This is a genomic window from Streptomyces sp. NPDC087844, assembly GCF_044742785.1.
Taxonomy (GTDB): Bacteria; Actinomycetota; Actinomycetes; order Streptomycetales; family Streptomycetaceae; genus Streptomyces.
Map to the genome: position 1 here is coordinate 114,057 of NZ_JBIUVD010000017.1, position 56,791 is coordinate 170,847.

Below are 56,791 nucleotides of genomic sequence, written 5' to 3' on the forward strand. Positions count from 1 at the left end.
CCCTCGAAGCCTATCTGGACGTAGTCCGCCGCGTTTTCGGGGTCGGTGATGATCACGTACAGCGCGAATACCACGACTACGTAGACGGCGATCTTCTTCGAATTCACCGCCATCGCGGCCTCCCCCGTGTGCCTGTCGGGACCCCTGTTGTCGGCCGCGAGTGTAACCCCGGGCAGTTGATCTGACGATCTTTCAGTGCAGCGAGGCAGCGCAGCACGAAGGGCCCGGTCCAGTGGACCGGGCCCCTCATCTACCTGCGGTAGCGGAGGGATTTGAACCCTCGGTGACTTGCGCCACACTCGCTTTCGAGGCGAGCTCCTTCGGCCGCTCGGACACGCTACCGAGAGAGATCCTAGCCCAAGATGGGCCGTGCTCGGAAATCGGTTCAGCGGCGTCTGAAGAACTCCGTGAGCAGTCGGGCGCACTCCTCGTCGAGCACTCCGGCGATCACTTCGGGCCGGTGGTTGAGCCGGCGGTCGCGTACGACGTCCCACAGGGAGCCGGCCGCGCCCGCCTTCTCGTCCCGGGCGCCGTAGACGACCCGGTCCACGCGGGACTGGACGAGCGCGCCGGCGCACATCGTGCAGGGTTCGAGGGTGACGACGAGCGTGCAGCCGGTGAGCCGCCACTCCCCGGTCCTCGCGGCGGCCCGGCGGATCGCCAGCACCTCGGCGTGGGCGGTCGGGTCACCGGCCGCCTCACGCTCGTTGTGCCCGGTGGCCAGCACCGTCGTGCCGTCCGGGGCCAGCACCACGGCGCCGACGGGTACGTCCTCGCCGCGGCCCGCGAGTCCGGCCTGCTCCAGGGCGAGCCGCATCGCGGGCCGCCAGCGGTCCCGTACGGGGTCGTCGGTTACAGGGTCGTCGGGTACGGGATCGTCGGGTACGGGATCGCGCAGGAGACCTCGTACCGGATGTCGTACGGGATTCTGTAGGGGATCTTGTACGGGCACGGGCACGGGTACGGGCACGGGACCGTCGGCGGGGTCCTGTTCCTCCTGCGCGTTCGGCGGAGTCAGCGGACGGCCTCCAGGACCTCTGCCGCCCCGAGGACCTCGGCGATCTCGCCGAGTGCGTCGGTGCTGTCCAGGGTCAGCAGCTCCTTCTCGTTCACACCGAGATCGGTGAGGACCTCGCGGTCTCCGATGGGTCCGGACGGCACGGTCTCACCCTTGGAGGTGGTGCCGACGTCGTCCTCTTCGTCGTTGTCGGTCTCGTCCTCGGGTTCACCGTCCTCCGTGCCGTCGAGATCGAGGGAGTCCAAGTCGGCGACATCGTCGTCGCCGGGCTCCCTTCCGAGCAGTTCGTCCGTGAGCAGGATCTCGCCGTACGAACTGCGGGCCGCGGCCGCGCCGTCCGAGACGTAGATGCGAGGGTCCTCCTCGCCGTCCACGCGGACGACTCCGAACCACGCGTCCTCCTGCTCGATGTAGACGAGCACCGTGTCGTCGTCGACCGAGGCTTCGCGGGCCAGGTCGGCTAGATCCGACAGGGTCTCCACATCGTCGAGCTCTGTGTCGCTCGCTTCCCACCCGTCTTCGGTGCGCGCGAGCAGTGCGGCGAAGTACACCGTGACTCTCCCACTGGTCCTAGGCGTGCCGGTTGGGGATCCCCCCGGCGGAGGTTGTGGGCGGGGGATACGTGCTCCGAGCCCCGCCCACTCGGAATCGTGGCAGAAACAGAGCGTTCAGGAGAGGTCTTCGGCTCGCTGTGTCCCGGTCGCGTTCCCACGCCCGGTCGCGTGGCGCGTGCGTCACACCGCCGCATGGCCTCACCTGGGCGCCCGGCGCCCACCGACAGCGGGATCGTACGCCGCCGTGACCCGGCTTCGTACGCGCCTGTCCGAGCGCTGCCCGGCGGGTCGCGGCGCGATGCCCCTACGGGCGTGCCGGTGGCCGGACCCGGGGGCTGGTCGGGGGCCTGTCGGGCGCACATCGCCAGGCAGGCAGGCCCTGGGGGCACGGCGCCTGCGGCTGTCCGGCCGTGGGGCTCCTGGTCCGCGGTTAGCGAGGCCTCTCGGTCACGGCTACCAGCGGAACGTGCGCATGCGCATGGCGTGGCGCAGACGGGCCGTTTTCGCCCGTCGCGGCTGCACCCTGTCGCGCAGCTCGCGAGCCTCCGTGAGCTCCCGCAGGAACTGGGCCCTGCGCCTGCGGCGCTGGGCGTCGCTCTCCAGGTCTTCCCGGTTCTGTCGCTCCGGGTCCGGCATCGGCAACACCCCCAGTCGGTCACTCCCACTTTCCCCCCGACGAGCGGTTTGATGCCAGCGGAGGTTTGCGCGATGGCATCGGCGAAGTGTTCTCTGCCCAGGTGACGACGGGCGACGGGCGGCCTGGACGGGCCCGGATACCCTGGTGGACATGCGTCTCCACGTCGTCGACCACCCCCTGGTCGCTCATAAGCTCACCACGCTGCGCGACCGCCGCACCGACTCCCCGACCTTCCGTCGGCTCGCCGACGAGCTGGTCACCCTGCTCGCCTACGAGGCCACGCGGGACGTGCGCACCGAGCAGGTCGACATCGAGACCCCGGTGTCCGCCACCACGGGCGTCAAGCTGTCCCACCCGCGGCCCCTCGTCGTACCGATCCTGCGAGCCGGCCTCGGCATGCTCGACGGCATGGTGCGTCTGCTGCCGACCGCCGAGGTGGGTTTCCTCGGCATGATCCGCGACGAGGAGACGCTCCAGGCGTCCACGTACGCGACCCGTATGCCGGAGGACCTCTCCGGGCGCCAGGTGTACGTCCTGGACCCTATGCTGGCCACCGGCGGCACCCTCGTCGCGGCGATCCAGGAGCTGATCAAGCGCGGCGCCGACGACGTGACGGCCGTGGTCCTGCTCGCCGCCCCCGAGGGCGTCGAGGTCATGGAGCGCGACCTCGCGGGCGCCCCCGTCACGGTCGTGACCGCGTCGATCGACGAGCGACTGAACGAACACGGCTACATCGTCCCGGGCCTGGGCGACGCGGGAGACCGTATGTACGGCGCGACCGAATAGCCGGACCGCCTTCTTCAGCGGTCCACCTTCAGCGGTCCACCTTCAGCGGTCTACCTCCAGCGGTCTACCTACAGCGGTCCTTCTTCAGCAGTCCTTCTTCGTCGAGGACGCCGGTTCGGGCCTGGCCAGCGTGGTCAGTGCCTTGTCGGCGTCCTCTTTCGTCGTCAGGGCCTTGTAGGCCTTGCCGAGGATCAGATCGACCTCCGCGGGCCTGGCCCGGGTGTCGGTCTTCAGTTCGGCACCGGCGAGCTGGGTCGCGAGGACGGGGAGGGCGGCGTCGGCAGCAGCCTTCGCACCGAGCACGATGCCGGGCCCGTCGACCTTCTTGTCGTACGCCTTGGTGGCGTTGCCCACCTCGCCGATCTTGAAGCCGCGCTTCTTCAGCGCGTCCGCGGTGTCCTTGGCGAGGCCCTTGCGGGCCGTCGCGTTGAGGACGTTCACGGTGATCCGGCCGGGCTCGGGCAGGGCCTTGACCGGGCTCGCGGAGGGGGAGGGGGACGTCCTGCAGCCCGGCGCCGAACCCGCCGCGGACGCCTTGTCGCCGCCGCCCGTGAAGACGTCGATGAGCTGCAGGGTTCCCCAGCCGGCCAGTCCGAGTGCGGTGACGGAGGCGGCGACCGCGAGCACGATCCTGCGGCGCCCCCGGTTTCTACGCATCCGTGGGTACTTGTCCCCCGTGATCCGGTACTGGCCGCCCATGCCAGGGGGAGTGAGCATGCTCATGGGCGCAGCGTAGTGCGCCGAAGCGGCGATGCCTACTAGATGATCATTGACCGGGGTCCAGTCCAACCCAAAAGGGCCAACCCGGGCAGGCGGGTGACCAGGCACGGGTCGACCCCGGGCGGGTCGGTGCACGCGTCAGCCGAGAGGCTTCCCGGGCGGGTGTCGGCCACACAGGGGTGAACCGGGCCGGGCGAGGGAAGGGCTCAGTCCAGTTCGAGGACGCGGGCGTGGAGCACCTGGCGCTGCTGGAGTGCGGCGCGGACGGCGCGGTGCAGGCCGTCCTCCAGGTACAGGTCGCCCTGCCACTTCACGACGTGCGCGAAGAGGTCGCCGTAGAACGTGGAGTCCTCGGCGAGCAGCGTTTCGAGGTCGAGCTGGCCCTTGGTCGTCACCAGCTGATCGAGGCGGACCGGGCGCGGCGCGACATCCGCCCACTGCCGGGTGCTTTCCCGGCCGTGGTCGGGGTACGGCCGTCCGTTTCCGATGCGCTTGAAGATCACACGGAAAGCCTACCGGTCAAGAGCTTCCGGGCGCAGCCATGGCGCCGGAGTGCGACGCTGGAAATGACGTCGTAAATATGGGCAAACCGGTAATTCTCCTGGATCACCCGTTCATGATCCGTTCGGAAACGGGCCGAGTACGGGCTCGGGAAAGCCGGGAACAGGGGCTTGAGATGACTGACAGTGAAGCGCCGCGGGAGGGGGTGGCCGAGCCCGGCACGCCCGAGCCCGGCACGCCCGAGCCCGGCACGCCCGAGCCCGGGATGCCTGCGGCCGGCACGCCTGCGGTCGCGGCACCCGAGGGCGTGAACCCCGAGGCCTTGAAGCCCGAGGCGGCGGCGCACGGGGCTGCGGCACGCGGGGTGACGGCAAGCGGGGTGACGGCGCCCGAGCCCGTGGTGCCCGGTGCCACGAGCGGCACCCCCGACCTGCCGCCGCAAGCCCTGGAGATCGCCTCCGGGTACGCCTTCCCGGGGGCCGCGCTCGATCTGGGGGCTCTGCTGTGGGACGGGCGGTGTCTGCCGGATGCGCAGATCCGGATTCCGCTGGGGATGCTCAACCGGCACGGGCTGGTGGCCGGAGCCACCGGCACCGGCAAGACCAAGACCCTGCAGCTCGTCGCCGAGCAGTTGTCGGCGCAGGGCGTGCCGGTGTTCCTTGCGGATGTGAAGGGTGACGTCTCCGGAATCTCGGCACCCGGGCAGGAGAACGACAAGGTGCGGATGCGGGCCTCGGAGGTCCGCCAGGAGTGGACGCCGGCCGCTTACCCGTGCGAGTTCTACGCCCTCGGAGGCCTGGGCCACGGCATCCCCGTACGCGCGACCGTCACGAGTTTCGGCCCGGTCCTGCTGTCCAAGGTGCTCCGGCTGAATCAGACGCAGGAGCAGTCGCTCGGCCTGATCTTCCATTACGCCGACCAGAAGGGTCTGGAACTGGTCGACCTGAAGGACCTGCGGGCCGTGGTCACCTTCCTCACCTCCGACGAGGGGAAGTCCGAGCTGAAGGGCATCGGCGGTCTCTCCACGGCCACGGCCGGAGTGATCCTGCGCTCGCTGACCGCGTTCGAGGCCCAGGGGATGAGCCCGTTCTTCGGGGAGCCGGAGTTCGACACGAGGGAACTGCTGCAAGTGGCGGCGGACGGCCGGGGCACGGTCTCCGTCCTGGAGCTGCCCGCGGTGCAGGACAAACCGCAGCTCTTCTCGACGTTCCTGATGTGGCTGCTCGCCGATCTCTTCCACGACCTCCCGGAGGTCGGTGACGTCGACAAGCCGAAACTCGTCTTCTTCTTCGACGAGGCACATCTGCTCTTCAGCGGCGCGTCCAGGGCCTTCCTGGACTCCATCACGCAGACCGTCCGGCTGATCCGCTCGAAAGGGGTCGGCATCTTCTTCGTCACACAGACCCCCAAGGACGTACCCGCAGACGTCCTGGCCCAGCTGGGCAACCGTGTGCAGCACGCGCTGCGCGCCTTCACCCCCGACGACCAGAAGGCGCTCAGAGCCACGGTGAAGACCTTCCCCGACTCCCCGTACGACCTGGAGGAGGTCCTCACCGCCCTCGGTACCGGGGAGGCCGTCGTCACCGTCCTCAGCGAGAAGGGCGCGCAGACGCCTGTCGCGGCGACGCGGCTGCGGGCGCCGGAGTCCCTGATGGGGCCGGTGGACCCGGCGGTCCTCGACCGGACGGTCGAACAGTCGCCGCTGCACGCGCGCTATGCCCTCGCGGTCGACCGCGAATCGGCGTACGAGAAGCTCCGGGCCGCGGAGGCGGGAGCGTCCGGGCAGGCGGCTGAGCCTGCGCCCGCGCCCGCGCGTGCGGATGCGGATGCGGATGATGCTGAGGATGTGGCCCCGGAGGCGGGTGCGAGGCCGGAGAAAGGTGCGGGCGGGGGCCGGGCCCGGAACGCAGAGGAGGGCTCCTCCGTCGTCCAGCAGGTTGTCAGCAGTGGGGTCTTCAAGTCGCTGGCCCGCAGCCTGGGTACGCAGATCGGGCGCGAGATCACCCGGTCGGTCTTCGGCACGGCCCGGCGCAGGCGGTAGTTGGACCCGCTTTCCCGGCCGGCTTCCCCGGTGGCGGGGGCGGAACAACCGTGGTCCGCCCCCGCCGGCCGGTACAGCCGAACCGGTCGGTTCAGCCGATCCCTTCGATTCAGTCGCGCTCGCGCTCGCGCTCGCGATTCCGGGACGGGATCTGCCCTGAAGCCGAAGCCGAAGCCGAAGCCGAACCAGAACCAGGTGACGGTGACGGTGAGGGTGTCGGTGTCGGTGCCATTGTCGATTTCGGGTTCGGGTTCGGGTTCGGTGTGGGTCGGCGGGTTTCGGGGGGCTGCTTCGGGGCGTTGCGGAGGGATTCGGCGCGCACCAGGGCGCGCAGGATCGCGTACGGGTCCATCGGCATGGACAGGGTCCTCTCGTGCTGCTGGGGGAGGGATATAGGTCCGGTCGGAGCCGGGCTCCTCAGCAGCGGAGGACCATGCAGCGCAGTGTGCGCGGGGTGGGGGCGTGGTGGAGGGCGCGGGCCTGCGCGTGGGGGCGCTCGGCGGCGGCGGGGCGGTGCGCGGGCCGCACCGCAGGGCGCTGGGGCACCAGGGGACGGTGGCTCTGGCGGGCGGCCGACCGGAAAGCGGTGTCCAGGACGTCATGGGGGTGTTCGAGACCGGACTCGGTGGAGACGGCGGCGGGCGGGGCCGTACGGATCCCGCCGTGCCCGCCCGCTGAACCGGCCGTGCACAGCGCGCACAGCAGCGAGGCGAGCAGCACGAGGAGCCGCTGCCGGGCAGGCCGGCGCGGAGTACGCGGTACGAACCGGCGGGGACTGCGGTGGGGGCTGTGGTGGGGACTCCGGTCGAGGCTCCGGTCGGGGCTCATGAGAGGTCATGTCCCCGGTCGAAGGGCCCGGTGCATCGGCAGCACCATCAGAACCGCTCGCTTGGCGTAGGGCGTAGAGCGACGGGCCGGCGTCCGGGGTGGCCCGGCCGCGTACGACGTCACGCCTCTCGGAGCGCGCGCGGTACGGCTCGCGCCCGCTTGCGCATCTGGAACGACGTGATGACCTAACCGACGAACCGAACGAACCGACGAACCGACGAACCGAACGAACCGAACGACTGAAAGCGGGCCCGCGAGCGCGAGCGTGAGGGCGCTCCTGGGCGCCCGGATTCTCTACGGAACCGTCACTCGCCGGAAGCTTCAGGGGCCCCCTCAGGGGCCCTCTTCGCAGTCACCTTCGCAGCCGCCTTCGCAGTCGTCCCGGCCGCCGCTTTCGCCGCCGCCTTCATCTCCTGCTTGTGCGCCCGCACCTTCGTCAGCGACTCCGGGCCGGTGATGTCCGCGACCGAGCGGAAGGACCTGGCCTCGCCGTAGGGGCCCGCGGCCTCGCGCCAGCCCTTCGGACGTACGCCCAGCTGTTTGCCCAGCAGGGCGAGGAAGATCTGGGCCTTCTGGGTACCGAAGCCGGGCAGCTCCTTGAGCCGCCGCAGCAGCTCCGCACCCGTCGCCACACCGGCCCCCGTAGTCGGGTCCGACCCCGTCCCGGCACCCGAGTCCATCCCCGTCCCCGAATCCGTCCTGGTCCCCGACTCCGCGCCCTCCCACACCATCGCCGCGTCCCCGTCGTAGTGCTCCACGAGGTACTGGCACAGCTGCTGGATCCGCTTGGCCATCGAGCCCGGGTAGCGGTGCACGGCCGGTTTCGTGGACAGCAGGGCCGCGAAGGCCTCGGGCTCGTACGCCGCGATCTCGTGCGCGTCGAGGTCGTCCCCGCCCAGCCGCCGCGCGATCGTGTACGGGCCGGCGAACGCCCATTCCATCGGGACCTGTTGGTCGAGCAGCATGCCGACGAGTGCGGCGAGCGGGCTGCGCCCGAGGAGTTCGTCGGCCTCGGGCCGCTGGGCGAGATGAAGGGTGACGTCCATGCCCCGATCATCGCGCGTGCGGGTTCAGGCCGCTCGCCAGTACCCCAGCGCGTTCACCCGCTGCTTCGGAAGGGCCAGTTCCTTGCGGAAGTACGCGGCCAGCGAGCGGGTCGTCGCCGTGTCGCAGGCGATCCAGACATACGGATCGGCAATCTCCTTCAGGAGCTCCGGCATGGCCGCCCGCACCTGCGCCACCAGGTGGGCGCCCCGGTCGAGCCGGGGAACCGTACGCAGGTCGTGGCGGGCCGGGTCCACCCGCAGGGGCAGACCGTCCGTGCCCCGGACATCCCCGCCCGCGCCGCTCCCGGCGGTCTCGAACCAGATCGTCGCGGGCGCCGTCCCCACCGCGCCGAGAAGGGAGTTGAGGGCGGGGAGCGAGGCGGTGTCGGCGATCGCCAGCACACGGGACGGGGCCGGGTCCGGGTCGGTGAAGCCGGTGCCCTGGACCGTGGCCTCGATGGTGTCCCCGGGATTCGCGGACCGCGCCCAGTCGCTCGCGCACCCCTCGTGCAGCGCGAACTCCAGGCTGAAGGTACCCGCGATCGGATCGGGGTCCACGAGTGTGTACGCGCGCTGGTGCGGCTTGCCGGCGTTGTCGAACCAGAGCCGTACCCACATCGTCGGATGCACCCCGGTCGCCGCGAGCATGCCGCCGTCGGACAGGTGCAGCCGGCGGTAGTGCTCGGTGACGTCCTCCGCGCCCAGGACCGTGAACGCGAAGTCCTTGCCCCGGAACAGTTTGAGGATCGCGCCCTCCCAGCCGTGCCCCCGCCCCTGCCCCTGCCCCTGCACCATGACGTTTTCACCCTTCGCGTACGATTCCGACACGCTTTACTTAGGTGAGCCTAACCTAAATAAGAGTCAGAAACTGAAAGCACCGAAGTCGTAGAAGTCGTAGAAGTCATAGAAGTCAGAGAAGTCAGAGACGGAGACGTTGGGTGACTGTCGAGATCTACCGTGACGCCTGGGGCGTCCCACACCTGCGCGCGGGCGACGCGTTCGAACTGGCCCGCGCACAGGGCCTCGCCACGGCACACGACCGCGCCTGGCAGATCGAGGTCGAGCGGCACAGGGCGCGCGGCACCTCGGCCGCGTTCCTCGGCGCGGACGCGCTCGCCTGGGACCGGTTCGCGAGACAGGCTCTGCTCGACGACACGGCGAGACGTTGTTTCACGGCCCTGGAGAGACGGGACCCCGAGACGGCCGCCTGGGTCCGGGCGTACGTCGACGGCGTCAATCAGGGCCTGCCCGAAGGGGCCCGCCGCGCACCCGAGTTCGAAACCGTCGGGCTCGCACCGGGCCGGTGGGAGCCGTGGACCCCGCTGGGTGTCTGGCTGGCCACGCACATCCTGTTCGCCGGGTTCCCGGCCAAGCTGTGGCGCGACGAGGTCGTACGCCATCTCGGTCCGGACGCCGTCGCTCTGTTCGCCACCGACGGACCCGGCACCTCCGGCAGCAACGGCTGGCTCGTCACCGGCGAACGCACCGCCACCGGCCGGCCGGTCATCGCGGGCGACCCGCACCGTTTCATCGAGGCGCCGGGTGTCTACCAGCAGGTCCGCCTGTCCTGCCCGGAGTTCGACGTCGTGGGCCTGGCCGTACCGGGCGTCCCCGGCATCGCCCACTTCGGCCACACCGGCACGGTGGCCTGGGCGATCACCAACGCGATGGCCGATTACCAGGACCTGTACCGGGAGCGGCTCCGGCGCTCCGGTACCGGCGGGAAACGGCTGGTCGAGGCCCTCGGCCCGGACGGGAAGTGGCACCCCGCCGACCGTCGTACAGAGCTGATCGAAGTGGCCGGCGCCGACCCGGTGGAGGTCGAGGTGATCGAGACCGACCGCGGGCCGGTCGTCATCAACGCCGACGCCGGCAACGATGGCGGCAGCTACGCCGGTGGCGGTGGCGGTGGCGGTGGCGGCGACGGTGGCGATGGCGGTGGCGATGGCGGGGGCGAGGGTGAGAGCTCGACCGGCGGCCCCATCAGCCTCCGCCACCCGCCCCGCGTCTGCGAAGACCTCGGCTTCAGCTCCCTCCTCCCCCTCCTCCGCGCCCGCCGGGTCGCCGACGTGGACCGCGCCCTCGACGACTGGGCCGAGCCCGTCAACGTCGTCCAGGCGGCTGACACGGAGGGCGGCCTGCTCCACCGCGTCGCGGGCCGGGTGCCGGTACGCGACCCGCTGAACGGCACCCGGATCGTCGCGGCCTGGGAACCCGGCCACGAGTGGCACGGCTGGTACGCCCCCATGCCGCGCGGCACGGTCGACGACGGCATCGCGGTCATGGCCAACCAGCGCGGCCCCGCCACCCCCCTCGGCGTCGAGTTCGCGCCGCCGCACCGGGCCGCCCGCCTGCGCGCACTCCTCGACGCGCGGAAGGACTGGAAGGCAGCCGACATGGCCGCTCTCCATATGGACACCCATCTCGCCTCCGCGGCTCCGCTGCTGAACCTGCTCGCCGCCCTGGACAACCTCACCCCCGAGGCCGTCACCCTGCGTGGGAAACTCCTGCGCTGGGACCGTCACATGGACGCCGACAGCACGGAGGCGGCCATGTACGCGGCGGTCCGCAGCGCCGTCGTACGCCGCCTCGCTGCCCACCCCGCCCTGGCCCCGCTGACCGAGCCCCCGCCGTACCCCGAGGTGTTCCGCCCCTGGCTCGCGCTGCTCCCCCGGGTCGCCTTCGCCCTCGAAAACCTCCTCACGACAAAGAAGCCGTACGGGATCGACCGCGCCGAGGTCGTCAGAGCGGCTTTGGAGGAGGTGGCCGGGGCCCCGCCGAAGGGCGTCTGGGGCGACACCCACCGCCTCGCTCCCTGGCGGGCACTGCCGGACCCCGCGTACGACGGAAGTGAGCCGGGGCTCTCCGGCGATCACGACTGTGTGCTGTGCACCTCGGCCGTGCCGGGCCTCACCGACCGGGCCGCGCGCGGCCCCGCCGCCCGCTACGTGTGGGACCTGGCACGGCGTGAGGACAGCCTCTGGGCGGTGCCGTTCGGGACGTCAGGCATACCGGGGTCACCGCACCACCGCGACCAACTCCCCCTGTGGCTCGGGGGAGAACTCACCCCCGTGATCACCGACTGGAACCAGCTCCGCCCGGACCGGCCGAGCAACGAGACCAAGAACGACAAGAACGAGAACGCCAAGAACAAGAACGACGCCAAGAACAAGGACAACGCATGACGTCATACACGAGCACGAGCACGAGCATCAGCACGAGCACCCCCTTCCAGGACCGCGTGGCCGTTCACGAGGAGGCCGTCGAAGGGCTCGGCACCATCCGTGTCGTGCCCGTGGACGCGGAGGCCGACCTGGACGTGCTGCATTCGTGGGTGACGGCCGAACGGGCCCGTTTTTGGGGCATGGGCGGATTCAGCAGGGAGCAGGTGCTGGAGACCTACCGGCACCTCGGCTCGCTCGACACGCACCACGCGTTCCTCGCCGTCCTGGACGGCGAACCGGCCGCGCTCTTCCAGACGTACGAACCGGAGGCCGACCGGGTCGGCGAGTGCTACGAGGTGGAGCCCGGCGACATCGGAATCCACCTCCTGATCGGCCCGGCACCCGAGGGCGTCGGCCGGCCCGGCCACAGCACCGCCCTGCTCAGCACCTTCACCGCGTACGTCCTGCGGGTTCTCGACCGGACGCGGGTCGTGGTCGAGCCCGACCTCCGCAACGAGAAGGCGATCGCCCGCCTGATCCGCCAGGGCTTCGTGCTCGGCCCGCCGATCGTGCTGCCGGAGATCGACCTCCCGGAGGTGTACTTGCCGGAGAAGAACGCCCAACTGGCTTTCCTCGTGAGGGAAGGCGCATCGGCGACTCCCGGTGGGGCATGGTCGGGGGGTGGCCAATGACATCACTCCACAAGCCCTTGCCGCGCACTACCGACTGGAGCCCATCCCCAAGGAGGGCGGTCTCTTCCGCCGTACCTGGGCGGGCCCCGAACGCCCCGACGGACGGCCCGAGGGTTCCGCGATAGTGGCCCTCCTGACCTCGCGGCCCGGCGACTTCTCCGCCCTGCACCGCCTCCCGGCCGACGAGACCTGGCACTTCTATCTGGGGGACCCGCTGGAGCTGTTGCTCCTCGCCCCCGACGGCACGTCCCGTACGGTCCTGCTCGGCCCGGACGTCCTCGGCGGCCAGCACATCCAGTTCACCGTGCCCGCAGGCACCTGGATGGGCGCGCGGGTCGGCGCGGACGGCGCCTGGTCGTTCTTCGGCTGCACGATGGCGCCCGGCTTCACCTACGAGCAGTACGAGCACGGGGACGGGGCCGGACTCGCCGCCCGCTACCCGGCGGAGGCAGCGCGGATCACCGCGCTGAGCCGCCCGTGACGGGCGCGACCGGCGCGACCGGCGCGACCGGTGAGAGCGGTGCGAGCGCCGGGCTGCTTGACGGCCAGGTGGCGCTGATCACCGGCGCCTCGGGCGGCCTCGGGCGGGGGATCGCGCTCCGGTTCGCGGCGGCGGGCGCGGCCGTGGCCGTCCACTTCCGTACGAACGCGGAGGCGGCGGGCGAAGTCGTCGCCCGCATCGTGGACTCGGGCGGCCGTGCGGTGGCCCTGCGGGCCGACCTGACCGTGGAGTCCGAGTGCCACCGGGTGGTGCGCGAGGCCGCGGACTGGGGAGGCGGCGTACTGACGGCACTGGTCAACAACGCGGGCGTACAACCGGTCCAGGAGCTGCCCGGCATGACGGTGGCGGACTGGCGGGCGGTGGCCGACGCCAACGTGTCGAGCGTGTTCGCGTGCACGCGGGCCGCCGCCGAGTTGATGCGGAACGGAGGGGAAGGGAACGGAGGGGAGGGCAGAGGAGGGGAGGGCAGGGGAGAGGGCGCGAGGAGCGATGAAAGCGGTGGGCGTGTACGCAGCATCACCCACATCGCGTCCATCGAGGCCACGCACCCCGCCCCGCACCACGCGCACTACTCCGCGTCGAAGGCGGCCGTCGTCATGCACGCGCGCTCGGCGGCCCTGGAGTACGGTCCCTACGGAATCCGCGTGAACACCGTCTCTCCGGGGCTGATCGACCGCGCAGGCCTCGCGCAGGCATGGCCGGAGGGGGTACGCCGCTGGCAACGGGCGGCGCCCACCGGGAGGCTGGGGCGCCCGGAGGACGTGGGCGACGCCTGTGTGTTCCTCGCCTCGCCGATGGCTTCCTGGATCACCGGGCACGACCTGGTCGTGGACGGGGGGATCTCGGCGCGGCCGACGTGGTGAGCGTGTTGAACAACGTGCCGCGTACATCCGTACTCCACAGAGGCCGCGGACGTACGCGCGTCGGGCACGAGAAGCAGGATGAGCAGAACGAGTACAACGAGTAGGACGAGCAGGGAGAGCAGGGAGAGCCGACGTGGGCCGAGTGCGCCGTACACACCGGGCCGCGGCCCTGGTCACGCTGCTGAGCACGCTGTTCCTGTTCCTGTTCCTGTTCCTGCTCCTGCTCGGCGGCGCGACCTCCGCGTCCGCCCACTCGGCCGTGCGGGACACCGGCCCCCGTGAGGGATCCGTCCTGCGGACCGCGCCGCGCGAGGTCACCATGACCTTCACCGAGTCGGTCGGCATCACCGACGACTCGTTGCGCGTCCTCAGCCCCGAGAACCGCCGGGTCGACGCCGGCGACACGGAACACGTCCCCGGCAGCTCCGACAGGGTCCGCGTGCGGCTCCGCGACGATCTGCCCGACGGTACGTTCACGGTCGCGTGGCGGGTGGTCTCGGCGGACAGCCACCCCATCTCCGGCGCCTTCACCTTCTCCATCGGCGAACCCTCCGCGACGACGGCCGCCATCTCCGTCGAACCGGCCGTGAACCCCGCCTCGGGCGCCCTCTACGACATCGCCCGCTATGCCGCGTACGCCGCCGTCGCCCTGCTCATCGGCGTGGTTGTCTTCGTCCTGGCCTGCCGCCCGCCGAGCACACAGCCGCTCCGCGGGCTCGTGCGCGCCGGCTGGTGGACCCTCCTCGGCACCACGGTCGTCCTCGTCTTCCTGCGCGGCCCGTACGAACGCGGCACCGGCCCCTCGACCCTCCTGGACCCCGCCCTCGTCGAGAACACCCTGACGAGCAGGCCCGGCTGGGCACTGCTCGCCCGGCTCGTGCTGCTGGCGGGGGTGGCGGTCTTCCTCGTACGGACGGAGGCGGCACTGCGGCGGTCCGGGGCCGCGGAACCGTCGCAGAAACCCTCGCAGGAACCGGGGCAGGCGCTGGTGCGGGAATCGGAGCAGGGAGCGGCAGCGGCACCGGCAGCGGCAGCGGCACCGGCACCGGCCGTTCTCGCGATCGGTGGGTTCCTGGCGCTGGCCCTGGCGGGCACGTGGGCCGTCGCCGAGCACGCGTCCGCGGGCATCCAGGTGCCCCTGGCGATGACTTCCACCGTGCTGCATCTGCTGGCGATGGCGGTCTGGCTGGGCGGTCTCGGCGCCCTGCTCACCGCGCTCCACCGGTCGGAGATCCCGTTCCCGGCCGCGTCCGTGCACCGCTTCTCGCGTCTGGCGTTCGCCTCGGTCACGATCCTGGTGCTGACCGGCGTCTACCAGTCCTGGCGCGGACTCGGCTCCTGGGACGCGGTGTTCGGCACTTCGTACGGCCGGATCCTGGTCGCGAAGGTGTGCGCGGTGGTGCTGCTGCTGGCGGCGGCGGGCTTCTCGCGCCGCTGGACGGCCCGGCTGACGGAGGTGACCCGACCGTCGAAGGCGCGCGTGCCGGAGATGGCCGATTCCCTGCCGGGCCCTGTGCCCAGCTCCAGCTCGGTGTCGGTGTCGGTGTCGGTGTCGGGCTCGGGCTCGGGCTCGGGCTCGGTGCACGAGCCGGAGTCGGACTCGACATCGGGTCCGGTGGTTGACGCCCCTTCGCCTTCGCCGTCGCCGTCGCTTTCGTCGCTGTCGGCCTCGTCGGCCTCGTCGCCGACGTCCGGGGCGGGAGGCGGTGCCGGTCACCGCTCCCTGCGCCGCTCGGTCCTCGCCGAGGTCGTCGTGGGGGTGGCGGTGCTGGTCATCACGACGGTACTGACCGGCACCCAGCCCGGTCGCGCCGAACTGGAGACGGCCGCGGCGGCCGAGTCCACCGCGAACGCCGCCGGGGGCGGCCCCACCGCGTCCACGACCCTGATCCCCTTCGACGTGGGCACCCCGGGCGGCCACGGCAAGGTCCAGATCGTCCTGGAGCCGGGCCGGGTCGGCGAGAACACGGTCGAGGCGGTCGTCATCGGCCCGGACGGAGGCATCGCCACCGTCCCCGAGATCAAGCTCTCCTTCACCCTCAGGTCCCGGAAGATCGGCCCCATCGACGCCCGGCTCACCGACCAGGGCGGTTACTGGGGGTCCCGATCCCTCAACCTGCCCCTCGCCGGCACCTGGACGATGAAGGTCACCGTCCGTACGTCGGACATCGACCAGGTGTCGGAGACACGACAGGTGAAGATCGCCCGCTGACCCGCCCGCTGACCCGCCCGCTGACCCGCCCGCTGACCCACCTGCGGGCCTACCCGCGGAAAGGGCTGTCGAGCCCGGGGAGTCACCAGGTCGGCATGATCGCCTCGGGATACCGGGACCCGGCGGCCCCCCTGGGCAGGATCTCCTGGACCCGGACCAGGTCCTGCGGGGTGAGCGCGACGTCCGCGGCGGCCACGTTCTCGGCGACGCGCTCCGGGCTGCGGGTGCCCGGGATCGGGACGACGTCGTCGCCCTGGGCCAGCAGCCAGGCCAGGGCCAGCTGCGTGACGGAGATCCCCTTGGCCGCCGCGAGGGCGGTCAGTTCGCGGATGGCGGTCAGGTTCCGTTCGTAGTTGCCGGGCTGCCAGCGGTCGTCCCAGCTGCGCATGTCGTCGGCGGGATACTCGGCGGCCGGCTTCACGGCGCCGGTCAGGAACCCCCGCCCGAGGGGCGAATACGGTACGAACCCGATGCCGAGTTCGCGCACCACGGGCAGCACGTCGGCCTCGACGGCCCGCTCGAACACGGAGTACTCGGTCTGCAGCACGGATACCGGATGGACGGCGTGTGCGCGCCGAAGCGTGTCGGGCCCGGCCTCGCTCAGCCCCAGGTACCGCACCTTGCCCTCGGCGATCAGTTCGCCGATCGTGCCCGCCACGTCCTCGATGGGGACATCCGGGTCGACGCGGTGCTGGTACAACACGTCGATGTGGTCGGTACCGAGATGGCGGAGGCTGTTCTCGGTGACCTCGCGGATGTGCTCGGGGCGGCTGTTGAGGGCGTAACCCCCGGCGTTCTGCGGCGCGTCCATGTCGAAGCCGAACTTGGTGGCGATCACGACGTCGTCCCGGATGCCGCGCAGGGCACGGCCGAGCAGCTGCTCGTTGCTTCCGGTGCCCATGCCGTACAGCTCGGCGGTGTCGAAGAGGGTGACGCCCAGCTCGTACGCCCGGCGGATGGTCGCGATGCCGCCGGGTTCGTCGCCGGCGCCGTACGCCATGGTCATGCCCATGGTGCCGAGACCGATCGCGCCGACGGACAGCCCCTGCCCGCCGAGAGCGCGAACGGACAGCCCACTGCTCTTGCCCTGCTGATCCTTGCCCTGCTGGCCCTGCTGGTCCTTGTTCTGCCGGTTCTGACGGTTCTGCCGGTTCTGCCGGTCCTGACGTTCATTGGCGTCTTGCTGTGTCATGCCGCCAACGCTAAGAGCGCGCACGCCGTGGGTCATGGGCAGTCGGTCGCATAGACTTGCCTGATTCTCTCAGGGCCCCGGTGTGACGATCCGGATCCGGACCACCGAGTCCGTCCGGCCCTCCGGACCGGACAAGGAACGCGCATGCTGGACGAACTCGCCGCGGCCATCGCCAGGCACGGCAGCGACATGTGGTCCGACACCGCGGTACCGGGCCAGCGACTGGTGACACTCGAAGAGCTCTCCGCCCCGCTCGACCTGCTCTACGAGCCGATGATCTGCTTCATCGTGCAGGGCTCCAAGAGCAGCGTCGCGGGCGAGAGGAGCTGGACGGTCGGTCGCGGACAGGTGTTCCTCAACTCGCTGGTCCTGCCGGTCACGGCCACGTTCGAGGAGGTGCCGTACCGCTCGGCGGTGCTGCGCCTGGACGGCGCCAGGCTCGCCGAGCTCCTGCTGGAACTGGAACCGGACGGCACGGACCGCCCCGCTCTCTCCCCCGCTCGTTCCCCTGCTCGCTCCGGACCGGACGCCGCCGGCCCGGTCACGGCATCGATGACTCCCGAGATCATCGACGCGGTCACCCGCTGGGTACGACTGCTCGACACCCCGCAGGACATCCGCGCCCTGGCGGGCCGTTTCGAGATGGAGATCCTCTACCGGCTGCTCGGCACCGCTCTCGGCCCGACCCTGCGGCACTACACCCTGGCCGACTCGCCCGCGGCCAGGGTCCGTACGGCGGCCCGGTGGATCTGCGCACGTTTCACCGAGCCGCTCGCCGTCGACGAGATCGCGGCGACGGCGCACATGAGCACCGCCAGCCTGCACCGCAACTTCAAGGCCGCCACGGGTATGAGCCCCCTGCGCTTCCAGAAGCACCTCCGCCTCCAGGAGGCCCGCCGGCTCCTCCTCCCCGGTGACACCACGGCGGCGCTGGTCGCGGAGAAGGTCGGCTATGTGAGCGCGACCCAGTTCAACCGCGAGTACCGGCGGACGTACGGCCTGCCGCCGGGCCAGGACACGGCACGCCTGCGCGACCGGCTGACGGACGCGGGCGGCCGGGCGGTGTGAGGGTGGGCGGGCCGGTGCGGGAGCGTGCTGACCTGCCCTTGGTGAGGGCTTCCTGGACCTGCCGGGCGCGGTTGCAGGCGCGGTCGTAGGCGCGGTCGTAGACGGGAACCCAGCCGAAGATCAGCCGCATGTCCTCGATGCCGCGCGCCCGGTCGGCAGCTGACCGTGCGCTGCAGAAGAACTTGAGCTCGGTGATCGGGCAGGTCGCGATGAGTCCGACCGCGGCGGCCTGGTCCCAGCCGTACTGCTCCGCTTCCCCGGGCATGAACCGCGCGAGCGCGCTGGTGTCGATCAGGAACTGGGCCGCGTTCACCGGCGGTAGTTCTCCTTGTTCTCGAACAGTTCGAGAACAGATGCGCCGTCGCCCGCCGCGGCCCTCAGCCGGGCGAGAGCCAGGGCGCGACGCCGGCTCTCCAACACCTCGCGAAGAGCGGTGTTGACGGTCTCCTTCTTGGTTTCCGTCCCGAGGGCTTTCGCGACGTCCGCGACCAGGTCGTCGTCCAGGTCGATGACCGTCCGACTCATATGCACCTTTTGATATCAAATGTAGAGTCAAGTGTATCTTGCGAGGTGCCTGCGAGGTGCCTGCGAGGTGCCTGCGAGGTGCCTGCGAGGTGGCTCGCGAGGTGGCTCGCGAGGTGGCTCGCGAGGTGGCTCGCCGGGGCACCCGGCCTTGGCCGACGAGTCCTAGGCGGGCATCACGCCATGGATGCGGGAGAGAGTGAAGACGCGCTCCGCTTCGCGCAGGTGGCACCAGGCGGCGAGGTAGGGCGGGTCGAGTTCAAGGCCGCTGAGGGTGCGTACGGTCCGGCTGCCCGAGGTGGAGATGTACTCGACCGTGATGGCCGCACCGGCGTCGATGGCATGGGCGACCTGGCGGACGTCGCTGTACGACAGGTGCTTCGCGTATCCGGCGACGATCTCCTCGGTGTCCGTCGCGAAAGGCACCCCGCTGCCGAACGGGTCGGGTTCCGGGGCGTTCGGCGGGGCCTTGAGTAGCCGGTCGGCCAGGACGTCCACGTCCGTCCCGGCGTCGATGGGCATCTCCGAGGCGCGGGCCGCGGTGGTCCGGGGGCCGCGCCGCCCGACGTTCCCTCGCGAGGGCGGGACGGCAGCGGCGGCCCTCTGCGGCAGGCGCTTTTCGATGCGTACCGTTCCCCCGGCGGTCTCGGCGACCGGGGCGTAGCCCGCGGCACGGAGCGCCTTGAGAGTCGTCGCGGGTGGGCTGCCGCTGACCAGGACCGTCGGGGCGAGCTGCCGCAGGGCGAGCTCGGCCAGCGCGCGGTGGGCGGCGAGTTCGGCCAGGAGCGCGGGTTCGTCGCCGTGGATGACACAGGCCGCGGGGGCGATGCGCACGCGTCCATGACCTCGTGCGGTATCCGCGAGGAGATAGGTCAGCGGCTGTGGCAGGGCCGTGGCGGAGCCGGCGGACAGGTCGGCCGTGATGTCGTCCAGGGTGCTGCCGGCGTCCAGAGCCCGGCGGATACTGCCGGCACTGAAGCGCCATACCGACGCCGTGCCAGTGGTCTCCCGGTCGGCCATCGAATCGAGCAGCGCCGCGAGTCGCGCGGACGGGGTGCCGGTGACGACGGCGGTGAGGTCGGCGCCGATCCGGGCCGTCGTGGTCGCAGGGGGCAGCAGCCGCCGGGCCGTGATGTCGAGCTCTTCGTCGGCGTGGGCGGCCAGGTGGACCCCGAGCGGGGACAGCGCGCCCCGTGCCAGCACGCCCAGCAGTTCGCCTTCGCGGATCACGGTGCTGAACGGTGCCGTGTCCTCGGGCGAGGCGTCGTCGGCGAGCGGACGGTGCCAGGCCACGAGCGGCCCCAGCTCCGAAGCGACCTTCACCCCCTGTCCTGCCGGGAGCCCCGCTGCCGCGGTGAGCAGCCCGTGGCGGGCCTGCAGACAGCCGCCGCAGTCAGGCGCACCGGCGAGCGCGGGCAGCGCCTTGTTGTCCTCGTCGCGCGCCCGGGTGGGGGTGAGCGGCAGGTCCCGCCATGCCCGGAGCAGTACGGCGAGTTGTTCTGCGGGCTCCTGCTCGGCCCAGGCGTCGTACGCCTCGGTGGGAGGTACGCGATCGCCGTCGCGGGCCAGCAGTCCGGCGGCGTACGCGGTTTCCAGGGCGATGCGTACGACGGCGTCGTCCGCTTGGGCGGCCTTGCCGAGCCGGGCCAGTTCACGCGCGCCGATCCCGCCCGACTTCAGCCGGGTCGGTGGAGCGGTCGCGCATGCCGAAAGGACGGAGGCGGCATGGGCAGCGAACGCGGTGGCGGCCACCGCGGCCTCCCGCTCCACCTCCGAGGAGGTGATGGGCACCAACTGTGTGATGGGTGGCAGAGGCTCGAACGGAGCGTGCCAATCGGGGCCCCGCAGAGCCAAGGCCACCTCGACCGGCATCCGGGCGGGCCCGTACCGGTGACGGTCCTGGAGCAGAAGCCCGCGGTCGAGTGCCCATCGCGCGCCTGGTGGGAGGTCGCGGCCGGGAGTCCCGAACACGACGAACAGTGACTGACGCGGCGTGGACCTGGCGCTCCGCTCAAGCAACTTCCGTGTGGCGGCCGGCGCCCCCGCCACCAACGAGGCGACCCGTTCCGCGTCACTGTGATGCTCCACCAGAGCCGCGAGTCGCTGCTGCTTGGTGCCGGGTGGCTTGATACCCAGGACCGCCAGCATGCCCCGCAGTTCCTCCGAGGTGGTGCCGGCCAGCAGCTCGCCCAGCGGGGCGTCAAGTCCCAGGGGCGTGCTCCACGCCTGCCGCAAGGGCGTGGGCATGCGCAGTGCCTCGTTGCCGTCGTGCCACACGAGCGCCCGATCCGACAGCGCCTCCAGGGTCGCGTCCAGCGCGTGTAGCGCCGTAGGGGATCTTGAGCCGAGCAACTCCGCGAGGCTGTCCCGGGTCGCTCGTGCTCCAAGGGCTGCCAGCGCCTCAGCGGCCTGCAAGCACGGCAGCGTGAGTTGGGGCAGGACGAGTGCCACGGACCCCGGACGTTGGAGACGGTCCGCCAGTTCCCCCACCGAGCGCGGATCCGGAGAGGAGGCTGCGTCCTTCCGCATGACGAGTACGCGTGCCAGGCGGGAACCGTCGAGTTCGCTCAGCCAAGTCGCAAGCGTCGATCGGGACTTCATGAGGGTGCACCTCGACAGACAGGGAACGTCACGGGCGGGCCGAAGCCGCTTCGGCGCCAAGGTCAAGGATGGCGCAGTTCCATGATCCGCGGATGCCGTACGAAGACAGAGCCCCGGGCGAAGATACTGGCCACCCGCTGCCGGAATATTCTTGATAGACGTATATAAACGCGACCAAAACTGCAACCAGCGCACAGCGAAGGGCCTCACCGCGAACGGTGGGGCCCTTCGACATCGTGCCCGGTGAGGCACTGGCGGAGGACAGGGGATTCGAACCCCTGAGGAGTTGCCCCCAACACGCTTTCCACATGTTCGTCTGGGGGTTCGGTGGGGGACGGTGGTGTTCTGACCTGGAGGAGACTGGGTGATGACGGGGGTTCCGGACGAGGCTGGACGTGGGTGAATAAGACCAGAACTGAGACCAGAACTGAGACCAGAGCTGAGACCAGAACCGAGACCAGAGCTGAGACCAGAACCGAGACCAGAGCCGCCGGGTCATACCTTCTTGACGACGATCGAACCCGGGACCAATTTCTCCAGGTCGTCCACGTCCGAGGTGAAGATGGTGACCTGCCCTTTCTGCTGTCGCGCGATGACGGCGAGCACCGCGTCGATTGCGTACTTGTGGCCGTGAAGTTTGGCGTCGGCCAGGAGTCGGCGGGCCTGGCGGGCCTCGTCCTTCCCGATGTCGGCGACTTTGAGCCGGGAGAGGACCCAGTCCCAGCGCTGCTCGGTGGTTCTGCCGTCGTACGCCTCGACCAGCGTCAACGGAGACGTCACCACTTCGGCCTCGCCCCGGGCCGCGAGGTCGAGCCAGGCGATCATCTTCCGGTCGCCGCGCACGGCCAGGGACAGGGCTTCGCAGTCGAGTACGAAGATGCGCAGCGATGGCTGCCCGTGCCCACCGTCCCGCTTCTTCACGCAGCCTCTCCCGCAGTGTGCTTCCCAACGACGCGGCGTCGCTCGTGCTCGGCGTCGAGATCCTCCAGTTGCTCGAACGCTACCGCGCGCTCGCCTTCGGTGACGGGGCCGTGCTCCTCCTGCAGCCAGCCGACCAGTTCTCCCAGCCGGTCCCGGTCGCGCTTGAAGCGCAACGCCTCCGTGACGTAGGCCGACAGGCCCCGTTCTGCGGCCTCCGTGCGGATCTCGTCAAGGAGATCCTCGGGGATCGTCACTGTCACTTTCTTAGTCGCCATACAAGAGACCATACTCCTGGTGTCAGACCCCTTATCGGCTTGCCCGGCGCCCCGACGCTGCCATGGAAGACCTGGCTGGTGTGTCAGGAGCCACGGGCCGCCGAGATGGGGCTTCCTGTTGGGCCGGATTTCATGATGTATCGACGCGGTCGGGCGTGGTAGTCAGGAGGCCATCCAGCGCAGGATCGACGCTCGGACGCTGGCAGGGGTGATGGTTGGCAACCGGGGTGGCGCACGGGGTTAGGTCCTGTGTTCAGACGTACAGCGCCGGGCCAGGTGGTGGACCCGCCCGCCGGGTCGCAGAAGACGCTGGGTTTTCCGGCTGTGCCGATGCCGATGTCGATGCCGATGTCGAGCGGGTTCGACGGGAACCCGTCCGACGCGACACGCTTGCTCACTGCGGCGGCGCATCTCCGTCCGGAGTGGGACATGAAAGCGCGGGCCGCGTCACGGGCCGGGGTGCTGAAGTTCCTGAAGCGGGCGGCGCCCAGGCGGGTGCGGGATCTGCTGCAACGTCGTACGGAGAAGGCTGAGCGCGAGAAGGTCGCGGCCTACGAGGGGGGCGACCCGAAGCGGGACGCGCAGAAGTCCGTCCCGGAGGGCCTGGACTACGCGCGCTGGGTCCACCGGCGAGTACTGGGAAAGAAGGTGCGGCCCGTTCCCTTCACACGGCTTCGACCTCGCCGAGGTGGCCCTGAGCTGTTAGCGGGCCGTACGCCTGGGAGCGTGGCGGCGGGCATTGATGTTCCTGGCCCGGGCCCTGGGGGTGCTGTGCTGGTGGCGGGCCGGCGTCGGCTGGGCACTTAAAGTGCTGTTCTTGGGCTACTGGCTGGCATGTCTGACCGACCGGATCTCCAGCCAGCGGATGCTCCGCCGGTCCATGGGCCTCGACGAAGAGGGTGGGCACCGACAGCTCCGCCCCTTCCGTAGGCACGACGAGGTGGTGCAGCGTGTTCACGGGCTGGAAGGTCAGCCCGTCATTCCGTACGGGCAGGAGCTACGTCCGGGCAGTGTGCGCTACCACTTCCTGGGCGCCGGCAAGGTCTGGTACGAGTCGAACATCGGCATCGACGTCATGCCGAGGCAGCGCGACGCTGATGAGGATCAGGAGCCCCGGGAGGGTGACCACAGCCCCGTCCTTCGGCTGCTTCCAAGCGCGGACCGACTGCTGGCCGGAGGGGCTCCAGGTACGGGGATATCGCTGTTCACCCCCGATGATCTGCTCAGGCACGTCGAGAGCGAACTGACCCGGGCCATACGCCCCGACCGGACGTTCCATCCCGACAACCGGCAAGTGTCTTCGCCATCTCCACGATCAGCTCGGAGCGCTGGTCGAAGCTGACCGATGACGACTGGGCAGGGCTGGTCTCCCTCGCGCACGATGGCACGGGGCGATCCCATCGCGCGTTCGCAGCACCGAAGCTCGCCCGGTGGGCGCTGTGCGCTCGCATGGTTTCCTGGGACGGTGAACTGCTCGGTTTCGTATTTGTGATCTTCCCTACGAGAACCATTTCCTGCGGGTCATCGTCCGCCCGCAGGTAGTCAACCCCGTCCATCCGGCGCTGCTGGCCGCGTGGCCCCAGTCGCGCCGGACAGGCTGGCGCTTCCTCGGTCGCGCTGCACTGCTGGCCACGGCAGATGCGGTCGTGGCATTCGAACGGCTGGTGAAACCCCGCCCTGAGCGGCCCCGTTGTCCCGCCGGCGACCGTAAGCAATCTGTGGTGAGCCTCCGTGAGGTGTACTCGCGGCGCCACATCAACGACATGCTCCAGTACGACGACGCCCGACGTTACATCACCATGATGCAGGGCCGGGTGCTCGCCGCAGTCGAGGGCTTCCTTGTCGACCACAACGTCGACACCCAGGAGTATCAGGCGCAAATCACCGTGATCCAGAACAGCGGTTCGATGAGCAACGTCCAGAATCAGCCCGGGGCGTTCGGCTACAGCCAGAGCCAGGGAGGTTTGCCTCCGGATCCGCGTACCGTGCAGCAGATCGCCGATGAACTGGACCGACTGCGTGAGCAGTTGGACGTGGACCGTGACCAGATCGTGGATCATGCTTCGTGCGTCACGTTCGTCGGAATGGCCGCAGACCAGCCGTTGGATCAGCCCGAGGGGCGCACGACGGCGACAGCTCTGCCCACCCGTGTCCGTGACCTTTCGGCCGGTGCCGGAGCCGTCGTGGGACTGGGGACCTCTGTCCTGGCGCTCATCGCAGCGCTGCAGGCATGAGGTGGTGATGACCGCTACGAGCCCAGGCAGGCAACGGACCGATCCGTCAGGGCACGCGCCGCACCATCCCAGCTGCAGGAAGATGCCTCATTTGTTGGAAATGCTCAAGTTTGAATGATGACGGAAACCGGGACGGACAACGTCGAAGGGCCCCACCGCGAACGGTGGGGCCCTTCGACATCGTGCCCGGTGAGGCACCGGCGGAGGACAGGGGATTCGAACCCCTGAGGAGTTGCCCCCAACACGCTTTCCACATGTTCGTCTGCGGGTTCTGGGGTGTACGGGAACGTCCTGACCTGCGGTGCAGCTGGTCCGGGCGGGGGTTCTGAACGGTGCTGTACGCCGGTGAACGCAACCAGAACTGCAACCACGGAGGTGGGAGCAGCGTGAGTGTGTCCAGCTTCTGCTCGTGGTTCCTGGTCAGTAGGGAATCGCCTCCCTACTCCCCGTTCTGCGACCAGGCCGCGGTGAGCGCGATGACCGGGTCAGTGTCGGCTGGTGCCGCGGGCCACCATTCGCCGTCGTCGTCCTGGAGGTAGGGGTACCAGCGGGCGTCGGGGCCCAGACGCAGCTGGATGCCGTGGTGGGTGAGGGTGAGGCGGTTGCGCCAGGTTCTGAGGTGTGTGGGGGAGTCGGTCATCTCGGCGAGGGCCGCGTCCAGGGCGGTGCGGGTGGCCTTCATCACCGTCGGGTCGGGGGCGTAGGGCTGTTCGGCGACGGTGATGCCCGTGGGGCCGCCGTGGCGCCAGGCGCGGGTGAGGCGTGCGAAGGCAGTGGGTTTGGTGTTGGTGTTCTGGATCAGGTGGTGGAACCACTCGGGTCCGGGGTTGCTTGCGGCGATGCGGACGGCGTCCTGGTGCTGGGTCAGGTGCAGGTCGGCGGTGTCGCCCGCGAGGAGCCGGGCGGCGCGCGCGGTGGCGTCGGCCATGAGGCGTTCCAGGTCCGCGGCGGCCAGGCCGGTGCCGGGTGGCGGGGCGACGGGCAGTGCTGTGGTGTGGGCGGCGGGTTCCGGGAGTTCGGGCAGTTCGGGGGGCTCGTCGGCCCAGTGGGCGTACGCGGCGGCGGCCGGGATGCCGGCCGGTGCCGGTGGGGCGGCGGTCTCCTGTGCTGCCGTACGGAGTGCGCGCAGCTGGGCGAAGACCTCCTCGCGACCGCGGCCGCGCAGCGCGAAGAGCACGAATGGGTCGGTGTCGATGGTGGCGGCGATGGCGTAGCAGAGCGCTGCGGCGTGCTTGCAGGGGTATCCCCAGTCGGGGCAGGAGCACTCCGGATCGAGTTCGGTGGGCAGTGGGAGCAGCGGGACGCCTGCATGCCGGGCGTCGTCTACGAGGTCGGCGGGCATCTCGTCGTCGAGAAGTGCTGCGAGATGTCCGGCGCGGGCCGCGATCGTGTCGAGCAGGGTGTCCCACTGAGGGTCGGTGAGGACGGGCAGGTGGACTGAGGAGCGGTACGGGCGCGGGAGGCTGCCCTGGACAGCGGCGTTGACCGTGCCCGGAGCGACGGTGACCGGGCCGACCATGCCTTTGCGGGCGTAGGTGCGTCCGCGCGAGAGCCGTCCGGCGTCCAGGGTGGATTCCTCCAGGGCGGCCACCCATGCCTGGCCCCACCAGGTCGCGGCGAAGGCTCGCCTGCCGCGGGCGGGCGCACGGCGCGGGCCGGGGACAGCGGGGCTCATGACTGCCTTCCCAGGGCGACGAGTTCGGCGAGGTCGGCGTCGGACAGTTCGGTCAGGGCTGCCTCGCCGGAGCCGACGACGGCGTCGGCGAGGGCGCGCTTGGCTTCGAGCAGCTTCGCCACCTTGTCCTCCACGGTTCCCTCCGCGAGGAGCTTGTGTACCTGGACGGGTTTGTCCTGGCCGATGCGGTAGGCGCGGTCGGTGGCCTGGTCCTCGACGGCCGGGTTCCACCAGCGGTCGTAGTGCACGACGTGACTGGCGCGGGTGAGATTGAGTCCGGTGCCCGCCGCCTTCAACGACAGCAGGAACACCGGTACTTCGCCGCGCTGGAAGCGGTCCACCATCTCCTCGCGCCGCGTGACGGGGGTGCCGCCGTGCAGAAAGAGGGTGGGGATGCCGCGCTCGGCGAGATGCTTCTCCAGCAGAGCCGCCATCTGTTTGTACTGCGTGAAGACCAGCACGGACTCGCCTTCGGCGGTGATGGTGTCGAGAAGTTCGTCGAGCAGGTCGAGCTTGCCGGAGCGGCCCCGCAGGGGAGTGGACTGGCGCAGGCTGTGCTCTTTCAAATACTGGGCGGGGTGGTTGCAGATCTGCTTCAGCGCGGTGAGCAGCTTGAGTACCAGACCGCGTCGGGCGATGCCCTCCGACTCCGCGATCTTCGCCATGGTCTCGCGGACCTGTGCCTCGTACAGGCCGGCCTGCTCGGCCGTCAGCGGGACGACGCGGTCGGTCTCGGTCTTGGGCGGCAGTTCGGGCGCGATGCCGGGGTCGGACTTCTTGCGGCGCAACAAGAAGGGACGTACGAGACGGGACAGGCGCTCGGCTGCCTCGGGATCCTCGCCCGACTCGATGGCGCGGGCATGCCGGTCACGGAAGGCGGTGAGTGAGCCGAGGAGCCCGGGGGTGGTCCAGTCGAGCAGTGCCCACAGCTCGGAGAGGTTGTTCTCCACGGGGGTGCCGGTGAGAGCGACGCGGGCGCGGGCGGGCAGGGCACGCAGTTCGCGGGCGGTGACGGCGTAGGGGTTCTTGACGTGCTGGGCCTCGTCGGCGGCCACCAGCGACCAGGCTGTCTCGGCAAGCACTCCGCGGTCGCGGCGCAGCACCCCGTAGGTGACCAGGACGATCTCGTCGCCGGCCAGGTCCCCCAGGTGGCGGTCGCCGCCGTGGTAGCGGCGTACGGGGGTGAGCGGTGCGAATCTGGCGGCCTCGCGCTGCCAGTTGCCGAGCAGGGAGGCCGGGCAGACGACAAGGGTGGGGCCCGCGGTGGTGGGGTCGCTCTGGCGGTGCAGGTGCAGAGCGAGCAAGGTGATGGTCTTGCCCAGGCCCATGTCGTCGGCGAGACAGCCGCCGAGGCCGAGTGCGCACATCTCGGCCAGCCAGGCCAGGCCCCGCTTCTGGTACTCGCGCAACGTGGCCTTGAGGGCGGCGGGCTGGGGCACGAGGGTGCGGGACTCGGGGTCGCGGATACGAGCGACCAAGTCTCCGAGCGTACCGACCGCCGTACAGGGGACCCGGTCACCGTCCTGCTCGGCCTCGCCGGTCAGCGCGGCGCTCAACGCCTCCATGGGGGTGAGCGGTTCCATCCGGCGGCGCTTGGCGCGGGCCACCAGCTTCGGGTCGGCGACCACCCACTGGTCGCGAAGCCGGACGAGGGGACGGCGTGACTCTGCGAGAGCATCCATCTCGGCCTCGGTGAGCGGCTCGCCGCCAAGGGAGATCTGCCAGCGGAAGTCGAGGAGGGCCTCGGTGTCCAGCAGGCCGCCCGCGGCGGAACCGGGGGCGGTGCGTTGCCCGATCTCCGCGGTCGCGGTGAGCGCCTTGACCAGGTCGCGCGGCCAGTGCACGGCGACACCGGCCGCGCGCAGCGCGTCCGTGGCGTCCCCAAGGAGATCGAAGGCTTCGTCGTCGGTCAACCGGAGCTGATCGGGAGCGGCATCGTCGAGCAGCCTCCGCAGCGGGGGCCAGGCGCGGGCGCCGCGGCGCAGGGCGAGAAGAGTCTCGGTCTCGGCGCGTGGGCCGAGCAGCCGCTCCACTTCGGCCGGCTCGCTCCAGAGTCGTGCGGCCTCGATGACGAGCGCCGGGTCCGCCGCGGTGTGCAGTTGCAGGACGGCCCGGAACTGCCGTCGGCGTCCTGCGGGTACGTCGACGCGCAGGGAGACACTGACCTCGGCGGTGAGCGCCGCCTGGGTTTCCTCGGCCCATTCACGCAAGGTGGGCACGGCCCGGGCCTCGCGCCAGGCGTACGGCAGCGCTCCCATGGCGAGCGGCGCGGCCGGCGTACGGACCAGATCATCGGCGACCGCGTCGCAGAACTGGCGTACCAGCGCGGCCGGTTCGGCGATCCGTACCGGAGCAGGGCCAGGCTCGGGCAGGCAGTGGGCGTGTGGCGGGAAGGCGGCGGCCAAGGCGTCCAGCGTCTGGCGCTGGTCGGCGGTGCAAGGACCCACCTGCCAGGTGTCGTAACCGGCGGGGGTGAGGGCCGGGTGGAGGCGGCCGTCGGCGAGCAGCCGCAGCGCGAAGCGAGTGGCGGTCTGCCAGGCGGCGCCGGAGGGATGCGTCGGCTCCGCATTGGCCAGGGCGGAGACCGCGACGGCGACAGGCAGCGCGTAACCCTCGACCCTGCGCCGCCTGACCGAGCGGCCGTGCGGCAGGACCAGCTCCACCGCCTCGGTCTCAAGGCCGGTGGGCGCCATACTGTCTCCGGCTGCTGCCCCGGTCGGCTTCCACAGCAGGAGCCGCCCAAGGCGGGCGGGCTCACCAGGCAGGAACACCGCCGCCCAGCCGGCGCCGAGCAGCTCCCTCACGAAGGCGGATGTTTCCTGCCGGGCCAGAGGCGGTGCGCTCCTCGCGCCCGTACTCGGTTCTCGTACGACGACTCGTGCCACTCTCTTCCGCCCTGTCGCTTGCCGGGCCCTCCCCTGGGCCGCTCACTACCGAACCCCACCAGGCAACGTCACACACTGGCAACCGCGAGCCTTGGCTTGACTGCCGGCGACGGTGCCACGACGGATACGCCCCTGCTCAACACACCGGTCCTCAACCGTACGGTGCAGCGCTACGGTGAGGCCATGAGTACCTGGGCCCCAGCCGCGCTGGAGGCGTTGATCGAAGAGGCCACCGTCGACGCCTACGGCGAGGATGAGCAGCTCACCGGCTTCTTCACGATGATCGAGGAGAGCCTTGCCGTGCCCTTCACCACGACTGTTCTCGGCGTCGAGGTGAGCGTGGTCGGTGTCGACCTGGTCGAGGACGGACGCGTGGTCGCACGCTGCGTCCGGGGGTCGGTCCGACAGGACATCGGAATTCTGGACCTGCCGCTGCCGGAACCCGCCCCCGAGGGCTGGCAATGGATCGAGGCATACCGCTGCTGGGCCCGCTGAACCGGCGCGTCGTACAACTGCTCAGCTGAGCCCATGCTCGAACGGACACTCGCCCCGACTGCCGCTGACCGGACCGACTGCGGGAACAGAGAGCACGTACCGCGCATACCGCAGTATGCTTGCGACTATGGCTGACACCACGCGCATCACGGTGACACTCCCCGCCGAGCAGGTGGCGGAGCTGAAGAAGATCACGGACAACATCTCCGGCTACGTCGCCGAAGCGGTCGCCAGGCAGATCCGGCACCAGCTCCTGGGGGCTGACCTGCGCAGCCACACAGACGAGCACGGGGCCTTCAGCGAGGAAGAGCTGGCCGAAGCGCGGGCGCGCATCTTCGGTACGACGTCGGCCGCCGGCGGCGCGAGCGCCGCGTGAGCGGGCACATTGAGACCGTCGTCCTGGACAGCGAGGGGCTGTCGGCCTGGGTGGCACAGGACCGGAAAATTCTGGCGATGTTCCAGGTGTTCCACGACATGGGAGCGGACCTTGTCGTCAGCGCCAACACCATCGTGGAGGTGAGCCACGCCAGGGTGAACCTGCCCCGACTGCAATGGGCGCTCTCCCGGGTCAAGGTGGAGCCGATCACCGAGGCGGCGGCCAAGGCGGCGGCCCAACTGCTCAAGGGCGCCGGTCTGCACGGACACAAGTACGCGATCGACGCCACCGTCGCGGAAGCGGCCTTGCGTCAGCCTGGCCCGGTCGCCATCCTCACGTCGGATGTCGATGACATGACCCGGCTGTGCGGCAGCAAGGTCCGGATGATCGGGCTATGACCGCGACATCGTCCCGGGACCATGGACAGATCCGCGTGGATCCGCCGAGACCAGAGTCGCCGCAGGCCAACCCATGATGGGTGAATAAGGCATCGACGGATGCGGGGGCATGACTGCGTTCGGTGTCAAAGCTCATCAGGGCGCAACGCCTGCCGACGGCTCAGGGCGGCAACTGCCTCGTCGTCTACGCCGTTGAGGACGGCCAACTCATCGCGTGGGTCCTGGCGGCCGGTCACCGTCGTGACGTACCCCGTCAGATGGTGTGGCTCCCCGCAGCTGCGCCGGTCGCCTATAGGACGTGAGCGTGCGCCCTTCCTTACTGAGGAAATATCCTAAATGTCGCCTATAAATGCAACCGAAACTGCAACCAAGGCACGTCGAAGAGCCGGACCGCAATGAGCGGTCCAGCTCTTCGTTTCGCCTGGTCAGGCGACTGCGGAGGATACGAGATTCGAACTCGTGAGGGGTTGCCCCCAACACGCTTTCCAAGCGTGCGCCCTAGGCCACTAGGCGAATCCTCCGCGGCAAACAATACAAGACGTTAGGGAGTGCTCGCGAACTCGTTCCCCCCGCTCGGATCGGGTACTGTGTGCGCAGCCCCTCACGTGGCGCTATCTGACTGAACTCCCCCAGGGCCGGAAGGCAGCAAGGGTAGGTTGGCTCTGGCGGGTGCGTGGGGGGCGCTTGCGTTTGCGGGGCGGGATCGGAGCCGACCCGGGCGGGTTGGCCCGCGGGTGCGGGTGCGGGTGCGGGCCGGTGTCGGTGGGGCGGAACGGACAGGTACCGGCGGGCGGTGCTCGTTGTCAGTGGGCGCCTATAACCTCGTACGTGTGTCGTCCCTCGCGCTGTACCGCCGTTACCGCCCGGAGTCGTTCGCCGAGGTCATCGGGCAGGAGCATGTCACCGACCCGTTGCAGCAGGCGCTGCGGAACAACCGGGTCAATCACGCGTACCTGTTCAGTGGGCCGCGCGGCTGCGGGAAGACGACCAGTGCGCGGATCCTCGCCCGCTGTCTGAACTGCGAGCAGGGGCCCACGCCCACGCCCTGCGGGGAGTGCCAGTCCTGCCAGGACCTCGCGAGGAACGGGCGCGGGTCCATCGACGTCATCGAGATCGACGCGGCCTCTCACGGTGGTGTGGACGACGCCCGTGACCTGCGCGAGAAGGCCTTCTTCGGGCCCGCCAGCAGCCGGTACAAGATCTACATCATCGACGAGGCCCACATGGTCACGCCGGCGGGCTTCAACGCGCTGTTGAAGGTCGTCGAGGAGCCGCCGGAGCACCTCAAGTTCATTTTCGCCACCACCGAGCCCGAGAAGGTCATCGGGACGATCCGGTCGCGGACGCATCACTATCCCTTCCGGCTGGTTCCCCCCGGCACCCTGCGGAATTACCTCGGCGAGGTCTGCGGGCGCGAGGGCATGCCCGTCGAGGACGGGGTGCTTCCGCTCGTCGTGCGGGCCGGCGCCGGATCCGTGCGTGACTCCATGTCCGTCATGGACCAGCTCCTCGCGGGGGCCCGCGACAACGGTGTGACGTACGCCATGGCCACCTCCCTCCTCGGTTATACGGACGGCTCGCTGCTCGACTCCGTGGTCGAGGCCTTCGCCGCGGGCGACGGAGCCGCGGCCTTCGAGGTCGTCGACCAGGTCATCGAGGGCGGCAACGACCCCCGGCGGTTCGTCGCCGACCTGCTGGAGCGGCTGCGGGACCTCGTGATCCTGGCGGCCGTGCCCGACGCCGGTGAGAAGGGGCTCATCGACGCCCCCGTGGACGTGGTGGAGCGGATGACGGCCCAGGCCGGGGTCTTCGGCGCCGCCGAGCTGAGCCGCGCCGCCGACCTCGTCAACGCCGGTCTGACGGAGATGCGAGGGGCCACCTCGCCCCGTCTCCAGCTCGAACTGATCTGCGCGCGCGTGCTGCTGCCCACGGCCTACGGCGACGAGCGGTCCGTCCTGGCCCGGCTCGACCGGATCGAGCGCGGCGTGAACTTCAGCGGGGGAGGGGTGGGGGCAGGGGCCGGGGTCGGCGGGCCTGCCGTCGGTTACGTGCCCGGGCCCGACGCCCATCCGGGAGCCCAACCGGGAGCTCATGCGGGAGCCCATGCGGGACAGCCGGGACAGCCCGGGCAGCCGGGGTACGTGGGGATGCAGGGCGGCGGGCCCGTCGGCGGTCCGGCTCCCTTCGTTCCGCCGGGTGGCGGGGCCGCCGCCGCCCGCGCCGCCGTGCGAGGTGGAGGAGTGGGGCAAGGGCCCGGAGCTCCCGGTCCGGGTCCCGGTCCCGGTCCCGGTCCCGGTCCCGGTGGTGATGTTGCGGGGCCGGGTCCTGCCCAGGCTCCGGCGGCGCCCGCCGCCGCATACACGCCTCCGCCCGCTCCCGTCGAGCCTGCGCCCAGTCCCAGTCCCAGCCCCACCTCCAGTCCCAGTCCCAGTCCTCATTCGGTCGCGCCTGCCGTGCCTGCCGCGCCTGCCCCCACCCCGGCCCCCGCTGCGGAGCAGCCGTCCGCCCCGGCTGCCGGTGGTGCGCCCGGCGCCTGGCCCACCGCGACGGCCGTGGGCAGCGGGCGGCGGCCGGGAGGCTGGCCGACCACGGCATCCGCAGGCGGGGGACAGCCCTCGTCCGGAGCGCCCGCCGCGTCCGGATCGCGCCCGGCACCGGCATCCGCGCCCTCCCAAGCCCCTGCCCCCGCCTCCGGCTCCGGCCCCGCCTCTCAGGGCTCTGCGGGTCCCGCCGCGTTCTCCGCCGCTCCGAGCGGTGGGCCCGACCCCCGTACCCTCTGGCCGAACATCCTGGAGGCGGTGAAGAACCGGCGTCGCTTCACCTGGATCCTGCTCAGCCAGAACGCCCAGGTGACCGGCTTCGACGGCACCACCCTCCAGATCGGCTTCGTCAACGTCGGAGCGCGGGACAACTTCGCGAGCAGCGGCAGCGAGGAGGTGCTGCGGCAAGCGCTGTCCGAACTGTTTAACGTGCAGTGGAAGATCGAGGCGGTCATCGATCCGTCCGGGGGCTCGGCACCGCCGCCCGCACCCGGCGGCGGCTTCGGTGGTGGAGGCGGTGGCACTGGTGGCGGCGGAGGCTACCCGGCGGGTGGCGGTGCCGCTCAGGGCACGGGCGCGCCCCGTCCCGCCCCGCAGCAACCTGCGTCCCCGGCTCCGGCGCCCGGACCGCACTCCCCGGCGTCCCAGAACCGCCCGGCGTCCGCCCCCGGCTCCGCGCCCTCGTCCGCGTCGGCCCACCAGAACCCGCCCCGCCCCTCCGCCCAGGAGCCGCCTCCCATCTCGCCGGAGGACGACACCCCGGAGGACGACGATCCCGACCTCGACGAGTCGGCACTCTCCGGCCACGAACTGATCGTCCGAGAACTGGGAGCGACGGTGCTGGAAGAGTTCTCGAACGAGTAGCCGGCCCCCGGGGGCCAACCACCGCTCTGCCGCGAGCTGACAGATCCACCGCCGGCCCCCGCCGCCCAAGGGGCGCGGAGAACTGCGCGCCGGGCCGCTGGCCGACGGGCCTGTAGGGGCGCGGGGAACTGCGCGCCCAGCCCGCACCCACCCGCACCCAACCACGCCCCCAACCCCGCACCCAACCCCGCACCCACCCACGCCCCCCGACCCCGGGAGCACCACCGCCCCCACCACTCCACCACTCCACCACCCCACCCCCCCCACCACCCACCACCCCGCCACCAAATCCCCGCCGGCCAGGCGCCCCGCTAGGCTGACCCCCGTGAAGGTCCTAGTAATCGGCGGCGGTGCCCGCGAACACGCCCTGTGCCGCTCCCTCTCCCTCGACCCCGACGTCACCGCGTTGTACTGCGCCCCAGGCAACGCGGGAATCGCCGACGTGGCCGAGCTGCACGAGGTCGACGCCCTCGACGGCAAGGCCGTGGCCACGCTGGCCACGGATCTCGGCGCCGAGCTGGTGATCGTCGGCCCGGAGGCGCCCCTTGTGGCCGGGGTCGCCGACGCCGTGCGCGAGGCGGGCATCCCGGTGTTCGGCCCCTCGCAGGAGGCCGCCCGGCTGGAGGGCTCCAAGGCCTTCGCCAAGGACGTCATGGCGTGCGCGGGCGTCCCCACCGCCCGCTCGTACGTCTGCACGACCCCCGCCGAGGTGGACGAGGCACTGGACGCCTTCGGAGCCCCGTACGTCGTGAAGGACGACGGTCTCGCGGCCGGCAAGGGCGTCGTGGTGACCGACGACCTCGCAGCGGCGGCGGCCCACGCCAACGCCTGCGACCGCGTGGTCATCGAGGAGTTCCTCGACGGCCCCGAGGTCTCCCTCTTCGCGATCACCGACGGTGTGACGGTCGTCCCGCTGCAGCCGGCCCAGGACTTCAAGCGGGCCCTCGACGGCGACGCGGGGCCGAACACCGGCGGCATGGGCGCGTACTCGCCCCTTCCGTGGGCCGATCCGAAGCTGGTCGAGGAGGTCATGCAGACCGTTCTGCAGCCGACCGTCGACGAGCTGCGCCGCCGCGGCACCCCGTTCTCCGGGCTGCTCTACGCCGGGCTCGCGATCACCTCGCGCGGTGTGCGGGTCATCGAGTTCAACGCCCGCTTCGGTGATCCCGAGACCCAGGTCGTCCTCGCCCGCCTGAAGACGCCGCTCTCCGGTGTCCTCCTCGCGGCCGCGAACGACACCCTCGCCGACCTCGAACCGCTGCGCTGGAGCGACGACGCGGCCGTCACCGTGGTCATCGCCTCGCACAACTACCCCGGCACCCCGCGCACCGGCGACCCCATCGAGGGCCTCGCCGAGGTGGCCGCCGAGGACGCCCCGCACGCGTACGTCCTGCACGCCGGTACGAAGCGTGACGGCGACGCGGTCGTCAGCGCGGGCGGCCGGGTGCTCTCGGTCACGGCGAGCGGTACGGACCTGACCCAGGCCCGCACCCGTGCGTACAGGGCGGTCGACCGGATCCGTCTCGACGGCTCCCAGTACCGCACGGACATCGCGGCGAAGGTCGCGGAAGCCGCCGCGGGATAACTCCCGTAACCCTCGGTTACGGGCTGCCACCTGCACCGTCTCCGACCGCACGGCACCCGCACGTCACCCGCGCAGCGCACCCGCACGTCACCCGCGCAGCGCACCCGCACGTCACCCGCGCAGCGCACCCGCACTCACCCGCGCAGCGCACCCGCAGCGCACGCGCAGCACCCGCACGGCACCTTCGGGCCCCGGATCCAGCAATAGATCCGGGGCCCCTTCGTCAGCTACCTCTAGCCAAAGCCATTCCATCGAGTGACCGATCCCCCATCCGGCTGACGACGGCCGGGGCCCCAACTAGGGTGCGGCGCAAGCGTTCCGGCACTTGGCCCACCGGCATTGCGATGTCAGTCGGGGGTGCCACAGTGGGGGAGTGAGTAACGCCATGGACGTCTGCCGGCGGTGGCTGGGTATGCACACGCCGGGCGGACAGTAGGGGGTGAGATCGGTCGTGTCCGGTATGGGAGTGGAGTTGGGTGCGCACACCGCGCGCTCACGGGCTCTCGCCGTGCTGCGCATCCGCAGCAGGGCGCTGGCCGTCGCCCTGCTGCCCGCGGCCGTCGCCGTCGTCCTGCTCGTCGGCGGGTCGACCGGGCACATCGACGGCGCCGGCTGGGGCGTGGCGCGCGCGGCCGTGACGGGGTTCGCCGTGTTCGTGCTGCTGTGCGCGGTGGGCGTCGCGCTGCTCGTCGCCCGTGCGCGGCCCGCCATGAGCCCGACGGTCCCGGTCGCCGAGGAGTCGGCGCCGGACCTGTACCGCATGGTGCGGGATCTGGCCGACCGCCTCGAAGTGCCCGCGCCCTCCGCGATAGCGCTCACCCCGGACTGCGACAGCTGGCTTGAGGACCGGACCCACCCGGCCCACGCCCCGTCCCACCCGGAGTCCGGGGACGAGATGGAGGGCGGCCGGGGCCTGGGACCTGCACACCGGCGTACGCCCGCCGCGCCCGTCCTCGTCATCGGCTCCCCCTTCCTGTGGTGGATGCGGGTCGGTGAGCTGCGGGCCGTCCTCGCCCCGGTCGTCGCGGGTACGGGACCGTCGGCGCACCCCGACATAGCCGCGGCCCGGCGCTTCGTACGAGGTCTCGACGCGGCCGTGGCGGTGGCCTCGGCGCCCACCCGCGGACCGCTGACCCGCCCGGTGCTCGGCGTGGCCGGCTGGGTGGCGAGGATCATGCTGCGCGGCTGCCGCGTGCACGCGGCGGAGATGGAACGGGGCGTGGCGACCGCGGCGGCGGAGCGTGCGCAGACCGTGGACTACGGACTGCGGATCGTCGCGCAGGAACAGGTGGGCCTGGCGTACGCGGGCTGGGATCGGCTGCTGACGAGGGTCGCGCTGCCCGCCTGGCGCATGGGACGGTGGCCGTCCAGGCTCGACGCGGGTGTCGTCGCGGCACTGACCGAGCTCTCACGGCGTGACCGGCTCGCCGAGGGCTTCACCTCCCGGCTCGGCGAACGCCCCGCCTGCGATCTCCTGGAGGAGCCGGGGGCGATCGACGAGGCGACGTCCCTGCTGGCCGCACGCCTCTTCCACGGCGGACCCGCCGAGAGGGGACCCGACTGGGCCCCGGTCGACTGGGCCGAGTACCCGGACGAGGTCGTCGACCGCAAGTGGCGTACGGACGCGGCACGGCTCCATCGCGTACTGGACGGACTGGGCGTGAGCCGCACCGCGGGGCCGGGAGCACCGGAGCCGGAGGGCCCGACGCTGGACCGCGTGATGGACCACCTGACGTCCTCCGCGTCCCCGCCCCCGGAGGAGCCCTCGGAGGTGCCCCCGGAGGAGCCCCCGGAGGAGCCCTCGGAGGTGCCTTCGGAGGTGCCTTCGGAGGAGCCCCCGGAGGCCGAGTGGCGCGCCACCGGGATCACGCAGGGCGGCGCGACGGCGTACGAGGCCGACGGCGGGCCGGAGAGCGACGAGGACGGCGGCCCGGCGACCGAGCGGAGCGCGGAGCTCGCGGCGGTCCTGAGCGCCGAGCTGGCGCGCGAGGAGGCCGCGACGACCGCCGGGCCGACGGCGTCCTCGGCAACCTCGACGGCCTCCGCGGGACAGGGCGGCCCCGACGTGGCGCTCTGGGACGAGGGGGCACTGCCGCTCTTCCCTCTGCAACCGCCGCGGACGGGGCGGGAGTTGCTCGGTGACCATGTGACGGCGATGGTCTGCTGCGCGGCGATGGACACGGCCGGGGCGATGCCGGGGCTCGACTGGCTGGACGGCCCGTCGCTCCTCGTCGACGGCGAGCGCTCGGCCGACCTGGGCCCCCGCGTCCTCAGCCTCATCGAGGAGGGCGACCCGGCCCCCCTGCGTACCTGGCTGCTGGACCTGGGAGTACGTGCGGAGAAGCCGGTCAGACTGGTCTGAGCCCGGGAGCCCACAAGGGGCGAGGAACCGCGCGCTCAGCCCCCACGACCCGCACGCCCCCACGACCCGCACGCCGCGATGGCCCCCCGCATCCCGACCCACCGAAGGGCGCGGGGAACCGCGCACGCGACCTCGTCCGACCCGCACGTCACGAACAACCTCCGACCCGCCATCTCCCCACCCGCTACAGGCAATTAGCAACGAACGGTGACGGCGCGCATGCGTAATGTGATGTGCTGGGCCCACCCGTGCGCGGGGGCACACATGGGCAAGGACGTACGAGGGAGGGAACGTCACATGGGGACCGAGCAGATCCGCCGATGGGAGTCGGGAGCGCTGGCGCACGCCGTCACGGACCCATTCGGACAGGGCCCCGTCCCCTGGCTGCGCGGCAGTGAGAACTACTTCGACGACACGGGCCACGTCGTCCCCTGGTACGTCGACCACACCCCACCCCCCGGTGCGACCACCGCCCACGACCGCTACCGAAGCTCCGGCCCGCGAGTCCCCACCCCGCACGCGAGCGCCGGAGACCCCCGCTCGGCCGACGACGTCCACCGGCAGATCAAGGGGTTCGCGTCCACCGGCGCGGTCGCCCCCGGCGAGGCCGTCGACTTCCACATCACGGTGGACCCGCCCCAGCAGTTCGGCGTGGACGTCTACCGCATCGGCCACTACGGAGGCGACGGCGCCAGCAAGATCACCACCAGCCCGCGCCTGGCCGGGATCGTCCAGCCGGCCCCGCTCACCGCGGACCGCACGGTCTCCTGCCACCACTGGTGGCTCTCCTGGCGGCTGCAGATCCCGTCGTACTGGAGCATCGGCGCGTACGTCGCCGTCCTCACCACCGACGACGGGCACCGCTCCCACATCCCGTTCACGGTCCGCGACGACCACCCCGCCGACCTGCTGCTCGTCCTGCCGGACATCACCTGGCAGGCGTACAACCTCTACCCGGAGGACGGGCGCACGGGCGCGAGTCTCTACCACGCGTGGGACGACGACGGCCGGCTGCTCGGTGAGGCCGACGCCGCGACGACGGTCTCCTTCGACCGCCCGTACGCGGGCGCGGGCCTGCCCCTGCACGTGGGCCACGCCTACGACTTCATCCGCTGGGCCGAGCGCTACGGCTACGACCTCGCGTACGCCGACGCCCGCGACCTGCACGCCGGCCGCGTCGACCCCACGCGCTACCGCGGCCTGGTCTTCCCGGGGCACGACGAGTACTGGTCGACGACCATGCGCCGTACCGTGGACGTCGCCCGCGAGCAGGGCACCTCGCTCGTCTTCCTCTCCGCCAACACCATGTACTGGCAGGTGGATCTGGCGCCCTCCGCGTCCGGCACCCCAGACCGGCTGCTCACCTGCCTGAAACGCCGTGGACCCGGCAGACCCGCCCTGTGGCGGGAGATCGACCGCCCGGAGCAGGAAGTCCTCGGAATCCAGTACGCGGGCCGGGTCCCCGAGGCCCACCCCCTCGTCGTCCGCAACGCCGACCACTGGCTGTGGGAGGCGACCGGAGCCCACGAGGGCGATGAGCTGGAGGGCATGGTCGCGGGCGAGGCCGACCGCTACTTCCCCCGAGTCGCGCTCCCCGAGCACCAGGGCCGCATCCTCCTCTCGCACTCCCCGTACCGGGACACGGAGGGGACGATCCGCCACCAGGAGACGTCCTTGTACCGCGCGCACTCCGGTGCCCTCGTCTTCGCGGCGGGCACCTTCGCCTGGTCCCCGGCCCTGGACCGGCCGGGGCACACCGACGCCCGTGTCCAGCGGGCCACGGCCAACCTCCTGGACCGCATCTGCAAACGCGACTGAGGCCGCCCGGCAAGACCCGGCAAGAGCCCGCAAGAGCCCGCGAGCCCTCACACCCACGACCCCTGGCCGAGCCCGGCCCTCCCATACGAGAGAATCGTGCCATTCAGACAGAACGACGGGGAGGAACCGTGTCCGGATTCGTCGAAAAGCCCGAGCCTCTTGAGGTTCCGGGTCTGGTGCACCTGCACACCGGCAAGGTGCGCGACCTGTACCAGAACGAGGCGGGCGATCTCGTGATGGTCGCCAGCGACCGCATCTCCGCGTTCGACTGGGTGCTGCCCACGGAGATCCCCGACAAGGGCCGCGTCCTGACGCGGCTCTCGCTCTGGTGGTTCGACCAGCTCGCCGACCTGCTGCCGAACCATGTCCTGGGCACCGAACCGCCGGCCGGCGCCCCCGCCGCATGGCAGGGCCGCACCCTGGTCTGCAAGTCGCTGGAGATGGTCCCGGTCGAGTGCGTCGCCCGCGGCTATCTCACCGGCTCCGGTCTCGCCGAGTACAACGAGACCCGTACCGTCTGCGGCCTCGCGCTCCCGCACGGGCTGACCGACGGCTCGGAGCTGCCCGCCCCGATCTTCACCCCGGCCACCAAGGCCGCCGTCGGCGAGCACGACGAGAACGTCTCGTACGAGGAGGTCGCCCGGCAGGTCGGCGCGGAGACCGCGGCCCAGCTGCGGCAGGCGACGCTCGCCGTCTACGGCCGCGGCCGTGACATCGCGCGCGACCGCGGAATCCTCCTCGCGGACACGAAGTTCGAGTTCGGCTTCGACGGCGAGACGCTCGTCATCGCCGACGAGGTGCTGACCCCGGACTCGTCCCGCTTCTGGCCCGCCGACCAGTGGGAGCCGGGCCGCGCGCAGCCCTCGTTCGACAAGCAGTACGTACGCGACTGGCTGACCTCCGCCGAATCCGGCTGGGACCGCAGGAGCGAGCAGCCGCCGCCGGCCCTGCCCCAGCAGATCGTGGACGCGACCCGCGCCAAGTACGTGGAGGCGTACGAGCGTCTGACGGGCACGCCCTGGGCCTGAGCGGCCCCGCGGCTTCCGCGGCCCCCGCGGCCCCGCGATCAACGCGGAAACCCCCGGTCGATGACCGGGGGTTTCCGCGTTCTTCCTACTCCGAGCGGACGACCAGGTTCGAACTGGCGACCTCAACCTTGGCAAGGTTGCGCTCTACCAACTGAGCTACGTCCGCGCCGCGTCCTGGCTTTCGCCGTGGCGCGAGAGCAACTATACCCAACCCCGCTCGCGCGCGAGACGCACCGCCGAGTGACGGTTCTCGGCTCCGAGTTTGGACACGGCCGACGACAGATAGTTGCGTACGGTCCCCTGCGACAGCGCGGCCCGCTCCGCGATCTCGGCGACGGGCGCCCCGTCGGAGGCCAGCTCCAGCACCTCGGCCTCGCGCGCGGTGAGCGGCGAATCCCCGGCGGAGATCGCGTCGGCGGCCAACTCGGGGTCGACATAACGGTTTCCCGCGTGGATGGTACGGATGATCTCCGCGAGCCGTCGCGCGCTCACCGTCTTCGGGACGAAACCGCGCACACCCGCCGTCAGCGCACGCTTGAGATGTCCGGGACGCCCATGGCTCGTCACGATGAGCACACGGCAGGCGGGCAGTTCGGTCCGCAGCGATGTGGCCACCCTCACACCGTCGGACCCGGGCATCTGCAGATCCAGGACGGCCACGTCGGGTTCGTGCGCCCGGGCCATCGCCAGCGCCTCGGGCCCGCCGGCCGCCTCCGCCACCACGAGCAGATCGTCCTCAAGACCCAGCAGCGCGGCGAGCGCCCCGCGGATGAGGTGCTCGTCGTCGGCGAGCAGCAGCCGGATGGGTCGTACGGGTGTCATGGGGTGACCTCTTCACTCACTGAGCGCGAAACGGTGTCCGTCGAGCCGGCGGACGAGAGACCCGACGAGGAGGTGGGAGGCAGGGGCACCTCGGCCACGACCCGGAAGAGGCCGCCGTCGACGGGTCCCGCCTCCAGCGTCCCGGCCACCGCGGCCAGCCGCTCCCGCAGCCCGGCGAGACCGGACCCCCCGCCGGGCTCCCCGCCGGGCCCTCCACCGGTCCCGGGCGCACCCGGCCCCCCGGTCGACCCCTGCGCGGCGGCCCACTCCACCCCGTCGTTCTCGACCGTGAGAACCACGTGTTCTCCCGCCGGTCGCAGCGTCACGCGGCACCGCCGGGCGTCGCCGTGCCGCAGTACGTTCGTGGTGGCCTCCCGTACGACCCAGCCGAGCGCCGACTGGACCGCCGGAGGCAGCCCGGTCGCGGAACCGGTCACCGAGCAGTCGACCCCGGCGGCGGTCAGAACGCCCTGCGCGCCGGCGAGTTCGGCGCCGAGGTCGGCCTCGCGGTAGCCCCGTACCACCTCGCGGACCTCGCGCTGCGACTCGCGGGCGATCCGCTGCACCTCGATCATCTGGTCCACGGCCTCGGGGCGCTCGCGGCGGGAGAGCTGGACGGCGAGTTCGCTCTTCAGGGCGATCACCGCGAGGTTGCGGCCCATCACGTCGTGCAGATCGCGTCCGAAGCGGAGCCGCTCCTCGGCGACGGCGAGGCGGGTCCGGGTCTCGCGGGCCGCGTCCAGCTCGTACACGGCGTCGAGCAGCCAGACGGAGAAGACGGAGGTGAAGGTGAGGCCGCCGCCGCCGAGCAGTACCGCGAACGCCGTTCCCAGTGCGGCATGTCCGTCGAGGCCCAGCGCGAACGCCATGGCTCCGGCATACACGGCGGAGCCGGTCACGATCCCCAGGACGCGCAGCCGGCCGCGTACCCCGAGCGCGATGGTGCCGGTCCCGAAGACCAGCACGCCCACGCAGAGCGGTACCGCCGCCGACGCCATGTCCTCGCCGCCCGGCCCGTGCTTCACCAGGCTGATCGCGGCGGTCCCCAGCAGCGCGGAGACCGCGCCGAGCGCGATGAGCAGGCGTACGGGCTGTTCACGGGTGCCGCGCGTCCAGTCGAGCGACCTGGACGCGGTCACCGCGCACAGCACGGCGTGGGCGCACAGCGGCAGGACCAGCCAGACGGCGAGCCCGGCCTCCACCTGCCCGAAGACCGGAAGCCCGATCGCGGTGAACTCCACCAGCGGAAAGAAGTGGAAGGACCAGCGGGTGTACGTCTCGACCTTCGCCAGCGTGCTCTTCCCGCGCCACCAGAGACCCGGCCTGCGCATTCCCGGACTCCCGACTCCCATGACCGACCGTCCCCGTCCTCCGTCGCCGCTTCCGCTTCCGCTTCCGCTTCGACTTCCGCTTCGACTTCCGCTTCGACTTCCGCTTCGACTTTCGCTTTCGTGCACCGCGCGGGCCGGGGTCAGCGCCTGGGTTCCCAGCGGAACCACTTGTGTACAGCAAACACCGCGAGCACGATCCAGGCCAGCGCCGTGGCGAGCGCGCCCAGCGCCTCGTACGTGGAGAGGTTCCCGGCCCAGCCACCGCGGATGAGAGTGATCACCGGGGACAGCGGCAGCAGTTCACAGAAGGTGGCGAGCCGGTCGGGCATGACCTCGAAGGGCACGACGGTGCCGGAGCCCATCATCGAGACGAGCAGCAGCGGCATCGCCGCGACCTGGGCGCCCTCCACGCTCCTGCTGAAACTCGCGGTCACCGCCGCGAGCGCCGGCCACATCATGAGTCCCAGCAGCAGCCCCACCACGGAGAGGAGAGGCGCCTCGGGCGCGTCCACGTCCATGAGCGCCGCGCAGGCGGCGGTCAGCACCAGGCTCTGCACCAGGCCGATGAGGACCGACGGGACGGCGGCACCCGCGAGGATCTCGGCATCCCGCAGCTCCCCGGTACGCAGCCGCTTGAGGACGAGTTCCTCGCGACGGGCGGCGTAGACGCTCACCAGCGAGCTGTAGACGGCGAAGAGCAGGGAGAAGCCGACGGCGGAGGGCAGGATGACCGAGCCGACCGAGAGGCCGGACCCCTTCAGGTCCATGTCCTCGACTGTCGAGCGAAGGCTGAGCGGCAGGACCAGCGGCACGAGGACGGCCGCGAAGAAGGTGGCCCTGCTGCGTGCCAGGAGGGTGAGTTCGGCCCGGGCGAGGGAGGTCATGCGGCCGACCGCGGTCACGGTCGACGCCGGCTGTGCGGTCCTGGTCACGGTGTCCGCGCTCATGCCACGTGCTCCTTCTCGGAGTGCTGCGATCGTTCCGCCTGCCCTGCCTGCCCTGCCTGCCCTGCCTGTTCCGCCTGGGCCTCCTGTTCCGAGACGTGCCGCGCGATGCGCAGGAACGCCTCCTCCAGGGACCCCGACCGGATGTCGAGCCCCCGCAGCTCGACACCGGTCCGCTCGGCCCACATCAGCAGTCCGGTGGCGGCCCGCTGCAACTCGTTCGTACGCAGCCGGAGCACGCGTCCGACGACCTCGTGCCCGGTGACGCCGAGGGAGTCGAGCGGCGGCAGATCGCCGGGGAAGTAGCCGCTGGGCAGTTCGAAGGAGATCCGCGACGGCTGGGAGGCGGTCACCTCGGCCGGGGTGCCGGAGACCGCGATCCGCCCGGCGTGCAGGATCGCGAGCCGGTCGGCGAGCCCTTCCGCCTCCTCCAGGTAGTGGGTGGTGAGCAGCACGGTCGTGCCCTGCGCGCGCAGTTCACGCACCAACTCCCAGGTCTCCTGGCGTCCTTCGGCGTCGAGGCCGGTCGTCGGCTCGTCGAGGAAGAGGACCTCGGGCCGTCCGAGGAGTGCGAGCGCCAGGTCCAGGCGCCGCTTCTCCCCACCGGACAGCTGCTTCACGCGTACGCCGGCCCGGCGGGTGAGGCCGACCAGGGACAGCGCCTCGCTCTCGGGGCGGGCTCCGCTCGTGCAGCCGGCCCACATCCGTACCGTCTCCGAGACGGTCAGTTCGGAGGGGAAGCCGCCTTCCTGGAGCATGAGGCCGATGCGCGGGCGGACGGCGGAACGTTCGGTGTACGGGTCATGGCCGAGGACGCGCACCTGTCCGGCGGCCGGTCGGGCGAGGCCCTCGATGAGTTCGACGGTGGAGGTCTTGCCCGCGCCGTTGGTGCCGAGCAGTGCGAAGAGTTCGCCCCGGGCGACTTCGAAGGAGACCCCTCGGACCGCCTCGAACCCTCCCCCGTAGACGCGTCGGAGATCAGTGACCTCGATCACGGGCTCATTCGTATTCATGACTCAAGCGTCTCGGCCGACCACGAGGCTCGGCAGTGCGCGCTGTCACCGCTGCACATGACAAATGTCAGACGGCGAAGAACGGGGTGACAGATGCGGTCGACGGATGCGGGGTGACGGATGCGCGCACACGAGAAAGGCCCCGATCACATGACCGGGGCCTTTGCTCACTGCTTCTTACCCTGAGCGGACGACCAGGTTCGAACTGGCGACCTCAACCTTGGCAAGGTTGCGCTCTACCAACTGAGCTACGTCCGCATTGCCTCCGACCGGCTTTCACCGATCGGCGCGAACACCAGCCTACCTGATCGAAAGAGCGACCAGACCGGCGATGCAGAGCGGGTGACAGGAATTGCACACTGCGCCTTCCCCCTGGAAGGGGGATGTTCTGCTACTGAACTACACCCGCGTGACTCCGGTGAGCCGGGCCTTTCGGCCTTGCCCCTCGGCGTGCTCCAGACTCTAGCCGATCGCCAGGGGTACAACGCAAGTCGACTGCCCCCGGAGCCGAATGCCCCCCGCCCCCGCCCCTCCAGGAGCGTCGGGAACGGCACGCGCAACGCCCACGCCGCCGACGAACAACCGCCACCCCTGGCCACCCAAGGGGCGCGGGGAGCTGCGCGCTCAGCCCCCACGCCGCCGCACCTGACGAACAACCTCCACCCCCCGCCCTCTGGCGGGCCCGCCCGCAGGGGGCCGGCGCAGGAGCCCGACCCCCGAGCGGCCGAACTCCCGCACCACCCCACCACCGCCCAAGAACCCGAAGCGGCCCGCAGGGCACTCCCGCAGGGCACTACTGCGCAGCGGTGAAAGCCTCATACACCCGCTTGGGAATCCGCCCCCGCGCAGGCACCTCCAGCTTGTTGGACTGCGCCCACGCGCGAACGGCCGCCGGATCGGGCGCCACGGCAGTCTGCCGGTAGGCCTTCCCGGAGCGCGACCGCTTGCGCCCGGCCTCCACGTACGGCTCCAGCGCCCTGCGCAACTGCTCTGCATTGGCCGGATTCAGGTCGATCTCGTACGACTTGCCGTCCAGACCGAAGGCGATCGTTTCCGCCGCTTCCGAGCCGTCGATGTCGTCGGAGAGAGTCACTACGACACGCTGCGCCACGAATATCGGTCCCTTCGTGCGGCACCTATCCGACGACGTGCGATGACGTGCCGAGATGCCGACTGTCCGACTGCTTTTACGGGTGATTGGGCAAAGTATCGGCTATTGCCAATTCATTTGTACAGTGCCCGGCAATCCAATGTGAAGCTCGACTAAATCTCCTGGCGTGTCCCCAGGCAATAGGGGACCCGGGCTCGATCCGGATCTTTCCCAGGATTTTTCGTGAAGGCAGCCCGACGATAGGTTCTCGATGCTGAATCGTGATGACCGTCACGTAGATTCCTACGAATCTACCCGCGTAGAAATTTTGTACGGGTAGTCTGAAGGAACCTGCTCAGCACCACACACCGGGAGTGCCAGTGGCACGCGTCGTAGTCGACGTCATGCTCAAGCCGGAGATCCTCGACCCCCAGGGCCAGGCGGTGCAGCGTGCACTGCCGCGCCTCGGTTTCGAAGGCATCTCCGACGTCCGTCAGGGAAAGCGATTCGAACTGGAAGTGGACGGACCGGTGGACGACACCGCCCTCGCCCGCATCCACGAACTCGCCGAATCCTTCCTCGCCAACACCGTGATCGAGGACTTCACCGTCAAGGTCGAGGAAGTCGCGGAGGCCGGAAAGTGACCGCTCGTATTGGCGTCGTCACTTTCCCGGGAAGCCTCGACGACCGGGACACCCAGCGTGCGATCAAGCTCGCCGGGGCCGAACCCGTCGCTCTCTGGCACAAGGACAAGGACCTCAAGCAGGTCGACGCCGTTGTCCTGCCGGGTGGTTTCTCGTACGGCGACTATCTGCGCGCCGGTGCGATCTCGCGCTTCTCGCCGGTCATGGCGACGGTGATTGAGCAGGCGAAGTCGGGAATGCCGGTGCTCGGCATCTGCAACGGCTTCCAGATCCTCACCGAGGCCCATCTCCTCCCCGGCGGGATGCTCGGCAACGACCACCTGCACTTCATGTGCCGGGACCAGAAGTTGAGGGTGGAGAACGCGGAAACCGCCTGGACCGCGGACTACGAGTCCGGCCAGGAGATCCACATCCCGCTGAAGAACATGGACGGGCGGTACGTCGCCGACGAGCGCACCCTCGACATGCTGGAGGCGGAGGGCCGCGTCGTCTTCCGTTACGTGGTCGGCGGCGAGTTCGCCGACGGTTTCGGCAATCCCAACGGCTCGCTGCGGGACATCGCCGGCATCTCGAACGAGGCGGGCAACGTCGTCGGTCTGATGCCGCACCCGGAGCACGCTGTCGAGCCCCTCGTCGGGTCCGGCCGCACCGACGGCCTCCCCTTCTTCACCTCGATCCTCAAGAAGCTGGTCAACGCATGAGCCGGACGCCTCTGGACACGGTCGAGCACGCGGCCGGGACCCCCGACGTCGAGCTGCCCTGGGCCGAACTCGGCCTGAAGAAGGACGAGTACGAGCGGGTCGTGGAGATCCTCGGCCGCCGCCCGACCGGTGCCGAGCTCGCCATGTACTCGGTCATGTGGTCCGAGCACTGCAGCTACAAGTCCTCGAAGGTGCACCTGCGCCAGTTCGGTGAGAAGGCGCCCCGGTCGGACGCCCTCCTCGTCGGCATCGGCGAGAACGCCGGCGTCGTCGACGTCGGCCAGGGCTACGCGGTCACCTTCAAGGTCGAGTCGCACAACCACCCCTCCTACGTCGAGCCCTACCAGGGCGCGGCCACCGGCGTCGGCGGCATCGTGCGCGACATCATCGCGATGGGCGCGCGGCCGGTGGCGGTGGTCGACCCCCTCCGCTTCGGTGCGGCCGACCACCCGGACACCAAGCGCGTACTGCCCGGTGTCGTCGCGGGCATCGGCGGCTACGGCAACTGTCTGGGCCTGCCCAACATCGGCGGCGAGGTCGTCTTCGACGCCTGCTACCAGGGCAACCCGCTGGTCAACGCCGGCGCCATCGGCGTCATGCGGCACGAGGACATCCACCTCGCGAAGGCGTCCGGCACCGGCAACAAGGTCATCCTGTACGGGGCCCGCACGGGCGGCGACGGCATCGGCGGCGCCTCCATCCTGGCGAGTGAGACCTTCGACGACGCGAAGCCCTCGAAACGCCCCGCCGTCCAGGTCGGCGACCCCTTCCAGGAGAAGCTCCTCATCGAGTGCACCCTGGAGGCCTTCGCCGAGAAGCTGGTCGTCGGCATCCAGGACCTGGGCGCGGCCGGCCTGTCCTGCGCCACCAGCGAGCTGGCTTCGAACGGCTCCGGCGGCATGCGCGTGACGCTGGACGACGTACCCCTGCGCGACTCGACTCTCTCTCCCGAGGAAATCCTCATGAGCGAGTCGCAGGAACGCATGTGCGCGGTCGTCGAGCCGTCGAAGGTCGACCGCTTCCTGGAGATCTGCGACAAGTGGGACGTCATCGCCACGGTGATCGGTGAGGTCACCGACGGCGACCGCCTTGAGATCTTCTGGCACGGCGGCAAGATCGTCGACGTCGACCCGCGCACGGTCGCGCACGACGGCCCGGTCTACGAGCGCCCGTACGCACGCCCGCACTGGCAGGACGCGCTGCAGGCGGACGACGCCAACAAGCTGCCCCGGCCCGAGACGTCGGAGGAGCTGAAGAAGCAGGTCCTCCAGCTGGTCTCCTCCCCGAACCAGGCCTCCAAGTCCTGGATCACCTCCCAGTACGACCACTTCGTGCAGGGCAACACGGTGCTGGCGCAGCCCGAGGACTCGGGCATGATCCGCATCGACGAGGAGTCCGGCCTCGGGGTGGCCATCGCCACGGACGGCAACGGCCGCTACACCAAGCTGGACCCGTACCACGGTGCCCAGTTGGCGCTGGCCGAGGCGTACCGGAACGTCGCGACGACCGGTGCCAAGCCGCTCGCCGTCTCCGACTGCCTGAACTTCGGTTCGCCCGAGGACCCGGCCGTCATGTGGCAGTTCGCGGAGGCCGTCCGCGGACTGGCCGACGGGTGCCTGCAGTTGGGCACGCCGGTGACCGGCGGCAACGTCTCGCTCTACAACCAGACGGGCGAGGCGGCCATCCACCCCACGCCGGTCGTCGCGGTCCTGGGCGTCATCGACGACGTGGCCCGGCGCACTCCGGTCGCCTACCGGGAGGAAGGGCAGCTGCTCTACCTCCTCGGCGACACCCGTGAGGAGTTCGGCGGTTCGGCCTGGTCGCAGGTCGTCCACGACCACCTCGGCGGACTGCCGCCGGCCGTGGACCTGGAGCGCGAACGCCTCCTCGGCGAGATCCTGATCTCCGCCTCCCGCGACGGCATGATCGACTCCGCGCACGACCTGTCCGACGGCGGTCTCATCCAGGCCGTGGTCGAGTCGGCGCTGCTCGGGGGCAAGGGGGCACGGCTCGTCGTACCCGACGGGCTCGACGCCTTCACGTTCCTGTTCTCCGAGTCCGCGGGCCGCGCGGTCGTCGCGATCCCGCGTTCCGAGGAACTGCGCTTCACCGACATGTGCGGTGCGCGGGGTCTGCCGGCCGCGCGTATCGGTGTCGTCGACGCTGACGCGGTGGAGGTCCAGGGCGAGTTCACGCTGCCCCTGTCCGACCTGCGCACGGCGCACACGGAGACGATCCCGGCGCTGTTCGCGTAGCGGCCGCGTTCCGCTCCGCAGTGGCACGGCCCCGCCCGGGGTACGGGCGGGGCCGTGCTGCGTCTTCGGCCCGGTGGGGGCCGGCCTAAACGATTGCGCAGTTCCCCGCGCCCCCAAGGGCGGTTGGCGGAGCCGCGAATCGACACAGCCCCACGCCCACGGGCACCCCTCAGGGGCGCGGGGAACGGCGCGTCCAGCCTTCACTGGCCCGCGGTTGAAGTAGGCCCGCTCGTCGACGGCCTGCCAAGCCGGCTCGGGCAGGCCCCGTCTGCCTGCCTTCAAGGGGCGCGGGGGAACGGCGCGTCCAGCCTTCTCTGGCCCGCAGTTGAAGTGGGCCCGCTCGTCGACGGCCTGCCAAGCCGGCTCGGGCAGGCCCCGTCTGCCTGCCTTCAAGGGGCGCGGGGAACCGCGCGTCCAGCCTTCACTGGCCCGCAGTTGAAGTAGGCCCGCTCATCGACGGCCTGCCAAGCCGGCTCGGGCAGGCCCCGTCTGCCTGCCTTCAAGGGGCGCGGGGAACGGCGCGTCCAGCCCTCACTGGCCCGCAGCCGAAGCACCCCCTCCCAGCGGACCGCTTAAACTCCCCCCATGCCCCCGGCCAGGAAACGCCCCCGTACCTACGACCCGGCGAAGACCCGCGCCGCGGTCCTCGCCCAGTTCGGGAACGTCCGGGCGGCCGTCCGCACCCTCACCCCCGGCCAACTCGCCGCACCCGCCGGCCTCGGCGACTGGACCGTGCGGGAGCTGGCCGCGCACCTGGCCATGGCACTGGAAGCCGTGAACCGGGGCCTGGACGGGCCGGAGCCCTCCGCCCCCACGCTCGCCCTGCTCGACTGGCCGTCCGCCACGGCCCCCCGGGCGGCCGAGGTCGACGGGGACGTACACGCGCTCGCCGCCACCGAGCCGGACCTGGACGCGCTGTACGAGCGCACGGAAGCCCGCTTCACCGAGCGCCTGCCACAAGCCCCGGGCGGACGCCTGCTGGGCACCCGCGTGGGAGCGATGACCCTGGCCGACCACCTCGTCACCCGCACGGTGGAGCTGGTCGTCCACACCGGCGACCTCAACGCGGCAGTCCCGGGGCTCGACGTCCCGTACGACCGCCAGGCCCTCGCCACCTGCACCCGTCTGCTCGCCGACGCCCTCGCCGCGAAGGCGCCCGGCGCCTCCACCGAGGTGCGCGTACCCCCGTACGCCGTCGTGCAGTGCGTGGAGGGCCCGCGCCACACCCGGGGCACCCCGCCCAACGTCGTGGAGACGGACCCGCTCACCTGGATCCGCCTCGCGACGGGGCGTACGCGCTGGAAGACCGCCGTCGACGACGCGAAGGTCAGCGCGAGCGGAGAACGCGCCGACCTGGGCGCACTGCTCCCCCTCATGAGCTGAGCCCGACGGCCGAACCGAGCGCGCCCGTTGCCCCGTGAGGGAACCAATCACCCCACCCGCCCCGTCAAAGCGGCATGCACACGCAGCGACGCAACCTCAGCGCCCTCAGCCCGCGGGTCGGCCTCAGCGCCCTGGCGGTCACCGGACTCCTCGCCACGGCCGCCTGCGGCACGGAGAGCGGCGACAGCGGCAGCGGCGGCGGCAAGGAGTCCGGTGCCAGTTCCGTCGGGACCCGGCAGGACACCGGACTCACCGGCAAGCAGTGGAACGTCGAAAGCGTGACGGCCGACGGGAAGACGCAGGACGCCCCGGCCGGCGCGCACGTCGAGTTCGGCAAGGACGGCAAGGTGGGCGGCAACTACGGCTGCAACCACTTCGGGGCCACCGCCGAGATCGAGGGCGACACGATCACGATCGGCGACGACACCTTCAAGACCGAGATGGCCTGCACGGCCGACGGGACGATGGGCTTCGAGTCGAAACTCGGCGAGGTCATGTCCGACAGCACGATCAAGGCCGAGGTCAACGGCGACAGGCTGACACTCACCACCGAGGACGGGTACACCGTGAAGCTGACAGCCGAGAAGCCGGTCGACCTCTACGGCACGAAGTGGAACGTCACCGGCACGGTGAAGGTCGACGCGAAGGGCGACGCCCAGGGCGGCTCCGCCGTCGCCCTGCCCTCCGGGGCCAAGGACAAGGTCCATCTCACCTTCGACGAGAAGGGCACCGTCCGCGGTGAGCTCGGCTGCAACAAGGTGACGGCGAAGGCCACGGTCGGCGACGGCACTATCACTCTGGGCGCGGCGGGCACCACCCGGAAGATGTGCTCCGACTCACTCATGGACACCGAACGCTCCCTCCTGAAGCTGTTCGGCGGCACGGTGAAGTACCGGCTGAAGGGCAGCAACCTCACGCTGACCAGCGAAAACGGCGCGGGCCTGGAAGCCGTCGCCGCGAAGTGATCCCGGCGGGCGGCGCCTGACGACACCGCTCGGGCACTTCCCCAATTCGGACCAGTGGTCGATCTCGCCTACACTCGGTGGCGTGCCACGTGGTGACGGTCGACTCAGTCATGATCTGCTCCCCGGCGAGAAAGGACCCCAGGACGCTTGCGGCGTCTTCGGAGTCTGGGCTCCCGGTGAAGAGGTCGCCAAGCTCACTTACTTCGGGCTCTACGCCCTCCAGCATCGAGGCCAGGAATCCGCGGGAATCGCGGTGAGCAACGGCTCTCAGATCCTTGTCTTCAAGGACATGGGGCTCGTGTCCCAGGTCTTCGACGAGGCCTCCCTCGGCTCCCTGCTCGGTCATATCGCGGTCGGTCACGCCCGCTACTCGACCACCGGTGCCTCCACCTGGGAGAACGCCCAGCCGACCTTCCGTGCCACCGGGCACGGCTCGATCGCGCTCGGCCACAACGGCAACCTCGTCAACACGGCGGAGCTCGCCGGAATGGTCGCCGACCTCCCCAAGCAGGAGGGCCGCACGCCCCGTGTGGCGGCGACCAACGACACCGACCTGCTGACGGCCCTGCTGGCCGCCCAGGTGGACGACGACGGCAAGCCGCTGACCGTCGAGGAGGCCTCCGCGAAGGTCCTCCCGCAGATCAAGGGCGCCTTCTCGCTCGTCTTCATGGACGAGCACACCCTCTACGCCGCCCGTGACCCGCAGGGCATCCGCCCGCTGGTCCTCGGCCGTCTGGAGCGCGGCTGGGTCGTCGCCTCCGAGTCCGCCGCCCTCGACATCTGCGGCGCGGCCTACGTCCGCGAGATCGAGCCGGGCGAGTTCGTCGCCATCGACGAGAACGGACTGCGAACCTCCCGATTCGCGGAAGCGAAGCCCAAAGGCTGTGTCTTCGAGTACGTGTACCTGGCCCGCCCGGACACCGACATCGCCGGCCGGAACGTGTACCTCTCCCGGGTCGAGATGGGCCGCCGTCTCGCCAAGGAAGCTCCGGCGGAAGCCGATCTGGTCATAGCGACTCCGGAGTCCGGCACGCCCGCCGCGATCGGTTACGCGGAGGCCTCCGGCATCCCGTTCGGTGCCGGTCTCGTGAAGAACGCGTATGTCGGCCGGACCTTCATCCAGCCTTCACAGACCATTCGCCAGCTGGGCATCAGGCTGAAGCTGAATCCCCTCAAGGAAGTCATCAAGGGCAAGCGTCTGGTCGTCGTCGACGACTCGATCGTGCGCGGCAACACCCAGCGCGCCCTGGTCCGGATGCTCCGCGAGGCGGGCGCGGCCGAGATCCACATCAGGATCTCCTCGCCCCCCGTGAAGTGGCCCTGCTTCTTCGGCATCGACTTCGCGACCCGCGCGGAGCTGATCGCCAACGGCATGTCCATCGAGGAGATCGGCACGTCCCTGGGCGCCGACTCCCTCTCGTACATCTCCATCGACGGCATGATCGAGGCCACCACCATCGACAAGCCGAACCTCTGCCGTGCCTGCTTCGACGGCGAGTACCCGATGGACCTCCCGGACCCCGAGCTGCTCGGCAAGCAGCTCCTGGAGACCGAGCTGGCCGCGGGCCCCGCGGCCACGGCCGCGACCGACGCGATCCGTCGCCCGTAAGCCCTCGCAGCGACACAGCAGCGCTACCGCAGCGACACCGCTGTACGACACGAAAGTCCTCACCCCCATGTCTGAGACAACTGGTGCCAGCTACGCCGCCGCGGGCGTCGACATCGAAGCGGGCGACCGCGCCGTCGAACTGATGAAGGAGTGGGTGAAGAAGACCCAGCGCCCCGAGGTACTCGGTGGCCTGGGTGGCTTCGCCGGCCTCTTCGACGCCTCCGCCCTCAAGCGGTACGAGCGCCCGCTGCTCGCCTCCGCCACGGACGGTGTCGGCACGAAGGTCGACCTGGCCCGGCAGCTCGGCGTGTACGACACCATCGGCCACGACCTGGTCGCGATGGTCATGGACGACATCGTGGTGTGCGGCGCCGAGCCGCTCTTCATGACCGACTACATCTGTGTCGGCAAGGTCCACCCGGAGCGCGTGGCGGCCATCGTGAAGGGCATCGCCGAGGGCTGTGTCCTCGCGGGCTGCGCCCTGGTGGGCGGCGAGACGGCCGAACACCCCGGTCTGCTCGGCCCGGACGACTTCGACGTCGCCGGCGCCGGTACGGGCGTGGTGGAGGCCGACCGGCTGCTCGGCGCGGATCGTATCCGTACGGGTGACGCGGTGATCGCCATGGCGTCCTCCGGCCTTCACTCGAACGGGTACTCACTCGTCCGGCACGTCCTGTTCGACCGCGGGAACCTGAAGCTCGACAACCACGTCGAGGAGTTCGGCCGCACACTCGGCGAGGAGCTCCTGGAGCCCACCAAGATCTACTCGCTGGACTGTCTGGCGCTGACCCGCACGACCGACGTGCACGCGTACTCGCACATCACGGGCGGCGGTCTCGCGGCCAACCTCGCCCGGGTGATCCCGGACGGCCTGCACGCGACCGTCGACCGCGCCACCTGGACCCCGGCCCCGGTCTTCGACCTGGTCGGCACCACCGGCCAGGTCGAGCGCCTGGAACTCGAAAAGACGCTGAACATGGGCGTGGGCATGATCGCGATCGTCCCCCAGGACTCCGCGGACGCGGCCCTCACCACCCTGGCGGACCGAGGAGTGGAAGCCTGGGTGGCAGGCGAGATCACCGACCGCGCCGACCACAACACGGGCGCGACCCTGATCAACGACTACGCCCCCCGCTAGGACCCGCTAGGACGGCACGGCTCAGCAGGTCCCGTCCGGGGCGCCCGTGAGGGCGCCCTTCAGGGGCGCGACCAGCCACGACAAACCCGCGGCCGGCGGACCCACAGCACGTACTCCCAGCCAACCCGCGGAGCGGGCATGCACAAAACCCGGTCCGGCAATTAACCCCGGACCGGGTGAAGCGCAGCTAGAACGACGAGCGCAGCTGGTACGTCAAGCCCCGCGGCGTTGCGACGCAGGACCGGACTCATCGTCCTCGTCCCCGTCGTCGTTGTAGAGATCCGCGTACTGGGAGTACGGGTCGTCTTCCTCGTCGTCGTCCTCGAACGGCTCGCCATTCGGCGGCTGTTGCGAAGTCGAAGCGCCCAGCTCATTGGCCAGACGCGACAGATCGGTCCCGCCGCTGCTGTACTTCAGCTGGCGGGCGACCTTCGTCTGCTTGGCCTTTGCCCGGCCGCGCCCCATGGCTCGACCCCCTCGAATACGGGGCTCGACGGCCCCAGAGTCTTGACACGCGTTCATGATCTGGAACGGGCTCTCCGTGGAGAGACCGGTCCGTAGGGCTTCCACGGTACCTGAGCCCACGCCCATACGGTACGTCGCCCGCAGGAAGCTCGTGTGCACAGGACCCGCGAGGTGCCCTGTCCTCGCTGGTCAACCGCGATTTTAACCTCTTCTTGGCGAGCGACCCGCCGACGAACGTGAGAGTTCTCTCCAACCGCCCGCCGACGGGACCCCCGCGGGGCCGTGCGCACGGCCTTCCGAACGGCTGCCGAACGGCTTTTGAACATCAGGGGCGGCAGGCCTCCGCCATGCGGTGCTCGGCGATACGGTCGGCCGCGGCGGCCGGCGGAATCCCGTCTTCCTTCGCACGAGCGAATATGGCCAGCGTGGTGTCGAAGATCTTCGCGGCCTTCGTCCGGCACCGCTCGAAGTCGAAGCCGTGGAGCTCGTCGGCGACCTGGATGACACCGCCCGCGTTCACCACGTAGTCCGGCGCGTAGAGGATCCCGCGGTCGAGGAGGTCCTTCTCCACGCCCGGGTGTTCCAGCTGGTTGTTGGCCGCGCCGCAGACGATCTTCGCGGTGAGCGCCGGCACGGAGTCGTCGTTCAGGGCGCCGCCGAGCGCGCACGGGGCGTAGATGTCCAGCCCCTCGGTCCGGATCAGCCGCTCGGTGTCCGGGGCGACCCGCACGGAGGGGTGCTTGTCGGCGATGCGGCCCACGGCGTCCTGGCGCACGTCCGCGATCACGACCCGGGCGCCGTCCTCCAGCAGGTGCTCCACCAGGTGGCGGCCGACCTTGCCGACGCCCGCGACGCCGACCGCGCGGTCGCGCAGCGACGGGTCGCCCCACAGGTGCTGGGCGGACGCCCGCATGCCCTGGAAGACCCCGAAGGCCGTCAGGACGGACGAGTCGCCCGCGCCGCCGTTCTCGGGTGAGCGGCCGGTGGTCCAGCGGCACTCGCGCGCCACGACGTCCATGTCGGCCACGTAGGTGCCGACGTCGCAGGCGGTCACGTACCGCCCGCCGAGCGAGGCCACGAAACGGCCGTACGCGAGGAGCAGGTCCTCGGTCTTGATCTGCTCGGGGTCACCGATGATCACGGCCTTGCCGCCGCCGTGGTCGAGCCCGGCCATGGCGTTCTTGTACGACATCCCGCGGGAGAGGTTCAGCGCGTCGGCGACGGCCGCGGCCTCGCTCTCGTACGGGTAGAAGCGGGTGCCGCCGAGGGCCGGGCCCAGGGCGGTCGAGTGGATGGCGATGACGGCCTTGAGGCCGGTGGCGCGGTCCTGACAGAGCACGACCTGCTCATGGCCCCCCTGATCCGACCGGAACAGGGTGTGCAGTACGTCGTCAGGGCTGCCGGTTACGTCGGCCACGGTGGTGACTCCCAGGTAAGTAGCGGCGGGTCGGGGCGGCCCTCGTACGGGTGGCGGGGGTCCGTGTGGCACGAGGTTAGAGCCTGTGCGGGACCGCCATCGGCCCAGTGGTCAGGATCACCCCCGCGCGGAGTACGGTCACGGGCGGGCGTGGGACGATTTGCAGGGGTTTCCCGCGTGTCCGCACACAGGTCGCGCGGTTTTCCACCGGGTCGGCCGGGGAGGGAGCAAGCGTGCCCAAGGAGTCCTCGTTGATCGTCCCGTACGCGTCCTATCTCCGGGTGTACGAACCGCTCGCGGCCTTCCCGGAACCGGAGCGCGACCACTGGTACGGCTATGCGCGCCGGCCCGAGCGTCCCTCGTACCAGGACGAACTGCGCCGTTCGCTGGCCGATCTGCTGCCCGTGCCGCCGGTCCCTGTGCCGGTGCAGGAGAGCGGTGACGCGTTCGTCGCGGAGGTGGACGGCGTGCTGTGCGTGTGCCCCTGGCGGACCCGGCTGCGCGGCTGGGAGGCGCTGGGCGATCTGGGCGAGGAGTTGCCGGCCCCGGTCCTGGACGCGGCGCTGCCGGAGCTCGTACGCCGTCAGGCGGCCCAGGACTACGAGCGCTGG

At 70.8% G+C, this 56,791-nt stretch carries 50 protein-coding genes, 5 tRNA genes and 1 other RNA gene (2 of these 56 only partly in view); 27 read left to right on the forward strand and 29 right to left on the reverse strand.

The window, feature by feature from the left end; translation table 11 throughout:
* The 5 genes from ACIOKD_RS29040 to ACIOKD_RS29060 all read right to left on the reverse strand — a co-directional run.
* On the reverse strand, positions 1-113 hold the 5' portion of the coding sequence (locus ACIOKD_RS29040) for a hypothetical protein (protein WP_267028048.1). The gene continues 67 nt to the left of window position 1, outside the view; the window shows 113 of its 180 coding nt (coding positions 1-113); its start codon is at positions 111-113; the stop codon falls past the left edge of the window.
* Positions 114-257: 144 nt separating this feature from the next.
* A tRNA-Ser gene (locus tag ACIOKD_RS29045) sits at positions 258-342 on the reverse strand.
* A gap of 43 nt (positions 343-385) precedes the next feature.
* Positions 386-817: a tRNA adenosine(34) deaminase TadA gene (gene tadA / locus ACIOKD_RS29050; protein ID WP_402090006.1), complete on the reverse strand. Its 432-nt coding sequence runs from the start codon at positions 815-817 to the stop codon at positions 386-388.
* Positions 818-1,014: 197 nt separating this feature from the next.
* Complete coding sequence (locus tag ACIOKD_RS29055) at positions 1,015-1,569, reverse strand: hypothetical protein (RefSeq protein ID WP_402089859.1); 555 nt, start codon at positions 1,567-1,569, stop codon at positions 1,015-1,017.
* Positions 1,570-2,025: 456 nt separating this feature from the next.
* Complete coding sequence (locus tag ACIOKD_RS29060) at positions 2,026-2,208, reverse strand: hypothetical protein (protein ID WP_107020608.1); 183 nt, start codon at positions 2,206-2,208, stop codon at positions 2,026-2,028.
* Between the two features lie 151 nt (positions 2,209-2,359).
* On the opposite strand from ACIOKD_RS29060, the gene upp reads away from it, so the two are divergent.
* A complete protein-coding gene (gene upp / locus ACIOKD_RS29065) occupies positions 2,360-2,995 on the forward strand; it encodes a uracil phosphoribosyltransferase (RefSeq protein WP_402089861.1) in 636 nt (211 codons plus the stop codon).
* Between the two features lie 84 nt (positions 2,996-3,079).
* On the opposite strand, the gene ACIOKD_RS29070 is transcribed toward upp, so the two are convergent.
* The gene (locus ACIOKD_RS29070; RefSeq protein WP_402089863.1) at positions 3,080-3,718 is read right to left on the reverse strand and encodes a LytR C-terminal domain-containing protein; all 639 of its coding nucleotides are present in this window, start codon (positions 3,716-3,718) and stop codon (positions 3,080-3,082) included.
* A 203-nt stretch (positions 3,719-3,921) separates the two neighbouring features.
* Positions 3,922-4,218 (reverse strand): type II toxin-antitoxin system VapB family antitoxin, encoded by a 297-nt coding sequence (locus ACIOKD_RS29075; RefSeq protein ID WP_003999914.1) that lies wholly within the window; start codon positions 4,216-4,218, stop codon positions 3,922-3,924.
* A 173-nt stretch (positions 4,219-4,391) separates the two neighbouring features.
* Here ACIOKD_RS29075 and ACIOKD_RS29080 point away from each other — a divergent pair, with 173 nt between their 5' ends.
* Complete coding sequence (locus ACIOKD_RS29080) at positions 4,392-6,257, forward strand: helicase HerA-like domain-containing protein (RefSeq protein ID WP_402089865.1); 1,866 nt, start codon at positions 4,392-4,394, stop codon at positions 6,255-6,257.
* Positions 6,258-6,674: 417 nt separating this feature from the next.
* On the opposite strand, the gene ACIOKD_RS29085 is transcribed toward ACIOKD_RS29080, so the two are convergent.
* The 3 genes from ACIOKD_RS29085 to ACIOKD_RS29095 all read right to left on the reverse strand — a co-directional run bounded on the left by ACIOKD_RS29085 (position 6,675) and on the right by ACIOKD_RS29095 (position 8,926).
* Positions 6,675-7,085, reverse strand: a complete 411-nt coding sequence (locus ACIOKD_RS29085; protein WP_402089867.1) for a hypothetical protein — start codon at positions 7,083-7,085, stop codon at positions 6,675-6,677.
* A gap of 305 nt (positions 7,086-7,390) precedes the next feature.
* Complete coding sequence (locus ACIOKD_RS29090; protein WP_402089869.1) at positions 7,391-8,131, reverse strand: HhH-GPD-type base excision DNA repair protein; 741 nt, start codon at positions 8,129-8,131, stop codon at positions 7,391-7,393.
* Between the two features lie 24 nt (positions 8,132-8,155).
* A complete protein-coding gene (locus ACIOKD_RS29095) occupies positions 8,156-8,926 on the reverse strand; it encodes a siderophore-interacting protein (RefSeq protein ID WP_402089870.1) in 771 nt (256 codons plus the stop codon).
* A gap of 143 nt (positions 8,927-9,069) precedes the next feature.
* Between ACIOKD_RS29095 and ACIOKD_RS29100 the strand changes: the two genes are divergently transcribed.
* The 5 genes from ACIOKD_RS29100 to ACIOKD_RS29120 all read left to right on the forward strand — a co-directional run bounded on the left by ACIOKD_RS29100 (position 9,070) and on the right by ACIOKD_RS29120 (position 15,564).
* Positions 9,070-11,316, forward strand: a complete 2,247-nt coding sequence (locus ACIOKD_RS29100; protein ID WP_402089872.1) for a penicillin acylase family protein — start codon at positions 9,070-9,072, stop codon at positions 11,314-11,316.
* Complete coding sequence (locus ACIOKD_RS29105) at positions 11,313-11,987, forward strand: GNAT family N-acetyltransferase (protein WP_402089874.1); 675 nt, start codon at positions 11,313-11,315, stop codon at positions 11,985-11,987. Before ACIOKD_RS29100 ends, ACIOKD_RS29105 begins: the two co-directional genes overlap by 4 nt.
* Position 11,988: 1 nt before the next feature.
* Complete coding sequence (locus tag ACIOKD_RS29110) at positions 11,989-12,468, forward strand: cupin domain-containing protein (RefSeq protein WP_402090008.1); 480 nt, start codon at positions 11,989-11,991, stop codon at positions 12,466-12,468.
* Positions 12,465-13,352: an SDR family NAD(P)-dependent oxidoreductase gene (locus ACIOKD_RS29115; RefSeq protein ID WP_402089876.1), complete on the forward strand. Its 888-nt coding sequence runs from the start codon at positions 12,465-12,467 to the stop codon at positions 13,350-13,352. Before ACIOKD_RS29110 ends, ACIOKD_RS29115 begins: the two co-directional genes overlap by 4 nt.
* Positions 13,353-13,485: 133 nt before the next feature.
* A complete protein-coding gene (locus ACIOKD_RS29120) occupies positions 13,486-15,564 on the forward strand; it encodes a copper resistance CopC/CopD family protein (RefSeq protein WP_402089878.1) in 2,079 nt (692 codons plus the stop codon).
* 82 nt (positions 15,565-15,646) lie between these two features.
* Here the strand turns inward: ACIOKD_RS29120 and ACIOKD_RS29125 are convergent, their stop codons facing one another.
* Positions 15,647-16,756 carry an aldo/keto reductase gene (locus ACIOKD_RS29125; RefSeq protein WP_402089880.1) on the reverse strand — a complete coding sequence of 370 codons (1,110 nt, stop codon included), beginning with the start codon at positions 16,754-16,756 and terminating at the stop codon, positions 15,647-15,649.
* A gap of 144 nt (positions 16,757-16,900) precedes the next feature.
* On the opposite strand from ACIOKD_RS29125, the gene ACIOKD_RS29130 reads away from it, so the two are divergent.
* Entirely contained in the window at positions 16,901-17,824 is a 924-nt protein-coding gene (locus ACIOKD_RS29130; protein ID WP_402089882.1) for an AraC family transcriptional regulator N-terminal domain-containing protein, read from the forward strand.
* Here the strand turns inward: ACIOKD_RS29130 and ACIOKD_RS29135 are convergent.
* From ACIOKD_RS29135 to ACIOKD_RS29155, 5 genes are all read right to left on the reverse strand, one after another.
* Complete coding sequence (locus ACIOKD_RS29135; RefSeq protein ID WP_402089884.1) at positions 17,727-18,137, reverse strand: VapC toxin family PIN domain ribonuclease; 411 nt, start codon at positions 18,135-18,137, stop codon at positions 17,727-17,729. The two genes, ACIOKD_RS29130 and ACIOKD_RS29135, sit on opposite strands and share 98 nt — an antisense overlap.
* Complete coding sequence (locus tag ACIOKD_RS29140) at positions 18,134-18,349, reverse strand: type II toxin-antitoxin system VapB family antitoxin (RefSeq protein WP_402089886.1); 216 nt, start codon at positions 18,347-18,349, stop codon at positions 18,134-18,136. The genes ACIOKD_RS29135 and ACIOKD_RS29140 overlap by 4 nt, the downstream gene beginning before the upstream one ends.
* Positions 18,350-18,511: 162 nt before the next feature.
* Positions 18,512-20,947 (reverse strand): helicase-associated domain-containing protein, encoded by a 2,436-nt coding sequence (locus ACIOKD_RS29145; RefSeq protein WP_402089888.1) that lies wholly within the window; start codon positions 20,945-20,947, stop codon positions 18,512-18,514.
* Positions 20,948-21,442: 495 nt separating this feature from the next.
* Positions 21,443-21,868: a type II toxin-antitoxin system VapC family toxin gene (locus ACIOKD_RS29150; protein ID WP_402089890.1), complete on the reverse strand. Its 426-nt coding sequence runs from the start codon at positions 21,866-21,868 to the stop codon at positions 21,443-21,445.
* Positions 21,865-22,143 carry a CopG family transcriptional regulator gene (locus tag ACIOKD_RS29155; RefSeq protein ID WP_402089892.1) on the reverse strand — a complete coding sequence of 93 codons (279 nt, stop codon included), beginning with the start codon at positions 22,141-22,143 and terminating at the stop codon, positions 21,865-21,867. Before ACIOKD_RS29155 ends, ACIOKD_RS29150 begins: the two co-directional genes overlap by 4 nt.
* A 742-nt stretch (positions 22,144-22,885) precedes the next feature.
* Between ACIOKD_RS29155 and ACIOKD_RS29160 the strand changes: the two genes are divergently transcribed.
* Positions 22,886-23,485 (forward strand): hypothetical protein, encoded by a 600-nt coding sequence (locus tag ACIOKD_RS29160; RefSeq protein ID WP_402089894.1) that lies wholly within the window; start codon positions 22,886-22,888, stop codon positions 23,483-23,485.
* A 394-nt stretch (positions 23,486-23,879) separates the two neighbouring features.
* Positions 23,880-24,377 carry a hypothetical protein gene (locus ACIOKD_RS29165; RefSeq protein ID WP_402089896.1) on the forward strand — a complete coding sequence of 166 codons (498 nt, stop codon included), beginning with the start codon at positions 23,880-23,882 and terminating at the stop codon, positions 24,375-24,377.
* Between the two features lie 439 nt (positions 24,378-24,816).
* On the opposite strand, the gene ACIOKD_RS29170 is transcribed toward ACIOKD_RS29165, so the two are convergent.
* Entirely contained in the window at positions 24,817-26,052 is a 1,236-nt protein-coding gene (locus ACIOKD_RS29170; RefSeq protein WP_402089898.1) for an SWIM zinc finger family protein, read from the reverse strand.
* The gene (locus ACIOKD_RS29175) at positions 26,049-28,856 is read right to left on the reverse strand and encodes a DEAD/DEAH box helicase (RefSeq protein WP_402089900.1); all 2,808 of its coding nucleotides are present in this window, start codon (positions 28,854-28,856) and stop codon (positions 26,049-26,051) included. The genes ACIOKD_RS29170 and ACIOKD_RS29175 overlap by 4 nt, the downstream gene beginning before the upstream one ends.
* A gap of 264 nt (positions 28,857-29,120) precedes the next feature.
* Between ACIOKD_RS29175 and ACIOKD_RS29180 the strand changes: the two genes are divergently transcribed.
* The 3 genes from ACIOKD_RS29180 to ACIOKD_RS29190 all read left to right on the forward strand — a co-directional run bounded on the left by ACIOKD_RS29180 (position 29,121) and on the right by ACIOKD_RS29190 (position 30,206).
* Positions 29,121-29,432 (forward strand): hypothetical protein, encoded by a 312-nt coding sequence (locus ACIOKD_RS29180; RefSeq protein WP_402089902.1) that lies wholly within the window; start codon positions 29,121-29,123, stop codon positions 29,430-29,432.
* Positions 29,433-29,559: 127 nt separating this feature from the next.
* Complete coding sequence (locus ACIOKD_RS29185) at positions 29,560-29,808, forward strand: hypothetical protein (RefSeq protein WP_402089904.1); 249 nt, start codon at positions 29,560-29,562, stop codon at positions 29,806-29,808.
* A complete protein-coding gene (locus tag ACIOKD_RS29190; RefSeq protein ID WP_189818793.1) occupies positions 29,805-30,206 on the forward strand; it encodes a DNA-binding protein in 402 nt (133 codons plus the stop codon). The genes ACIOKD_RS29185 and ACIOKD_RS29190 overlap by 4 nt, the downstream gene beginning before the upstream one ends.
* A 436-nt stretch (positions 30,207-30,642) precedes the next feature.
* On the opposite strand, the gene ACIOKD_RS29195 is transcribed toward ACIOKD_RS29190, so the two are convergent.
* Positions 30,643-30,727 (reverse strand) — tRNA-Ser (locus tag ACIOKD_RS29195).
* A gap of 71 nt (positions 30,728-30,798) precedes the next feature.
* On the opposite strand from ACIOKD_RS29195, the gene ffs reads away from it, so the two are divergent.
* From ffs to ACIOKD_RS29225, 6 genes are all read left to right on the forward strand, one after another.
* Positions 30,799-30,897, forward strand: an RNA gene (gene ffs / locus ACIOKD_RS29200) — signal recognition particle sRNA small type.
* 139 nt (positions 30,898-31,036) lie between these two features.
* Positions 31,037-33,610, forward strand: a complete 2,574-nt coding sequence (locus tag ACIOKD_RS29205; RefSeq protein WP_402089906.1) for a DNA polymerase III subunit gamma and tau — start codon at positions 31,037-31,039, stop codon at positions 33,608-33,610.
* A 325-nt stretch (positions 33,611-33,935) separates the two neighbouring features.
* On the forward strand, positions 33,936-35,195 hold the full coding sequence (purD, locus tag ACIOKD_RS29210; protein ID WP_402089908.1) for a phosphoribosylamine--glycine ligase: 1,260 nt from the start codon (positions 33,936-33,938) through the stop codon (positions 35,193-35,195).
* Positions 35,196-35,655: 460 nt separating this feature from the next.
* Positions 35,656-37,557, forward strand: a complete 1,902-nt coding sequence (locus ACIOKD_RS29215; RefSeq protein ID WP_402090010.1) for a hypothetical protein — start codon at positions 35,656-35,658, stop codon at positions 37,555-37,557.
* A gap of 297 nt (positions 37,558-37,854) precedes the next feature.
* Complete coding sequence (locus ACIOKD_RS29220; RefSeq protein ID WP_402089910.1) at positions 37,855-39,375, forward strand: N,N-dimethylformamidase beta subunit family domain-containing protein; 1,521 nt, start codon at positions 37,855-37,857, stop codon at positions 39,373-39,375.
* Positions 39,376-39,503: 128 nt separating this feature from the next.
* The gene (locus ACIOKD_RS29225) at positions 39,504-40,403 is read left to right on the forward strand and encodes a phosphoribosylaminoimidazolesuccinocarboxamide synthase (protein WP_402089912.1); all 900 of its coding nucleotides are present in this window, start codon (positions 39,504-39,506) and stop codon (positions 40,401-40,403) included.
* Between the two features lie 93 nt (positions 40,404-40,496).
* On the opposite strand, the gene ACIOKD_RS29230 is transcribed toward ACIOKD_RS29225, so the two are convergent.
* From ACIOKD_RS29230 to ACIOKD_RS29265, 8 genes are all read right to left on the reverse strand, one after another.
* Positions 40,497-40,569: transfer RNA gene (locus tag ACIOKD_RS29230), tRNA-Gly, on the reverse strand.
* A 35-nt stretch (positions 40,570-40,604) separates the two neighbouring features.
* The gene (locus tag ACIOKD_RS29235; RefSeq protein WP_402089914.1) at positions 40,605-41,225 is read right to left on the reverse strand and encodes a response regulator; all 621 of its coding nucleotides are present in this window, start codon (positions 41,223-41,225) and stop codon (positions 40,605-40,607) included.
* Positions 41,222-42,556, reverse strand: coding sequence for a sensor histidine kinase (locus ACIOKD_RS29240; protein WP_402089916.1), 1,335 nt, complete (start codon positions 42,554-42,556; stop codon positions 41,222-41,224). The genes ACIOKD_RS29235 and ACIOKD_RS29240 overlap by 4 nt, the downstream gene beginning before the upstream one ends.
* A gap of 140 nt (positions 42,557-42,696) precedes the next feature.
* Entirely contained in the window at positions 42,697-43,503 is an 807-nt protein-coding gene (locus ACIOKD_RS29245) for an ABC transporter permease (protein ID WP_402089917.1), read from the reverse strand.
* Positions 43,500-44,513, reverse strand: coding sequence for an ABC transporter ATP-binding protein (locus ACIOKD_RS29250; protein WP_402089919.1), 1,014 nt, complete (start codon positions 44,511-44,513; stop codon positions 43,500-43,502). Before ACIOKD_RS29250 ends, ACIOKD_RS29245 begins: the two co-directional genes overlap by 4 nt.
* Positions 44,514-44,698: 185 nt before the next feature.
* Positions 44,699-44,771 (reverse strand) — tRNA-Gly (locus ACIOKD_RS29255).
* A gap of 79 nt (positions 44,772-44,850) precedes the next feature.
* A tRNA-Gly gene (locus tag ACIOKD_RS29260) sits at positions 44,851-44,922 on the reverse strand.
* Positions 44,923-45,306: 384 nt separating this feature from the next.
* Entirely contained in the window at positions 45,307-45,624 is a 318-nt protein-coding gene (locus tag ACIOKD_RS29265) for an Lsr2 family protein (protein WP_267028020.1), read from the reverse strand.
* A gap of 359 nt (positions 45,625-45,983) precedes the next feature.
* On the opposite strand from ACIOKD_RS29265, the gene purS reads away from it, so the two are divergent.
* From purS to purM, 7 genes are all read left to right on the forward strand, one after another.
* The gene (gene purS, locus ACIOKD_RS29270) at positions 45,984-46,247 is read left to right on the forward strand and encodes a phosphoribosylformylglycinamidine synthase subunit PurS (protein WP_055518089.1); all 264 of its coding nucleotides are present in this window, start codon (positions 45,984-45,986) and stop codon (positions 46,245-46,247) included.
* A complete protein-coding gene (gene purQ / locus ACIOKD_RS29275; RefSeq protein ID WP_402089922.1) occupies positions 46,244-46,948 on the forward strand; it encodes a phosphoribosylformylglycinamidine synthase subunit PurQ in 705 nt (234 codons plus the stop codon). Before purS ends, purQ begins: the two co-directional genes overlap by 4 nt.
* On the forward strand, positions 46,945-49,203 hold the full coding sequence (gene purL / locus ACIOKD_RS29280) for a phosphoribosylformylglycinamidine synthase subunit PurL (RefSeq protein WP_402089924.1): 2,259 nt from the start codon (positions 46,945-46,947) through the stop codon (positions 49,201-49,203). The genes purQ and purL overlap by 4 nt, the downstream gene beginning before the upstream one ends.
* 585 nt (positions 49,204-49,788) lie before the next feature.
* Entirely contained in the window at positions 49,789-50,586 is a 798-nt protein-coding gene (locus ACIOKD_RS29285; RefSeq protein WP_402089926.1) for a sterol carrier family protein, read from the forward strand.
* Positions 50,587-50,660: 74 nt separating this feature from the next.
* Positions 50,661-51,551 carry an META domain-containing protein gene (locus tag ACIOKD_RS29290; RefSeq protein ID WP_402089928.1) on the forward strand — a complete coding sequence of 297 codons (891 nt, stop codon included), beginning with the start codon at positions 50,661-50,663 and terminating at the stop codon, positions 51,549-51,551.
* 82 nt (positions 51,552-51,633) lie between these two features.
* Positions 51,634-53,160 (forward strand): amidophosphoribosyltransferase, encoded by a 1,527-nt coding sequence (gene purF, locus ACIOKD_RS29295; protein WP_402089930.1) that lies wholly within the window; start codon positions 51,634-51,636, stop codon positions 53,158-53,160.
* A gap of 67 nt (positions 53,161-53,227) precedes the next feature.
* The gene (purM, locus tag ACIOKD_RS29300; protein WP_402089932.1) at positions 53,228-54,298 is read left to right on the forward strand and encodes a phosphoribosylformylglycinamidine cyclo-ligase; all 1,071 of its coding nucleotides are present in this window, start codon (positions 53,228-53,230) and stop codon (positions 54,296-54,298) included.
* 213 nt (positions 54,299-54,511) lie between these two features.
* On the opposite strand, the gene ACIOKD_RS29305 is transcribed toward purM, so the two are convergent.
* The gene (locus ACIOKD_RS29305) at positions 54,512-54,763 is read right to left on the reverse strand and encodes a DUF3073 domain-containing protein (protein WP_402089934.1); all 252 of its coding nucleotides are present in this window, start codon (positions 54,761-54,763) and stop codon (positions 54,512-54,514) included.
* Between the two features lie 325 nt (positions 54,764-55,088).
* The gene (locus ACIOKD_RS29310) at positions 55,089-56,180 is read right to left on the reverse strand and encodes a Leu/Phe/Val dehydrogenase (protein ID WP_402089936.1); all 1,092 of its coding nucleotides are present in this window, start codon (positions 56,178-56,180) and stop codon (positions 55,089-55,091) included.
* 233 nt (positions 56,181-56,413) lie between these two features.
* Between ACIOKD_RS29310 and ACIOKD_RS29315 the strand changes: the two genes are divergently transcribed.
* On the forward strand, positions 56,414-56,791 hold the start of the coding sequence (locus tag ACIOKD_RS29315; RefSeq protein ID WP_402089938.1) for a hypothetical protein. It continues 489 nt past the right edge of the window; only the first 378 of its 867 coding nucleotides appear in the window; it begins with the start codon at positions 56,414-56,416; its stop codon lies off the right edge, out of view.

Bases quoted from the DNA above. Each gene is read 5' to 3' on its own strand.
- ACIOKD_RS29140 (WP_402089886.1), bottom strand. From the start codon at position 18,349: ATGAGTCGGACGGTCATCGACCTGGACGACGACCTGGTCGCGGACGTC.
- ACIOKD_RS29130 (WP_402089882.1), top strand. From the start codon at position 16,901: ATGCTGGACGAACTCGCCGCGGCCATCGCCAGGCACGGCAGCGACATG.
- ACIOKD_RS29095 (WP_402089870.1), bottom strand. From the start codon at position 8,926: ATGGTGCAGGGGCAGGGGCAGGGGCGGGGGCACGGCTGGGAGGGCGCG.
- ACIOKD_RS29070 (WP_402089863.1), bottom strand. From the start codon at position 3,718: ATGAGCATGCTCACTCCCCCTGGCATGGGCGGCCAGTACCGGATCACG.
- tadA (WP_402090006.1), bottom strand. From the start codon at position 817: ATGCGGCTCGCCCTGGAGCAGGCCGGACTCGCGGGCCGCGGCGAGGAC.
- upp (WP_402089861.1), top strand. From the start codon at position 2,360: ATGCGTCTCCACGTCGTCGACCACCCCCTGGTCGCTCATAAGCTCACC.
- ACIOKD_RS29160 (WP_402089894.1), top strand. From the start codon at position 22,886: ATGTTCCTGGCCCGGGCCCTGGGGGTGCTGTGCTGGTGGCGGGCCGGC.
- ACIOKD_RS29105 (WP_402089874.1), top strand. From the start codon at position 11,313: ATGACGTCATACACGAGCACGAGCACGAGCATCAGCACGAGCACCCCC.
- ACIOKD_RS29250 (WP_402089919.1), bottom strand. From the start codon at position 44,513: ATGAATACGAATGAGCCCGTGATCGAGGTCACTGATCTCCGACGCGTC.
- ACIOKD_RS29285 (WP_402089926.1), top strand. From the start codon at position 49,789: ATGCCCCCGGCCAGGAAACGCCCCCGTACCTACGACCCGGCGAAGACC.
- ACIOKD_RS29085 (WP_402089867.1), bottom strand. From the start codon at position 7,085: ATGAGCCCCGACCGGAGCCTCGACCGGAGTCCCCACCACAGCCCCCAC.
- ACIOKD_RS29305 (WP_402089934.1), bottom strand. From the start codon at position 54,763: ATGGGGCGCGGCCGGGCAAAGGCCAAGCAGACGAAGGTCGCCCGCCAG.
- ACIOKD_RS29145 (WP_402089888.1), bottom strand. From the start codon at position 20,947: ATGAAGTCCCGATCGACGCTTGCGACTTGGCTGAGCGAACTCGACGGT.
- purL (WP_402089924.1), top strand. From the start codon at position 46,945: ATGAGCCGGACGCCTCTGGACACGGTCGAGCACGCGGCCGGGACCCCC.
- ACIOKD_RS29060 (WP_107020608.1), bottom strand. From the start codon at position 2,208: ATGCCGGACCCGGAGCGACAGAACCGGGAAGACCTGGAGAGCGACGCC.
- purM (WP_402089932.1), top strand. From the start codon at position 53,228: ATGTCTGAGACAACTGGTGCCAGCTACGCCGCCGCGGGCGTCGACATC.
- ACIOKD_RS29090 (WP_402089869.1), bottom strand. From the start codon at position 8,131: ATGGACGTCACCCTTCATCTCGCCCAGCGGCCCGAGGCCGACGAACTC.
- ACIOKD_RS29080 (WP_402089865.1), top strand. From the start codon at position 4,392: ATGACTGACAGTGAAGCGCCGCGGGAGGGGGTGGCCGAGCCCGGCACG.
- ACIOKD_RS29185 (WP_402089904.1), top strand. From the start codon at position 29,560: ATGGCTGACACCACGCGCATCACGGTGACACTCCCCGCCGAGCAGGTG.
- ACIOKD_RS29235 (WP_402089914.1), bottom strand. From the start codon at position 41,225: ATGACACCCGTACGACCCATCCGGCTGCTGCTCGCCGACGACGAGCAC.
- ACIOKD_RS29240 (WP_402089916.1), bottom strand. From the start codon at position 42,556: ATGCGCAGGCCGGGTCTCTGGTGGCGCGGGAAGAGCACGCTGGCGAAG.
- ACIOKD_RS29215 (WP_402090010.1), top strand. From the start codon at position 35,656: ATGGGAGTGGAGTTGGGTGCGCACACCGCGCGCTCACGGGCTCTCGCC.
- ACIOKD_RS29170 (WP_402089898.1), bottom strand. From the start codon at position 26,052: ATGAGCCCCGCTGTCCCCGGCCCGCGCCGTGCGCCCGCCCGCGGCAGG.
- ACIOKD_RS29180 (WP_402089902.1), top strand. From the start codon at position 29,121: ATGAGTACCTGGGCCCCAGCCGCGCTGGAGGCGTTGATCGAAGAGGCC.
- ACIOKD_RS29220 (WP_402089910.1), top strand. From the start codon at position 37,855: ATGGGGACCGAGCAGATCCGCCGATGGGAGTCGGGAGCGCTGGCGCAC.
- ACIOKD_RS29245 (WP_402089917.1), bottom strand. From the start codon at position 43,503: ATGAGCGCGGACACCGTGACCAGGACCGCACAGCCGGCGTCGACCGTG.
- ACIOKD_RS29125 (WP_402089880.1), bottom strand. From the start codon at position 16,756: ATGACACAGCAAGACGCCAATGAACGTCAGGACCGGCAGAACCGGCAG.
- ACIOKD_RS29290 (WP_402089928.1), top strand. From the start codon at position 50,661: ATGCACACGCAGCGACGCAACCTCAGCGCCCTCAGCCCGCGGGTCGGC.
- ACIOKD_RS29155 (WP_402089892.1), bottom strand. From the start codon at position 22,143: ATGGCGACTAAGAAAGTGACAGTGACGATCCCCGAGGATCTCCTTGAC.